The sequence below is a fragment of the Thalassolituus sp. UBA3500 genome, from assembly GCF_002377545.1.
In the GTDB taxonomy this organism is placed as follows: domain Bacteria; phylum Pseudomonadota; class Gammaproteobacteria; order Pseudomonadales; family Oceanobacteraceae; genus Thalassolituus.
The window spans coordinates 14,703-59,916 of sequence record NZ_DFQB01000033.1; the positions used below are offsets into that span (position 1 = coordinate 14,703).

The 45,214-nt window shown below is 50.9% G+C and carries 41 protein-coding genes and 1 tRNA gene; 31 read left to right on the forward strand and 11 right to left on the reverse strand.

Going from position 1 to position 45,214, the window contains the following annotated elements:
* The 5 genes from B2R29_RS08860 to B2R29_RS08880 all read left to right on the forward strand — a co-directional run bounded on the left by B2R29_RS08860 (position 1) and on the right by B2R29_RS08880 (position 3,041).
* Positions 1-69: transfer RNA gene (locus B2R29_RS08860), tRNA-Glu, on the forward strand.
* 181 nt (positions 70-250) lie between these two features.
* Entirely contained in the window at positions 251-823 is a 573-nt protein-coding gene (locus tag B2R29_RS08865) for a KdsC family phosphatase (RefSeq protein WP_301180721.1), read from the forward strand.
* 3 nt (positions 824-826) lie between these two features.
* Positions 827-1,837: an NAD-dependent epimerase gene (locus tag B2R29_RS08870; RefSeq protein ID WP_301180722.1), complete on the forward strand. Its 1,011-nt coding sequence runs from the start codon at positions 827-829 to the stop codon at positions 1,835-1,837.
* Positions 1,837-2,610, forward strand: a complete 774-nt coding sequence (gene kdsB / locus B2R29_RS08875; protein WP_301180723.1) for a 3-deoxy-manno-octulosonate cytidylyltransferase — start codon at positions 1,837-1,839, stop codon at positions 2,608-2,610. Before B2R29_RS08870 ends, kdsB begins: the two co-directional genes overlap by 1 nt.
* 14 nt (positions 2,611-2,624) lie before the next feature.
* The gene (locus B2R29_RS08880) at positions 2,625-3,041 is read left to right on the forward strand and encodes a DUF3429 domain-containing protein (RefSeq protein WP_301180724.1); all 417 of its coding nucleotides are present in this window, start codon (positions 2,625-2,627) and stop codon (positions 3,039-3,041) included.
* Between the two features lie 12 nt (positions 3,042-3,053).
* Here the strand turns inward: B2R29_RS08880 and B2R29_RS08885 are convergent, their stop codons facing one another.
* From B2R29_RS08885 to purB, 3 genes are all read right to left on the reverse strand, one after another.
* Entirely contained in the window at positions 3,054-3,965 is a 912-nt protein-coding gene (locus B2R29_RS08885) for a GNAT family N-acetyltransferase (protein ID WP_301180725.1), read from the reverse strand.
* A gap of 88 nt (positions 3,966-4,053) precedes the next feature.
* Complete coding sequence (locus B2R29_RS08890; protein ID WP_301180726.1) at positions 4,054-5,208, reverse strand: cupin domain-containing protein; 1,155 nt, start codon at positions 5,206-5,208, stop codon at positions 4,054-4,056.
* A gap of 155 nt (positions 5,209-5,363) precedes the next feature.
* Positions 5,364-6,728 carry an adenylosuccinate lyase gene (gene purB, locus B2R29_RS08895; protein WP_301180727.1) on the reverse strand — a complete coding sequence of 455 codons (1,365 nt, stop codon included), beginning with the start codon at positions 6,726-6,728 and terminating at the stop codon, positions 5,364-5,366.
* A 234-nt stretch (positions 6,729-6,962) separates the two neighbouring features.
* Between purB and B2R29_RS08900 the strand changes: the two genes are divergently transcribed.
* On the forward strand, positions 6,963-7,526 hold the full coding sequence (locus B2R29_RS08900) for a DedA family protein (RefSeq protein WP_301180728.1): 564 nt from the start codon (positions 6,963-6,965) through the stop codon (positions 7,524-7,526).
* A gap of 26 nt (positions 7,527-7,552) precedes the next feature.
* On the opposite strand, the gene B2R29_RS08905 is transcribed toward B2R29_RS08900, so the two are convergent.
* Positions 7,553-8,386: a 6-pyruvoyl trahydropterin synthase family protein gene (locus B2R29_RS08905; protein WP_301180729.1), complete on the reverse strand. Its 834-nt coding sequence runs from the start codon at positions 8,384-8,386 to the stop codon at positions 7,553-7,555.
* 176 nt (positions 8,387-8,562) lie between these two features.
* Here B2R29_RS08905 and B2R29_RS08910 point away from each other — a divergent pair, with 176 nt between their 5' ends.
* Positions 8,563-11,499, forward strand: coding sequence for a hypothetical protein (locus B2R29_RS08910; RefSeq protein ID WP_301180730.1), 2,937 nt, complete (start codon positions 8,563-8,565; stop codon positions 11,497-11,499).
* Positions 11,500-11,548: 49 nt separating this feature from the next.
* Here B2R29_RS08910 and B2R29_RS08915 read toward each other — a convergent pair whose 3' ends face one another.
* The gene (locus B2R29_RS08915) at positions 11,549-11,767 is read right to left on the reverse strand and encodes a hypothetical protein (protein WP_301180731.1); all 219 of its coding nucleotides are present in this window, start codon (positions 11,765-11,767) and stop codon (positions 11,549-11,551) included.
* Between the two features lie 309 nt (positions 11,768-12,076).
* On the opposite strand from B2R29_RS08915, the gene B2R29_RS08920 reads away from it, so the two are divergent.
* The 6 genes from B2R29_RS08920 to dinG all read left to right on the forward strand — a co-directional run bounded on the left by B2R29_RS08920 (position 12,077) and on the right by dinG (position 22,889).
* A complete protein-coding gene (locus tag B2R29_RS08920; RefSeq protein ID WP_301180732.1) occupies positions 12,077-14,251 on the forward strand; it encodes a malate synthase G in 2,175 nt (724 codons plus the stop codon).
* Positions 14,252-14,389: 138 nt separating this feature from the next.
* Positions 14,390-17,446 carry a hypothetical protein gene (locus B2R29_RS08925; protein WP_301180733.1) on the forward strand — a complete coding sequence of 1,019 codons (3,057 nt, stop codon included), beginning with the start codon at positions 14,390-14,392 and terminating at the stop codon, positions 17,444-17,446.
* A complete protein-coding gene (locus tag B2R29_RS08930) occupies positions 17,439-18,524 on the forward strand; it encodes a hypothetical protein (RefSeq protein ID WP_301180734.1) in 1,086 nt (361 codons plus the stop codon). Before B2R29_RS08925 ends, B2R29_RS08930 begins: the two co-directional genes overlap by 8 nt.
* A gap of 116 nt (positions 18,525-18,640) precedes the next feature.
* Positions 18,641-20,101 carry an ExeA family protein gene (locus tag B2R29_RS08935; RefSeq protein WP_301180735.1) on the forward strand — a complete coding sequence of 487 codons (1,461 nt, stop codon included), beginning with the start codon at positions 18,641-18,643 and terminating at the stop codon, positions 20,099-20,101.
* 2 nt (positions 20,102-20,103) lie between these two features.
* Positions 20,104-20,799 (forward strand): general secretion pathway protein GspB, encoded by a 696-nt coding sequence (locus tag B2R29_RS08940; RefSeq protein WP_301180736.1) that lies wholly within the window; start codon positions 20,104-20,106, stop codon positions 20,797-20,799.
* The gene (dinG, locus tag B2R29_RS08945) at positions 20,799-22,889 is read left to right on the forward strand and encodes an ATP-dependent DNA helicase DinG (protein ID WP_301180737.1); all 2,091 of its coding nucleotides are present in this window, start codon (positions 20,799-20,801) and stop codon (positions 22,887-22,889) included. The genes B2R29_RS08940 and dinG overlap by 1 nt, the downstream gene beginning before the upstream one ends.
* Before the next feature lie 107 nt (positions 22,890-22,996).
* Here the strand turns inward: dinG and B2R29_RS08950 are convergent, their stop codons facing one another.
* On the reverse strand, positions 22,997-24,268 hold the full coding sequence (locus B2R29_RS08950; protein WP_301180738.1) for an alpha/beta fold hydrolase: 1,272 nt from the start codon (positions 24,266-24,268) through the stop codon (positions 22,997-22,999).
* Between the two features lie 189 nt (positions 24,269-24,457).
* Positions 24,458-25,087, reverse strand: coding sequence for a hypothetical protein (locus B2R29_RS08955; RefSeq protein ID WP_301180739.1), 630 nt, complete (start codon positions 25,085-25,087; stop codon positions 24,458-24,460).
* A gap of 199 nt (positions 25,088-25,286) precedes the next feature.
* On the opposite strand from B2R29_RS08955, the gene B2R29_RS08960 reads away from it, so the two are divergent.
* Positions 25,287-26,528: a lipoprotein-releasing ABC transporter permease subunit gene (locus tag B2R29_RS08960; RefSeq protein ID WP_301180740.1), complete on the forward strand. Its 1,242-nt coding sequence runs from the start codon at positions 25,287-25,289 to the stop codon at positions 26,526-26,528.
* The gene (locus tag B2R29_RS08965) at positions 26,521-27,201 is read left to right on the forward strand and encodes an ABC transporter ATP-binding protein (protein ID WP_301180741.1); all 681 of its coding nucleotides are present in this window, start codon (positions 26,521-26,523) and stop codon (positions 27,199-27,201) included. The genes B2R29_RS08960 and B2R29_RS08965 overlap by 8 nt, the downstream gene beginning before the upstream one ends.
* Here the strand turns inward: B2R29_RS08965 and B2R29_RS08970 are convergent.
* The gene (locus B2R29_RS08970; protein ID WP_301180742.1) at positions 27,189-27,725 is read right to left on the reverse strand and encodes a DUF2062 domain-containing protein; all 537 of its coding nucleotides are present in this window, start codon (positions 27,723-27,725) and stop codon (positions 27,189-27,191) included. The two genes, B2R29_RS08965 and B2R29_RS08970, sit on opposite strands and share 13 nt — an antisense overlap.
* Before the next feature lie 114 nt (positions 27,726-27,839).
* Here B2R29_RS08970 and B2R29_RS08975 point away from each other — a divergent pair, with 114 nt between their 5' ends.
* Genes B2R29_RS08975 through murB form a run of 8 tightly spaced genes read left to right on the forward strand, consistent with a single transcriptional unit; the run spans position 27,840 to position 35,700 of the window.
* Positions 27,840-30,191: a DNA internalization-related competence protein ComEC/Rec2 gene (locus B2R29_RS08975; RefSeq protein WP_301180755.1), complete on the forward strand. Its 2,352-nt coding sequence runs from the start codon at positions 27,840-27,842 to the stop codon at positions 30,189-30,191.
* Positions 30,192-30,224: 33 nt separating this feature from the next.
* Positions 30,225-30,860 carry a MotA/TolQ/ExbB proton channel family protein gene (locus B2R29_RS08980; protein WP_301180743.1) on the forward strand — a complete coding sequence of 212 codons (636 nt, stop codon included), beginning with the start codon at positions 30,225-30,227 and terminating at the stop codon, positions 30,858-30,860.
* The gene (locus tag B2R29_RS08985) at positions 30,857-31,279 is read left to right on the forward strand and encodes an ExbD/TolR family protein (protein WP_301180744.1); all 423 of its coding nucleotides are present in this window, start codon (positions 30,857-30,859) and stop codon (positions 31,277-31,279) included. Before B2R29_RS08980 ends, B2R29_RS08985 begins: the two co-directional genes overlap by 4 nt.
* A 4-nt stretch (positions 31,280-31,283) precedes the next feature.
* Entirely contained in the window at positions 31,284-33,029 is a 1,746-nt protein-coding gene (msbA, locus tag B2R29_RS08990; RefSeq protein WP_301180745.1) for a lipid A export permease/ATP-binding protein MsbA, read from the forward strand.
* Positions 33,030-33,031: 2 nt separating this feature from the next.
* Entirely contained in the window at positions 33,032-33,991 is a 960-nt protein-coding gene (gene lpxK, locus B2R29_RS08995) for a tetraacyldisaccharide 4'-kinase (protein WP_301180746.1), read from the forward strand.
* A complete protein-coding gene (locus B2R29_RS09000; RefSeq protein ID WP_068434729.1) occupies positions 33,984-34,193 on the forward strand; it encodes a Trm112 family protein in 210 nt (69 codons plus the stop codon). Before lpxK ends, B2R29_RS09000 begins: the two co-directional genes overlap by 8 nt.
* Positions 34,190-34,675 (forward strand): low molecular weight protein-tyrosine-phosphatase, encoded by a 486-nt coding sequence (locus B2R29_RS09005; protein WP_068434726.1) that lies wholly within the window; start codon positions 34,190-34,192, stop codon positions 34,673-34,675. Before B2R29_RS09000 ends, B2R29_RS09005 begins: the two co-directional genes overlap by 4 nt.
* Positions 34,675-35,700, forward strand: a complete 1,026-nt coding sequence (gene murB, locus B2R29_RS09010) for a UDP-N-acetylmuramate dehydrogenase (protein ID WP_301180747.1) — start codon at positions 34,675-34,677, stop codon at positions 35,698-35,700. The genes B2R29_RS09005 and murB overlap by 1 nt, the downstream gene beginning before the upstream one ends.
* 118 nt (positions 35,701-35,818) lie before the next feature.
* On the opposite strand, the gene B2R29_RS09015 is transcribed toward murB, so the two are convergent.
* From B2R29_RS09015 to B2R29_RS09025, 3 genes are read right to left on the reverse strand one after another with little or no spacing between them, the layout of a single operon-like run.
* Positions 35,819-36,694, reverse strand: a complete 876-nt coding sequence (locus B2R29_RS09015; protein WP_301180748.1) for a DMT family transporter — start codon at positions 36,692-36,694, stop codon at positions 35,819-35,821.
* A gap of 11 nt (positions 36,695-36,705) precedes the next feature.
* Positions 36,706-37,431 (reverse strand): UDP-2,3-diacylglucosamine diphosphatase, encoded by a 726-nt coding sequence (locus B2R29_RS09020; protein ID WP_297532508.1) that lies wholly within the window; start codon positions 37,429-37,431, stop codon positions 36,706-36,708.
* A gap of 10 nt (positions 37,432-37,441) precedes the next feature.
* Positions 37,442-37,939: a peptidylprolyl isomerase gene (locus B2R29_RS09025; protein WP_068443159.1), complete on the reverse strand. Its 498-nt coding sequence runs from the start codon at positions 37,937-37,939 to the stop codon at positions 37,442-37,444.
* Between the two features lie 122 nt (positions 37,940-38,061).
* Here B2R29_RS09025 and B2R29_RS09030 point away from each other — a divergent pair, with 122 nt between their 5' ends.
* From B2R29_RS09030 to B2R29_RS09065, 8 genes are all read left to right on the forward strand, one after another.
* The gene (locus tag B2R29_RS09030) at positions 38,062-39,732 is read left to right on the forward strand and encodes a glutamine--tRNA ligase/YqeY domain fusion protein (RefSeq protein WP_301180749.1); all 1,671 of its coding nucleotides are present in this window, start codon (positions 38,062-38,064) and stop codon (positions 39,730-39,732) included.
* Between the two features lie 163 nt (positions 39,733-39,895).
* The gene (gene cysS / locus B2R29_RS09035) at positions 39,896-41,260 is read left to right on the forward strand and encodes a cysteine--tRNA ligase (protein WP_301180756.1); all 1,365 of its coding nucleotides are present in this window, start codon (positions 39,896-39,898) and stop codon (positions 41,258-41,260) included.
* A gap of 398 nt (positions 41,261-41,658) precedes the next feature.
* Positions 41,659-42,276 (forward strand): class I SAM-dependent methyltransferase, encoded by a 618-nt coding sequence (locus B2R29_RS09040; protein ID WP_301180750.1) that lies wholly within the window; start codon positions 41,659-41,661, stop codon positions 42,274-42,276.
* A gap of 133 nt (positions 42,277-42,409) precedes the next feature.
* Positions 42,410-42,643 carry a hypothetical protein gene (locus B2R29_RS09045; RefSeq protein ID WP_301180751.1) on the forward strand — a complete coding sequence of 78 codons (234 nt, stop codon included), beginning with the start codon at positions 42,410-42,412 and terminating at the stop codon, positions 42,641-42,643.
* 72 nt (positions 42,644-42,715) lie between these two features.
* Positions 42,716-43,063 (forward strand): hypothetical protein, encoded by a 348-nt coding sequence (locus B2R29_RS09050; protein ID WP_043959969.1) that lies wholly within the window; start codon positions 42,716-42,718, stop codon positions 43,061-43,063.
* A 96-nt stretch (positions 43,064-43,159) separates the two neighbouring features.
* The gene (locus B2R29_RS09055; protein ID WP_301180752.1) at positions 43,160-43,645 is read left to right on the forward strand and encodes a hypothetical protein; all 486 of its coding nucleotides are present in this window, start codon (positions 43,160-43,162) and stop codon (positions 43,643-43,645) included.
* A gap of 494 nt (positions 43,646-44,139) precedes the next feature.
* Positions 44,140-44,565: a hypothetical protein gene (locus B2R29_RS09060; RefSeq protein WP_301180753.1), complete on the forward strand. Its 426-nt coding sequence runs from the start codon at positions 44,140-44,142 to the stop codon at positions 44,563-44,565.
* 104 nt (positions 44,566-44,669) lie between these two features.
* Positions 44,670-45,214, forward strand: a 545-nt coding sequence (locus tag B2R29_RS09065; RefSeq protein ID WP_301180754.1) for a DUF4304 domain-containing protein, incomplete at its 3' end; no start/stop codon positions are given.

Below are 45,214 nucleotides of genomic sequence, written 5' to 3' on the forward strand. Positions count from 1 at the left end.
TCGTCTAGAGGCCTAGGACACCGCCCTTTCACGGCGGTAACAGGGGTTCGAATCCCCTTGGGGATGCCATCTTTATTTCTGAACGTTATTTCGAAGCCGTGTTGGCTTACATTCCTATTTTTGTTTCGCTTTAATATCCAGTCTCAGGTCTTATCGCAATTGTTGCATAAAACCTGATTCCGCCCGCACTAACCCTGCCAATCACTTGCCGGAGTCGGTACAATTGGTACTTTCGATCGCGGTGATTGGTATGGTTCATCTCCCCAACGCAATTAAAGAAAAAGCCCGTGCAATTCGTCTTGTCGTATTTGATGTGGACGGCGTATTGACTGATGGCACTTTGAGTTATTCCGCCTCGGGTGAAGAGGTTAAGCATTTCAACGTAAAAGACGGCGTGGGAATCAAACTGCTGAATGTCTTTGATATTGATACTGCCATTATTTCTGCGAAAGACTCGGCGCCACTGGCGAAACGGGCGGCGGATCTGGGTATCAATCGCTTCTTTCCCGGTACCAAAGATAAATGGCCGGTGTTGGCTGATTTGATGGATGAACTGATGGTTGACCCTTCAGAGGTCTGTTATGTCGGCGATGATGTGATTGATCTGAAGGTCATGACTCGCGTTGGTCTTGCAATATCTCCGGCAGACGGCTTCTGGATGGTTCGTGATCGTGCAGATCTGATCACCGAGGCTCCGGGCGGGAAGGGGGTTGCGCGTGAAGTCGCGGATATCGTTTTGGGCAGTCGTATGCCGTTAGAAGAGGCTTACATTAAGGCGATGCTGCCAGAGTTTGAAAGTCTTAATGACGCTAAGGATAAATAAAAAGTGAAGATTTTAGTCACGGGCGCCGCCGGTTTTATTGGCGCCTTTACCAGTAAAAAACTGGTTGAAATGGGTCACGAGGTTATTGGTGTCGATAACCTCAATGACTATTATGATGTTGCACTTAAGCACGGCCGCCTGGGGTGGCTGGAGCCGTTAAGTGGTTTTCAGTTTCAGCAGTTGGAGCTGGCCGATCGTGATGCGGTTGCCGCGTTATTTAATGAGCATAAGTTTGATCGTGTTATTCACCTAGCTGCTCAGGCGGGTGTACGTTATTCCATCACGAATCCTCACGCCTACGTGGACAGTAACCTGATCGGCTTCGTGAATGTGATGGAAGGCTGCCGCCACCATGAGGTGGAGCATTTTGTCTATGCCTCATCCAGTTCGGTGTATGGTCTGAACACGCACTTGCCGTACAGCACCGGTGATCGTGTGGATCATCCAGTGTCTCTTTATGCAGCAACGAAAAAGTCGAATGAGCTGATGGCTCACACGTATGCACACTTGTACCGTTTGCCGACCACCGGACTACGCTTTTTTACGGTGTATGGCCCATGGGGGCGTCCGGATATGGCGTACTTCAGTTTCACGAAAGCCATCCTTGAAGGCAAAACGATTAATGTCTTTAACCACGGCAAGATGCAGCGTGATTTTACCTACATCGACGATATTGTTGAGGGCGTTGTGCGTATTGCTATGAAAGCGCCGGAGTCGGTTGAGAACTGGACGCCAGAATCTGGTGACTGCTCACGCAGCTCAGCGCCGTATAAAATCTACAATATCGGTAATCATAACTCGGTAGAGCTGGGCACCTTTATTGAAACAATTGAAGGCGCTTTGGGTGTCGAAGCCGATAAACATTATATGGAAATGCAACCCGGCGATGTACTGGCGACGTATGCGAATGTTGATGACCTGGCTGCTGACGTCGACTTCGCACCGAACACTCCGTTGGCGGATGGCATAGGCACCTTCGTTGACTGGTACAAAGACTTCTATAAGGTCAAATGATGTCTGGATATAAAATCGTCATTCCCGCGCGTTACGCATCAAGCCGCTTGCCGGGTAAACCACTGATTGATCTGGCTGGCAAGCCAATGATTCAGCACGTGTACGAGCGTGCGCTCGAAGCGGGTGCTGAAGATGTGGTTGTCGCGACTGATGACGACAGAATTGCTGATGTTGCACGCGGCTTTGGCGCTGATGTGGTGATGACATCGCCTGATCATGAGAACGGCACCGAGCGCATTGCTGAGGTGGTTTCTTTAAAGGGTTGGCCGGCCGATACGGTCGTTGTGAATCTCCAGGGAGATGAGCCGCTGATTCCCAAATCACTGATTGAGTTAACAGCGCAGGGGCTGTTGCAAAATGCGGATGCTGGGATGAGCTCGGTGTGTACGCCGGTCACAACCGCACATGACGCGTTTGACCCGAATGTGGTGAAGGTCGTGTTGAACGAGCGACACTTTGCGATGTACTTCAGCCGTGCACCGATTCCTTGGGATCGCGATCTGTACAAAGAGAGCCAGGAGGAGGTGACCGGTAGAATGCCTGTTTACCGTCATATTGGTATGTACGGCTACCGTGTATCGTTCCTGAATGATTATCGTGAGATGGCACCTTGTCCGATCGAACTGACCGAATCACTGGAGCAGCTTAGGGCACTTTGGTATGGCGTCGGTATTCATATGTCGGTTATTGATCAGGCACCGGGTCACGGCATTGATACGCCGCATGACGTTGAGCGTGTAGCTGCTATCCTGAAGGCAGGCCATCACAAATAAATTATGGGGTTACTATGAACGGAATTAGCCAGAAGTTGGGATACGCGGGGCTGATCCCGTTCATCTTTTTCTCTTTATCTGTGCTTGCCGGGAGTGCGTGGGCGCCCGATTTCTTCACCTTGTACTCGGCGTTAATCCTGAGCTTTATGGCGGGGGCATGTTGGGGTGTAATGCAGGCGCACCGCGATCACGTTTCCGCCGCTGAGCTGGGGCTATCCATCGGTGTGTTTTTGTGGGGCTGGCTGATGTACTTCGTCCCTCATATCGTGGGCCTGCCCGGCTTATTGCTCGGGTATTGGGTGCTGGTGTGGCTTGAGCGTCAACCGGTGTTTCGCCAGAGCTATAAACGAGACTACCGCACGATGAGATGGATACTGACTCTGGTCGTCAGTGCCTGTCATGCTATCGCTTTCTGGGGCTTGCTTAGATAATTTTGCCGCAGGTTATATTGATAGCCTGCGCGCTTCTCTTGGTCGTTGGCCCGTTTCTGTGAGCGGTTTGTAGTAGGCCTCCATGCGTTTGACCCGACTGGCATCTCCCATCGTCGCAATTCCCTGAGTTTCAGTGGTGAGCTGTAACAACCCCCATGGGCCTGTAATGAGCAGGTCATCCTGCACTTCAGGAGTTACTCTCAGGCTTATCCGGCTGCTCAGACGTTGCTGAAGCCGCAATAGTGGGTGACGATTTATCCCGCCTCTTTCGGAGGGAATCAGGATTTTCACCCGGCGCCGATGTGAGTCCAGGGCAAATTCGCGGACGGCATGCAGTGCTGCCTTGTTCCACCATAGCGGGTGGGTTAAATCGGTACAGGTAATGAGCGCATTGCGTGGACGCATGGCGAGAATCATCTCTACCCACCCGACGAGAGAAATTAAATCGTTCTGCGGGTAAATGTTTTTATCGCGGCCAGGACGAAAAACATAGTTGGTTTCAGGTGCACCTGGGGCTTTGTATACGTTCAGGTGTGCGATACCTGCGTCGTCGAAAAAACCAGCTTCAATATTGAAGTCATTCTTCTGATAGAAGGGGATGGCATGTGCCTGAGCCGCACCCCGTATATCGCGTATTTTTAATTCGTTGCGAGCAAAATCTTCAATGGCATTAATCAGTCGGGAGCCCCAGTGCTGTTTCCTGAATTCTCTGAGCACTGCCATTCGTCCAAATTTACCGTTGTGCATAAGGCGGGCACAGCCGACCGGGTTTCTTCCCTCAAGAGCGAGAAAGTGAATTGCTTCGCTGTCGAATTCATCCCACTCCAGTTCGGGCGGAACATCTTGTTCTTTAATGAACACTTCTTCCCGGATTTTACGAATGATGTCGCGGGATGCCCGCCAGTCTGTGATGCGAATTTCCAAGTCGTTGCTTCCCTGTCTATCTGCAAAAATTCTGGTCTCTGATAAAAAGAATGGCTGCTTAAGTGTGAATCATCAAGCTGAGGCAGACTTAAACAGGAACAATCAGGTCACAGAACACTAAACTGGTTAATAAGGTTTTAAGGTGTGAGTCGTCAAAGGCTTCGATAAGCGATTGACTGTCGTAGCTCGCCTCGTCACATAGCACTTCAAGGGACTTGCCAGCGGAGGCTGGTAGATTGACGATTTCGCCCTGGCAGTAAAAAGCGGCGCCTGTGTCGTTGATGCTATAGGCGAAGCGCGCCTGAGGATGGCGAGTCCATTGTTCAGCTTCTTGCAGTGCTGAAACAGTTTCTGCCCAACCCTGTTCAGAGGTATCAAAGGTGGGGGCTTGCTCCTCATACTTTGCCTCGGTCATAAGCTGCCCGAGCGTTGCTTGGAGCAGGGCGGGATCACTGAGTGCGTCGACGAGGAGAGACTTAAGGCGCGCGGCAGCATCATCAGTGATCTCACCCGGCGAATGCTGAAGACTTAAGCTCGCGTCTGAGTAACGGTTATCTTCCGTTAAGGTTGGGAGCGCGGTGTCGATAGCGCGCTCGAGTAGCTCTGCCGTTGAAGGTGCCCGGAAACCAATAGAGTAGGTCATGCACTCGCCTTGAGAAATGCCCCAGTGGGAAAGACCGGGCGGCAGGTAAAGCATATCGCCCGGCTCCAGTACCCAACGTTCGTTTTCGGTAAAGTCGGCGAGAATCTTAACGCTCGGGCCTTCAAGTATGCTGCTTTTTTCTGAGCACATCTGGCCAACCCGCCATTCTCTCTGACCTTCGGCTTGCAGCAGGAATACATCGTATTGATCCCAATGTGGGCCAACGCTGCCGCCATCGGTGGCGTAGCTGATCATCAGGTCGTCGATGCGCCACGACGGAATAAAGCGAAAATGCTCCAGTAGTTCGGCAGCCTCTGGAACCCACTGATCTACCGCCTGAACTAATAAGGTCCATTTGTTCTCGGGCAGGGCGCGATAGTCTGACTCGGTGAACGGGCCTTTCTTCACTTCCCAAGCCCCTGTCTTGCCTTCTTCGATGATCAGGCGGGACTCGATATCGTCCTCGAGGCTCAGGCCTGCCAGTTCGTCGGCAGCCAGTAAAGGTTCAAATCCTGGGATCGCCTGACGGATAAGTACCGGTTTCTTTTGCCAATAGTCGCGCAGGAATTCTTCAACAGTTAGGTGACCGAGGACGTGCATAAAGGGCTCCGCATATATAAAGTCTTGGGAGTGGCTGAAGATAGAGGTGGGTGTGTGGATTCAGGCCCTGTGTGCCACGGACGGCACACGGGAGCCTCCAGGGATGGATTTACGGCGAGCCTTAATCCGCACATCCACCTCTGGCATTAAGGTATTCAGACTTTCTTCGCCTGAGCCTCTGCGTTACCCACGTACGAGGCAGGAGTCATTGCATTCAGTTCGTCTTTCGCAGACTGCGGCAGCTCAAGAGATGCGATGAATTCGCCCATTGCATCTTTGGTGATGGCCTTACCGCGGGTGAAGGCTTTCAGTTTTTCGTATGGCTGCTCGATGCCGTAGCGACGCATAACGGTCTGAACCGGCTCAGCCAGGACTTCCCAGGCGTTATTCAGGTCTTCGCCCAGACGAGCTGCATTGACTTCGAGCTTGCTGATGCCTTTCAGGGACGCCTGGTAAGCGATCATGCTGTAGCCCATGCCTACGCCCATGTTACGCAGCACGGTAGAGTCGGTAAGGTCACGCTGCCAGCGGGAAATCGGCAGTTTCTGCGCCATGTGCGCGAGCACAGCATTGGCGAGGCCGAGGTTACCTTCGGAGTTTTCGAAGTCGATTGGGTTAACCTTGTGCGGCATCGTCGATGAGCCCACTTCGCCAGCAATGGTTTTCTGCTTGAAGTAACCGTTCGAAATGTACGCCCAGATATCACGGTCGAAGTCGATCAGGATGGTGTTGAAACGCGCAAACGCATCGAACAGTTCGGCGATGTAGTCATGTGGTTCAATCTGAGTCGTGTACGGGTTAAACGTCAGGCCCAGTGAAGTCACGAATGTTTCTGCGTTGGCTTCCCAGTCAATATCAGGGTAGGCCGACAGGTGAGCATTGTAGTTACCCACCGCACCGTTGATTTTACCCAGCAGTTCGACTGCTTTGATCTGCTTGATCTGGCGCTCCAGACGAGCAACCACGTTCGCCATCTCTTTGCCCAGCGTCGAGGGTGATGCAGTCTGGCCGTGGGTACGGGACAGCATTGGCAGAGCAGCCTGCTCGTGTGCCAGCTTGCGGATTTCGTCAGCGATTTTCTGCATCATCGGCAGGATGGTGTCGCGACCTTCTTTCAGCATCAGGCCGTGAGACAGGTTGTTGATGTCTTCAGACGTACAGGCGAAGTGAACAAATTCGTTAACCGCTTTCAGTTCTTCGTTGTCTGCGAACTTTTCTTTGATGAAGTATTCAACGGCTTTTACATCGTGGTTGGTTGTTGCTTCGATGTCTTTTACGCGCTGTGCATCGGCTTCGCTGAAATTGGCCACGATGGCGTCGAGCTGAGCGTTAGTATCTGCAGAGAACGCCGGAACTTCTGTAATTGCTTCGTGCTCTGCGAGGCGCTGCAACCAGCGGATTTCAACTTCGACACGGGCACGGATAAGACCGAATTCAGAGAAAACAGCACGCAGTGAGGCAGTTTTGCTGCCGTAGCGGCCGTCCAGAGGAGAAATAGCGGTAAGTGCAGACAGTTCCATGGGGTCTCTCAATCTTTGGTAATAGGTTGGGCATTCGATGCGTTTTCTGGCGCGGGATTCTAACGGATTTTGAACGAGATCTCAGTACCTGAGGGCCAATATGGAGTGAAACTGTCGTGAAATAGTATCGTGAAATCTAATATCCGGGTATTTAGAGCCAGTTACATAGGCAATCTGGGCACTTCTGGTACAATCGCCGGTCAATTTTCACTGGTGGCTTTAGTAGGACCACGAATGCTGGACAGTTTATTTGGTTATATTGATCACCCCGCCTGGCCAATACTGGTCGTGGTTATCTCTACCTTTATGCTTGAAGATTTAGCCATAATCGGTGCTGCCTTGCTCGCGGCAAGCGAGAAAATGGCGCCCGGGGTGGCGTTTTTTGCGGTTTGCCTCGGGATGTTTATTGGCGATACCGCGTTGTATCTGCTTGGTCGGGCGGCGCTTATCTGGCCGAAGCTGAGACGCAAGATCCGCCACCCAATTATTCAGAAGCAAGTGCAGCCGTTACGGCAATCGCCGTGGAAGCAGTTAATGCTGATTCGCTGTATGCCAGGGCTTCGCACGTTTGGTTATATCGCGTGTGGGTTGGCCAGGGTGCAGGCGGCGCCGTTTTGTCTGGCGAATCTCGCGTCGATCATTGCCTGGGCGACGGCATTGTTTGCCACCACCTACCTGTTAGGGCGTCAGTTTGGTGAGCAGCTCCACGAGTGGGCCTGGTTTCTTCTGCCGTTCGCCATCATTGCCTTTATCTATACGCAACGTCGGGCTCGCCAATCCATGGAAGAGGCTGCCTGAAGGAAAAAACTGCCTGAAGAAGTAGGCTAGCGCTGTACCATCGCGCCTTTATTAACCCCTTCAAATGCTCTCACCCGGACGTTTTGTTCTGGGTGGCGAAGCTTAATTTCCTGTGCAAGGTGGTCAGCGATCAGTTCGACGGTTGAGTCTGTACTCATCATGTAGCAGTGCTCTCGGGCGAGGGTGAGGGAGAAGTCGCCCTGTTCTGCGGTGTAGGCAAATGACAGCGTGTCTGCGTTTTCCGACGACAGGTCCTCCTTGCTGCCGATATAGATATCCTGCCAGCGCTCTGCCCAATACGTCTCTTCGGTATCACTGCGTTCACCGTTCAGCCAGATCTGAATCCGGGAGCGGTGGCCATGGGCAATGCGCTGACAGTTGCCCGCATGTTTTTTCAGACCGTGCGAATAATGGTAGAAGGCACCATTAATAGTTTCAGGGGTGAAATCCAGTGTCAGCTGGTCAATAGTCTCAGGAAAGAACGCCTGCAGCTGTTGGATCGACCAGGCAGCAACGCTTTCTGCTGTTATCTCAGACGCATCAATTAACGTAACTGCTTGGGCTGGTGCACTCATCTCAACGATGCCGCGACCGGTAAGCATGGCAATTTTCACGCGATCGTTTGTTGTTTCAATCTTAAGTCCGGGTGCCTTTGTGGGTACAAGTAGCCGGTGATCCAGCTCAAGATCCAGCCATTGGCGGAGCGTTTTTTTCACAATGCCGAAATCACAGACCATGCCCTGATCGTCCAGCGCTCCCTCAAGAATGGCTGAGGCCCACCAGGTTTCTCCAACGACACCGCGTTTGGCGTCAAGGTAGCTGAAATCGACGTTGGTGAGTTGTTCGACAAATAAGTGCATAAGTACTCCAGTGCAGTTGGGCGCGATTATAGAGGAAAGATAGCGAAGACGCAGCCAGGCCCGGTGCGACTTGTTGATATGCCGGGTTTTGTCAAAACGGTGCTGTCTCAGGTGGCATCCGCACGCGTGACTGATATGATGGCCCACATCTACATCTCTTTTCATTTGAGGCTCGTGTGACCAGACCGTTTTATTCTGTCAGCCGCTTAGCTGTAATTAACACTTTATCCGTCCGTCGTTGGGCTGTTATTCCTATGATTGCTGCGCTGGCAGCCTGCAGTAACGACGATAGTGGTTCGTCGGTTACAACCATTGATCTGGATGTCCAGGTTGGTCAGGAAGACTTTAATGAGGCCATGGTCCGGCGCGTGACCGTCGATGAGACGGGTATGCCTTCTGAGGTTCAACCGGGAGTTCTCAATTTTGCCCGCTTCACCACCGATGACGAAGGGCAGGCAGTAGTCACTGCCGATGGTACGGAAATCGTCTATCTCGATGTCTACGGGCGCGAAAGCAATGACGGCACATCGACAACACGCCGCTGCCAGGTCGTCAACGGCTGTGGATCTGTTTCTTTTGGTTCTGAATACAGCATTGTCGCGGCACCGGGCTGGCGCTCTGTTGCCGCGGGAATCGAAGATGGTCAGCGCATCCGGGTTACGCCCCTGACTGACCTGGCCGCTCAACTGGCGTTTGATCGTGTTTTTAGTGAAAGCTCAGGTACCCAGCAGGATGCAGGCTGGGTAGCCACCGGCTTTTATTCGGTATATTCGACATTGCAGGCAGAGTCGCAGGTATCTCGGTTATTTGGCATCGATTCGGTACAGAGTCGTGAGCCAGCCGATTTGACGCAGATCGAAGAGTGGCGGGGCGCTAATCAGACTGAGGCACAGTACTCCATTCGCTACGGCGCGTTGTTGGCAGCCTGGCAGTCATATGAATTGTCGTATACATCAACGACGGACCTGCCGTCGTTCGCCTCTGCGGTGGCTGCAGATCTGGTTGCTAATGACGGCCAGCTGATTCAGCGCGGTGGTTCGCAGACTTTGTCCATGTACGACTTGTACGACGCTGCCGTTAATAACCTCAACGCGTTAGATGTGACTGATTCAACGGTGTCTGGCTATGTGGCCAGTGTGATTTCTCAACTTCAGTCTGAGCGGGACGCCTTTGTGGATGGTGCTCTGACGTCAATCACACCAGCGTCATTAAGTTCTTTGTTGGGTGACGAACTTGAAGATTATCAGCTTGGCATTCAGCGCACGAAAGCCTTTGTTCAGGAGCTTCGTGACTACGGTAACAGCTTCTTCGAAGAAGGTTACCGGGCTCAGCTCGATAGCTATGCGGATATCCTGCGTGGGGTTGGCGAAGACAATGCTGAGAACCTGGATGAAATTACCACAGCAGTATCGGAAATCGCAGGCTTTTATCGTGACTGTTATCTGAACAGTGGGTGTCCTTCGGTGAGCCCAGAGTGGCAGTGGTATCAGAGCCATACCTATTCGGCTCCTGTGCTCACTCTCAATGGAGGTGGGTTCGAAGTATCTCAGGCCGTTGCCGATATTAATCTGCTGGATGATAGCAATTCCCCGAGCAGCTCCCGGGCGATCGATATTCTGATGAAAGGTACGTTGGTTGCCAATGGCCTGCGGTTAGAGCTGGATCACACGTATAGCGATGATGAAATCAGCAGCCCAAGCGGTTTACGCATTTTTTATGAAGATACGGTAACCGTTTTGCAGGATGAGGTATCTGATCCTGCGCTGGCCTATCAGATACGTTGGACGGATTTCACCTTGTACGATGCTGATGACGTTGGCGCGGCCAGTGAAACCGAGCTGACGGGGGCGTTCAGTATTCTGTATCAGGGAGTGGATGATCCTGATGGTGTTTCTGAGCGTCGATTCAATATTTCAGAAGTTGTTCTTAACAGTCGTATTTCTGATGTGTATGAAGATGACAACGGAACAGACGCAAACATTACTACGGTGTTCTTGACTGCGAATGCCAATCAGGCCTCGGAGTTTTACCCTGAGTCAGAATTTGCCTCGTTCAATGCATTCTTTGAGCGAGCGCCGCTGTACCCGGAAGGCACAGTTGCCAATGGTTTGGTGCAGTACCGTACTGGAACTCAGACAGTGAATGGGCGTGAGACTCAGTATCTGGACTATTTTGTCGACGGCGGGGATGATTTCCGCTACCGCTTCTACCCAACCGTGATGCGCGAAGATGTGAGTGACGTGGATGGTGATGGCAACACCGAGGAGTTGATTGCGACACATGATTACGAGGCGTGCTTGCTGAGTGGCAGCCCTGAATCTCCGGTTATTGATCGTTGTCAGCCTAAGCAGCGCCTGAATGCCGAGCAGGACCTCCAGAATGCAGTGAATGAGTTGTGGCAGATTGGTGTTTTCTCTCGCCCGGAAGTACCGGGGCAGGGCGTGTACTTCGTCGAATTCCCTGTTGAAGCTGCCGATGATCAAGGGTGCCTGACACTTTCTCCGCTGCCGACATCTCTATCTTCATTGGACGGCACCTTGTATAGAAGTGCGCAATTGGGCTTGTCGAGTGCACGCTTTACCAGCGAAGTTGTACTTGACTACTCAACCGCGACTGAGCCGAAAACACTGGTCGATGTCCAGGTAACTGCTCCCTACAGTGAGCAGGTCGACGTGTCGCTTTCTGTGTCGCATGACTATACAAGCGTGAATACGACAGGGCTATATCAGGGCGTGGGCGCTGATCTTGATCGTCTGATTTTCGATTTCAGTACTGAGAGCGGTACGGTTGAAGCCACAAGCCTGTCTGTATTTAAAGACGGTGTTGAACTCTCTCTCGCTGATGGCTCAACCGACACGGTAGACAGCGAAATTATCCTGGGCAGCAATCTCGACCTGGTCGACAGTGCCCCGGTTTACCGCTATATCGTCGGCGATGATGGAGAATATCGTCGGTGTGTTGTTTCTAATACAGCTGAACCTTCCTTCAACCGCGATCCTCAGCAGGCGGTCTACGTGTTGAACTACCGGGACAAGGTGTACGGCAAGGTTGTTTACGAGAGTGGTGTCTGGATTATTCGCTATATCGACGGCACTTGGGAATCGCTTAACTGATGATGTGAGCACCGGCCTGGCCGGTGCTTATTGGGGTTCCCTTTGTGGATTACAGTGTTCCGAAGGAAATAGGAAGCTGTATGTTTACCCGTGTGTTCGGGTTGTACCCGTTACGCGGTCGCTTCCAGCCTGCTTCACCGCTGATACCTTCCTTTATCCTGTTAATTTTCCCGCCGCTCGAGAGGTAAGCCTGAACGTCCGCTTCCAGTTGCTGACGCAGCTCTTCGGGACTTGCCTTACGTCTTTCTGCACCTTTCTTCGAAGCCATATCGGTTCTCCTGTTTGCTACGCCAGATCTGGTTGTAAATCAGTTCTTCTGCAGCAGAGTCAATGTCAGTTACTTCGGGTGCGGCCAAGCTCCTCGTTCATTATAAACACCTTGTATATTTGTTGTATAGGTTTTGTATTGCTTTTAGATTTTTCCGGTCCGAACTCCGCGGGAGTGCTCGCTGGCGGCGGCGTGATACGTAGTCGCGATACGAAAACAGTTGCGTTATACTCCCGGCCCTGAAATTTCACCGGTCTAAGATGCAGTCGACACACAAGACTGCGTCCCCAAAAGAGTTGAGGCTAAACAATGACAGAATACGTTCAGAAGGGTGGACTCCAGATCGCCCAGGAGCTGTACGATTTCATCAATGACAAAGCAATGCCAGGTACTGGTATTGAACAGGATGCGTTCTGGGCGAGCTTTGATGCTATCGCTAATGAACTGGCTCCAAAGAACAAGGCGCTGCTGGCTAAGCGTGATGATCTGCAGGCCAAAATCGATGCTTACCACACTGAGCGTAAAGGTCAGGCTCACAATCCTGCTGAGTACAAAGCGTTCCTGCAGGAAATTGGTTACCTGCTGCCAGAAGGCGAAGACTTCGAAGCAACCACTGCCAACGTAGAGCCAGAAATCGGCCAGATGGCGGGTCCTCAGCTGGTTGTACCAGTGATGAATGCGCGTTTTGCACTGAACGCTGCCAACGCACGTTGGGGCTCACTGTACGATGCTCTGTACGGCACAAACGTTATTTCTGAAGAAGACGGCGCTGAAAAAGGCCAGGGTTACAACAAAGTACGCGGTGACAAAGTTATCGCATACGCTCGTAACTTCCTGAACGAATCTGCACCACTGGCGTCTGGCGATCACGCTGACAGCACTAAGTACGCAATCGAAGCAGGCAAGCTGGTTGTTACTCTCAAAGACGGCAGCACTACCAGTCTGAAAGACGCGTCTCAGCTGGTTGGTTTCAAAGGCGAGATGGCGGCACCAGAAGCTATCCTGCTGGTGAACAATGGTCTGCACTTTGAAATCCAGATCGATGCAACCAGCCCGGTTGGTTCGACTGACGCTGCTGGCGTAAAAGACGTTCTGATGGAAGCCGCTCTGACGACCATTATGGACTGTGAAGACTCGGTTGCTGCTGTAGATGCAGAAGACAAAGTCGTGACTTATGGTAACTGGCTGGGCCTGATGAAAGGTGATCTGGCTGAAGAAGTAACCAAAGGCGGCAAAACCTTCACTCGTACCATGAACCCAGATCGCGAGTACACTGGCCTGAACGGTGAAACCGTTAAGCTGAAAGGTCGCTCAATGCTGTTCGTTCGTAACGTTGGTCACCTGATGACTAACCCTGCGATCCTGCTGGCTGATGGCAGCGAGATTCCAGAAGGTATCATGGACGGCATGATGACTACCTTGATCGCGATGCACGATCTGAAAGGTAACTCTCCGTTCCAGAACTCGACTACCGGTTCTGTAAACATCGTTAAGCCTAAGATGCACGGCCCAGAAGAAGTGGCTTTCGCCAACGAACTGTTCGGTCGCATCGAAGACGCACTGGGTCTGCCACGCTTCACTATGAAGATGGGCATCATGGACGAAGAGCGTCGTACTACGGTTAATCTGAAAGAATGTATCCGTTCTGCGAAAGACCGTGTTGTGTTCATTAACACTGGCTTCCTGGATCGTACTGGTGACGAAATCCACACGTCTATGCTGGCAGGCCCGTTCGTACCGAAGACCGTCATGAAGCAGCAGACCTGGATCAACGCTTATGAAAACTGGAACGTAGACACAGGTCTGGAAACAGGCCTTCAGGGTCGCTCTCAGATCGGTAAGGGCATGTGGCCTATTCCTGATGAGATGGGCATGATGATGGAGCAGAAGATCGGCCATCCTAAGTCGGGTGCGAACACTGCATGGGTTCCATCTCCAACTGCCGCAGCTCTGCACGCTATGCACTACCATCAGGTAGACGTATTCGCTGTTCAGAATGAGCTGAAGAGCCGTGAACATGCTTCTGTTGATGACATCCTGAGCATTCCTCTGATGACTGCTGAAGAAGCGTCAGCGCTGACTGAAGAACAGATCCAGAAAGAAATCGACAACAACTGCCAGGGTATTCTGGGTTACGTTGTTCGCTGGGTTGATGCAGGTGTTGGTTGTTCTAAAGTGCCAGACATCAACAACGTTGGCCTGATGGAAGACCGCGCAACGCTGCGTATCTCTTCTCAGCACGTTGCTAACTGGCTGGAACACGGTATCTGTACCCGCGAACAGGTTGAAGACAGCCTGAAGCGCATGGCTGCGGTTGTTGATGGTCAGAATGCGGGTGACGCTTCTTATATCAATATGGCGCCAGGCTTCGACACTATCGCGTTTAAAGCGGCGTCTGACCTGATCTTCAAAGGTAAAGAGCAGCCAAGTGGTTATACCGAGCCGCTGCTGCACGCATACCGTCTGAAGTTCAAAGCTCAGTAAGTAGCGTCAAGCACTGTAAAAAACCCGGCAAATGCCGGGTTTTTTTGTGTAAAGGGGCAGTAAAACACCTGTCTGACAGCTATCCTGTGGTCTGCTCAAACGTAGAATGACAGTTATCAGAATAAGAGTAATAAGAAGATGGTTCATAAGCTCACCTCAGTAATCCTCATTGGTCTGCTCCTGCAAGCTTGCTCAGGAAACTCCAGTTCGACTCGAACCATTGGAGTGGAGGAGGAGAGTTTTGGCATTAGCGGGCGAGTGGGGACCGCGACCTGGGGGAGCCGCATCAGTGCCACGCCTATCAACATAGAAGGTGGCCCTTCGCTCATCGAAAATGACAGTGGCAATCTCGTTTATGATGGCGCTGCTTCACAGTCCTCTCAAACCGGTACTTACGAGCTGACGTCAGAAGCCGAAGATCTCTCAGGGACGTTCATCTTCATAGCTAATGCCGATAACGGTGATGTGTTCTATCGCTGTGAGCGAGTACAGGGGTGCGATTCTCTTGCCTACGGGAGTTACGTTCCTCTCCCTGATGATCTGGATGTCAGAGCAGGCGTTGGAGAGTTGCTTGATGGCATGACGGTGAACGTCAACTGGATTACTGACATCGCAAGTAGCATGGCCAGAACCGTTTATATAGATGCCGTTACCAACGAACTGTCGGCCGATGATCGTACTGACATAAACCAGGCGGTTTTGGATGACATCGAAACTGCAAAACCAGGCGTGTATAACCAATATACGATGGAACTGGCTAACCTACACGTCTCTGAACTTTTCGGTATTACCGATGTTATTTCTTCAGCTGTTGTTGCTCCAAGTCAGATTACTCAGATCGAGACCGTCTCAGGTGATGCCCTGGTCGAGGGTGTTTATTACGGCGCCTTAATTGCTGCATTGCCGTTCCTTGCTGAATCAGACAATACCGACTTTGTCACAAAGTTGGGTGAGATTACGGACGTCGTTATAGATCACCGTGGACAGTTGCTGGAGAAAAACGAGTCTGCAAATGTTGTAACTAAGTTCACGATTTTCTCTGCGGCCAGTACAATTCTTCGGGACAATATCAACTATTTCAATGGGATTGGGGCGAGAGTTCCTGCTGGTGCAGTGACAGCGCTTGAAAGGCTTGATGGTGTTGTGGCATCGATGCGGAATGATGTTAAAACCTCGGTAGATATTGATGTCCCTTCACGACTTGCTAGTTGGCGCACTGCAATTGAAGACAGCAAGTTTTTTATTACAGATCTGACGGCCGCGGTGAAGAATTTCTGGGGTTATGATGACAGCAAGCCTAGCTTCGTCGACCCCGTTCACGGACGTCGCGTTGACTCTTATTACCTGGCGCATGAAACAGCCTTGAACGGGGTGGCAGATCTAGCATTTGGGCCTACTGGTGCTCTGCAACAAATTCTTGAGGGGGCGGAGGCTCTCGCACGATGCGAATTCGGCAACGGTGACTGTTCCACCGAAGGCTTCCCAATTGAGACTGACAGCGACGACCCATCTGGGTTGCCCAGTGATCGCGTACTTATTGATGGGAACCTTCGCCTCGTGATGCGTCCGATTGAGACCAGTGACGCGGATGCGGGCCTGTATAATGTATTCGATTTTGAAATAGAGTCTGCCGACAATCCAGAGGATGGAGTAGAAGCCATTCCTTCTGAAATTAAAAATGCTCTGGTACTTGGCAACGGTAAGAAACTCTACTGGTATACAGAGGCGATTTCTGACGGAAGCATAACGACTCGTCCATACGTTCGGGTGTTTTATGAGGATAGCTACGCGTCGCCTCCTGCTGGATCATTTCTGGATGACTCAGATCCTTCACACGTTGCGCCAACGCAGATTGCGATTGTCTGGCCGTTGGTCAGGTTTGAAGGCAATATCGATGGCGCCCAGGCGGGCGATAATGGTGAACATGAATTCAACGCGCTCGTTGAGGCCAACCTGGTAGGGGTCAAAGACCCGCTCGATGATGCCTCACAGACGAGGTATAACCCAGTTACATTCGTCGTTCGTGCAAGATCTACTCTCGAGCCGGATGAAGAGAACAGGACTGAACTGAACGTTCAGCTCAGGACAACGAATTCTTCATCGTATTACCCAACCAGTAAATGGCCTGCGACCCATGAATTCTTCCTTGGGCGTCCAGATGCTCCGACGGAAATTACAGATCTCGTTGAAAGCCTGTATCGCGACCAGACCGTCTTATCTGATGGTCGGGTTATAGAATATTTTGATGAAGAGCTTCGTGGGAGGGACTTCATAAGTCGGATCAAGTTATACCCCTACGACTCTAGTACCAACACGACCCGTTCCGAATCCTGTAATGTATCCTGGGTGGATGTCGATATGGACGGGGATGATGAAAGAGTTGAGCAGAGTTGCGACACAGTTATTGAGCTAGCCGGAGAGGTAACTCTTGATGAGCTTCTCGAGAGAAATTTCGAAAATAATGTTTTATCCAGATACAGCGTACCTGGAAACGGGATATATGAAATCGATTTGTCTACGTCTGCAATTGTATCTGGTACTGAGTATCAGGGCCTTAGAGAAGGCGAAGAATATGGGCCGTTCAGCGGTACCTTCTATGATGATATCGAGTTAGGGATAGATCGCCTTACTGCCGTTGCAGAAAGCTACCTTAAAGATCCAGAGCAAAACGCGTTAATCCCCGTCATTTTTGAATTGGCTCTTGAGCGGCAGGTTGAAGATGAATTCGCCTTGAGCGCTTCTTATGGTTTCGGCTCTGAAGAAACGTATGAAAATATCAGCAATCAGCTAGGGGTTGTCGCTGGCGGCGATGCTCAGGGCTTTTATGTTGAATTGTCGGTTTCGGAAGAACAGATCAGTGACGGGGAAGGAGGGCTGAAGACCATTGAAGTCGAGCGTGGTTACTGGTTGATTTCCCGTTCAAACGTATCGATGGGTGGCACAGATCAGTCGGTTCTTGCTCAGATAGCTACTCGTACAGAATACACGCAAGGTAACGATGAAACGGCCTGCGGCTTCAATGATCGCGATAAGTTATCAGCAGCAGCGCCGACAGACGCAACTTCAAATGATGGCTGCGAAGCGGTCGCCTATCTGACGGTGCGTGGTGCGCTCGTCGGCACCATTCGCGAAGAGCGTGATAACGTATTCGTCGCACGCTTTATCGACGGTACCTGGATGATCATTGGTGATTAAACCGCGCGTTGTTGCCATTTTGTCCGCAGTCTTGGCCAGCACAACCAGCGCTGCGGCAGAACAGAATATCAAGCACACAGGAAATATGAGCTTTTCGCTGTCTGCAGAGGCCAGCTCAGAGCCTGTCCCGATTGATCAGATGATCGAGGGTTGGGAGCAGGATGCTGATCCGGGTGAGTACGCTTATGCAGATATGAGCCTGGTGGCCTCTGCGTCTTACCAGAACTTCACGCTAAATGCTGAGCGGCGTTGGTTTTACTCGCTTAAGTTTTCTCCTGATACAACGGCAGTGTATCTCGATGCCGAATTTGGTATTGAAACTCAGCAGGATAGAGACCTTAACCTCGTCGCCAAGGTATTTCAGGCTCGCGGAATTGGTGGTTCCTACCGGTTTGAAGGCGAAAACTGGTCGGTGTCACCGGCATTTATGGTATACAAACTGATTCACTATCAGTTTGGTTCGTTTGTAGGGCGGAGTTTTGCTGATGAAGGGTCGAACTTTTCAGCCAGCCTTTCATACTACTTCGATGAATATCGCTTCCCTTCGTTCGATACACTTCCCGAATATGAAGACCCTCAGGGCACTGCGTCCCAGGATTGGTTTGGGTACAGCGCATCGGTATCAGGTAACTGGTCACCTACCGAGGAGCTGGATCTCGCACTGCAGGTCAAAGACCTGTGGAATCTCCTTGATATGGGAAACTCTGGTCATCGTTCGATCTGCGCTGAGGTCGGTGAAGTGACAGATCCGGTTTGCTCCAGTGGCGGAGCAGCCAGCGGCGACGACAATCCAAAGGTGCTTGAAACCTCAATTAAGTCGACTGTGATTGCGAATGCCGTCTATAAGCCGCTTGATGTGTACGTGCAATATTACTGGCACGATGTGTATCGTAACTTATCGATTGAAAAGCGTTATCCGTTCGGAAATGCTCAGCTCGGCCTGGTGGGGACGTCGAAGCGTCAGCTGGGCGCTGCACTCTACTGGCAAGGGCTTTCTGCCAGCTATATCGTCGATGACCTCAATATCAAGCAAGTGCGGGATGCCCGCATAGGCCTGTCGTATCAGTATCTATGGTGAAGGGCCGCTGATGAATGGTCGCCGGTGAATTGATACTGGTTATTTCGGGTTAAGGCACCACTGCGTACAGAGCACAATTCCGGTATCATGCCGGCATCAATCAGACAGGATGCAGCATGTACCTAGAGTACTTTGGCCTAGATAAACTGCCATTTACCATCTCTCCAGATCCGGATTTTCTGTACCCCTCGCCGGGGCATCAGGAAGCGCTGGCGCATCTTAGTTATGCACTGACCGATCAGGGCGGCCTTATCTGCCTTACGGGTGAAGTAGGTACGGGTAAGACCACTTTGTGCCGTGCGCTTATGGCATCGATCCCTGAAGGAGATCATGTCGCCTATATATTTAATCCGCAACTGTCTCCGGTTGAATTGATGCAAAGCATCTGTGATGACCTGGGTATCGCCTACGAAAAAAGCGCGACACTTAAAGACGTCTATGCATCAATCAACGCAGCACTTGTCAGCTTCTACGGAAAGCACCAGCGTGTCATCTGTGTTATTGATGAAGCCCAGTCCATGCCTGTTGCCTTGCTGGAGCAGGTACGCCTGCTGACGAATCTCGAAACTGATCGTGAAAAGTTACTCACACTGGTTCTCGTTGGTCAGCCTGAGCTGCGTGACATGCTGAAGCGAAATGACCTTAGACAGCTGAATCAGCGTATTACTGCCCGTTACCACCTTGAACTGCTAAGCCTGACAGAAACCTCCGAATACGTTGAGCATCGACTGGTCTGCGCCGGCGGCGATCAGATGCTGTTTGACCCGGCCGCTATTGAGGCGATCTGGCATGCAAGTGAAGGGACGCCACGACTGATTAACAGTATTTGTGACAGGGCATTGCTGGGTGCCTATGCCACAGGCTCTCATCTGGTCAGCGCAGATATCGCCAACCAGGCGGTCGTTGAGGTTTTGGGTGCCGATTATCTGGCGCCCTCAGAGGTTGGCGGAGGCAATAGACCGACAGGCGCTAGCAATAACCGTTTTTTGAAAGGCGTACTCGCTGTTTTTCTCGCTGCCGTACTGATCGTTGCCGGAGTTTATCTATACCAGAGTCTTTCTGTATTGAAATTGGTCTCACTGGATCGAAGTAATCCCTACACAGTGCTGCAGGCTTCACTTGCGGAAGGGGCTGCGACGTGCGATTCGGCCGGTTGGCGATGCATTTCAGTTGACTGGGATATCTCAGAATTACGCCATTTGGCCGTGACTGCTGTCGTTAAGGTAGGGACTTCCAAAGACGAGTGGTACTCCCTTGAAGACTACGATCTTGAAGAACATGAGCGCGGATACGCAGGCGAAGCTGTTGTTTTGTGGCAGGCGCCAGCGGGTTATACCAATGCCGTGAAGCCAGGCGAAACTGCCCCGGTTATCCGCTGGGTAAGATCACGTCTCGGCGCTGGCTGGGATCAGGAATGGACCAGTATCGGACCTGGCGGAGTACAGGTTGAAGTGAATCAAGAGTTTTATGATCCTCTCCTTGAACGCGCAGTGGCTGAATTTCAGATTGCTGAGGGTTTGAAAGCTGATCGCATTATCGGGCCAAAAACCCTGATGTACCTGCAGGCGAGGAATTAGCATTGTCTTATATTCTCGACGCACTAAAGAAATCGGAGCAGGAGCGCGAAGAGCGTCCCGCTGCCCGGATGCCTGCTAAAAAGGGCCTGGTAACTGACACCGCCTCAGCAGACGGAGCAACAGATAAAGCGAGTCTCACTCCCCGCAAAAGACCCGTCGTAGGGGTGGTTTTCGCTGCGTTTCTCCTGTCGGTCATTGGTGGTGGAGCGCTTTACTTTGGGCTGCCTGAAAACCAAGGCGTGCCATTGAATCAAATCAATGGTTCGGTTGACGCTGGTGATACGGCCGAAATAGCACGTGCAGAGCCTATTGGTCCTGTGACGACGGTGCAGCTCACGGAAGCTCCCGTTGTTGCAGCCGAAGATATCGTTAAACAGAGCGCCAGTGCCACCATTAGTAGTAAGGAGAGTGGCGAACCGAAAGCGGAGTCGAAGGCAGCGCCTGAGGCATCGTTGAAAGATGCCCGTGCACCTTTTGAAGCGTTGGAGCGCATTCCCGACCTGGATATCACCGGCCACACATTCAGCTCCGTGCCTGCCAAAAGAACAGTGACCATGAATGGCCGTGCCTGGCAAGAGGGTGAGCAAGTGGTAGAGGGTGTATTGCTGAAAGAAATTACTCGCGACGGTATTTTGCTCGACGTTTCTGGTTGGCCTGTCGTGATTGGCCGGACACGTGGTTGGAAGGCCATCCGCTAATGCTGCAAAAAGAAACCAAAGAGCGTATCCAGTCTCTCTATCGTGAAGCGATTAAAGCTCTGGACTTGCGCCCTCGATATGGCCAGCGTGTCATGATTGCGGAAATTGCAAAAGCCCTCGGTGCCATTCACGAAGGCGAGAAAGATGAACGTGACAACGACGCCGGAATTGCCGTCGTCGAAGCGGGCACTGGTACCGGTAAAACACTGGCCTACCTTATTGCTTCACTCCCTGTGGCTATCGAGAGGGAACGTAAACTGTTGGTCTCGACAGCAACGGTTGCTCTTCAGGAGCAGATTCTTGATAAGGATTTGCCGGCATTAAAGAAACATCTTTCTTTACCTTTTAACTTTGCTCTGGCGAAAGGGCGTGGCCGGTATTTGTGTCTCGCTAAGCTTGATAAAGCCTTACAGCAACTTTCTGGCATTCTCTCGACTGTCGATCTTTTCGAGCAGACGCCCGAAGAGCAGGACCGGGAACTCTACGAGAAAATGCTGGTGAAGTATGGCAGCGGTGATTGGGATGGAGACCGTGACCGCTGGGATGATGAGATCGAGCATAAACAGTGGTCACACCTGACTGCAACGCACAGAGAATGCTCTAATCGTCGTTGCCCTCATTTTCAGAACTGCGCTTTTTATAAGGCGCGAAGTGCAATGGAAGATGCTGACGTTATTGTCGCTAATCACGATCTGGTGCTTGCTGACTTGTCTCTCGGTGGTGGTGCTATTTTACCGGCGCCGGAGAAGACCATATACGTGTTTGACGAAGGGCACCACCTGGCTGATAAAGCGCTGAATCATTTCCGTCTGGAGTTCGGTGTACGTTCAACGCGCCAGTGGCTGAAGCAACTTGAGAAAGTGATAGAGCAATTTATCGCAGATGCAGGTATGCCTGTAGGATTAATGCATTCGCTGCAGGAGATGCCCGCTAATCTTCAGGCGCTTTCTCAGAGTGCCAGCCTGGTCTGGCCTTTGGTCATGGACCTGATGCAGGACAAAGACCGACAGCGGTTCGAATTTGGTGTGCTACCTGAATCGCTTCGCGAACTTTTGCAGACAATGAAGGCGCCTTTGCAGCCGGTGGTTCATTGCCTCGACAAAATGTCGGACATGCTGCAAAAGTCTCTCGACCCGAATGAAACCGGAGATTTTCAGCGGGAAGTCGCCGAGGCTTGGCAGGCGCCGGTCGGTATCATGCTCGCGCGTGCAGAAGAGCTGTCAGAGGCCCTTTCATGGATTGCCGCAGAAGAGGCAGAAGGTGAGCTTCCTGTCGCCCGCTGGCTCAGCAAGCGTCCTTATGGAGACGACTGGGATATCTCTATTTCAGCTTCACCTATCTCGGTTGCAGCTCAATTGAGAAGGAATTTGTGGAGTCGTTGTTATGGCGCGGTCGTCACCTCGGCAACACTCACTGCACTGAACAGCTTTAATGCATTGAAGTGGGAGGCTGGTCTGCCAGATTGGGCTGTCTACGAAAGGGTAGCCAGCCCGTTTAATTATCCAGAACTCGGTCAACTTGAAGTGGTTCAGTTAGCCTCTGACCCGAAGAGTGAAGCCTTTGAAAGTGATGTTCAGGACTGGCTCAAAGAGGCAGTAAACCCTGATGAAGCAACGCTTGTGTTGTTCAGCTCCCGAGCACAGCTTGAAGCCACGAGAGACTTTTTTATTCGGGATTGGTATGAGCACCTGCTCTGTCAGGGCTACCTTCCGAAAGGTGAAATTGTACGCCGTCACAAAGAACGGATTGATGATGGAAAAGGGAATGTGATCTTCGGGCTCGCATCGTTCGCCGAGGGGATCGATTTACCGGGTGAATACGTCACCCATGTTGTCATTGTTAAAATTCCGTTTGCGGTACCCGATGATCCGATTCAGTCTGCTATATCCGAGTGGATGGAAAGTCGTGGTCGCAATCCGTTTATGGAGCTGACTTTACCGGCGGCTTCTATTCGCCTCATCCAGGCGTGCGGTCGCCTTATCCGCAAAGAGTCAGATCGCGGTAAGGTCAGTATTCTTGATAAACGATTGGTCTCGTCGCGCTACGGTCAGCTGCTACTCGATTCGCTGCCGCCTTTCCGCCGGGTATGATTCGATCTTTCCGGTCTGGCTTTCCAATATCAGAGCCAAACTTAAGGCAATAAAAAACCCGCCGAAGCGGGCTGTGTATCTGGCAGTCCTGCCGTGCACTTTTAGTCTCAGGCCAGCTGGCCTGCTACTTCCTCAACTGTGGGCTGATCTTCGCGGACCATCAGCAGGTGGTCCTGCAGATAGTTCAAAAGTGCTTCAGCACCTTTCATCTCGCGTTGCATCAGTAAACAACGTAATGATTTTTTGTCTTTGCCCAGAATACGAACATGGTAAGTGTGACCTGTTTCCGGGATCTCAAGCCATAGTTGGTCTGAAGCTTCGTTAAGCGTCATATCAACGTTGATCTGCTCGATCTCGCACCCACTGAAGTTAATGTTGCTGATGCGGACTGTGTGTTCTTTGCCTGTTGCTTTATCGTGCAGGCTGTATGGCTGTTCCATAGGGCGCAGTCGTGCTTGCAGACGCTGGTTAGCGAAGTCGTATGCTTGTGGGTCATACAGATCGACACCCTGGATGCCTTCGAGAGACTGACCACTCATAAAGCGGCATACCACTTCCATTGAGGCTGACTTCTGCTCGAATTGCGCTAGGTGATCAGCATTACGAATAACTGCAAACTTACCATTAACACACTGGCGTGCTACTGCGGCGTTCTCTTGCGGCAGAGTAAAGTTGTCGAACTCACCAGTGGCAATCAGGGTTTCGCAAGTCGGGAATGATTTAAAACCCTGGAAGCGTAGCAGGCGGCGGGTGTTCTGAGCGTAGCGCTGACGCTCGTTGTCATTCAGACGAGCAATCTGGCGGAACAGAAGACGACGGTAGGTTGCGCCAATCTGCGTATCTTCCATGCGATTGTGGTTGATCAGGTTGCAGACAGCGGTGGTCGCAAACGCGTCCATGTCGCCGCTATCGAGCAGCGTGAGAGAATCCTCAAGCAAGGTGATCAGACTTTCACGACGGAAGCATGTAATGCCGGAAATAAGAAGACGATCAATCATCTGCGGGTACGCCGATGCGAAAAGCGTCGCCATGGCTGAACCGTAGCTCACACCCATCAGCTGAACTTTACTTACGCCCTGAGAGGTCAGAAAACCTGCGATCAGGTCACCGAAGTCTTCCATATCAAGTTCGGGCGCGAGCTGGTCGTTACCACCCTGAGAAGGGAAGTCTGCAAGGATGACAGGGCAGTGCTCAAGCATCTGTTCAACTTCATTACGGAACGACGAAAAACTCTGGAAAGCACCACCAAGAAACATGACTGGCGACTTATCCATGTTGCCCTCACTTTCGTAGGCAACAAACTCAACCTTATAGTCACCAATCATCTGGATGTTCGGTGCTTGCTTTAACGCTGCTGGGGAGTAGTTGGCAAACTGCATGATGGTGTCGACTCTTTATTCTTATAGTGTGATCACTCTATCGCACTTATAGACAGAATGCCACACTTGTATGTTTTCTTTACGTAACATTGAATTCTTTCTATGTCTTTGATTTTAAAGGTAAAATTTAGCCGCGTAACGTGAGTCGATCGGGTTCATGAAAAATAATCGTTGCTCTCGTCACATTTCTTAACGTGGCGAATTAAACTGAAACCGAATCTCATCGGGCGTTACGTTGATGTCAAAATCACCGTTAGGAGTAGAGTGCGATTCTGGCGCCAGGTTCCCTGCATTCGGGATAACGATTTCGAATGAATACGGGCTGATGGCAAGCTCAGAGGGCGGGACCGCGCCGTCTGGGTAAACCGCGTTCGAAAGGCTCAGATTTTCGTAGTCGATCGGAGTTCCTTCTTCGAGCCCCAGTGCAGAGCGAAGAGCCGCCTCATTGATGAACTTGTCGTGATCATAAACGGGCGTGTCAGGGATGCTCTGAGAAATACGTGCGAACTCATATTCTGTCTGAGCTGTCATGTCGTAGGGCATCGCTTCATATTGCTCACGCATATCTATCGTCGACTGCGACGTTGACTCGCCCTCGGAGAAATCGTCTTCAAGTGGTGATACTCGAATAATACTGCGGCGCTCATTCTGCTGAGTGGGTGCCTTCTTGCGCACAATTACGGTTGTATCGCGGATGTAAGACTCCGTCATCTCTTCAGCCGGAATTTCGGTGATTTCAGCGAATGTGAGAGGAGATGCAGCGATAGAGAGGCTCAGCACGGCGCCAGCAAGGACTGAGAAATTATTGATATCTTTCATGATGAGACTCCCAATGATGTTTTACTAATCCTAGAGGAACGCCGCAGAGTTACAAGCGTACATTAGCGTCACCAGTGCCGCATTTCAGGCCTTTCAGTTAACAATTGAATCTGAACCGTAAACTCTCTGTAAGCTGGAACACGGGTACAACTTAGGGCACACTTGCGCGCACGCTTTGTTATCACTGGTTGTAGTCCTTATGAGAGCCAATATCCCCCTCTGGATTGGCCTGCGTTATCTCGCCGCGAAACGCAGAAATCACTTTATTTCTTTTATATCAATGTCATCAATGATCGGCATGACGCTCGGTGTGGCGGTTCTGATTCTGGTTCTGTCTGTCATGAATGGCTTCGACCGTGAGTTGCGTGAACGCATATTAGGGATGGTTCCTCATGCCGTATTGTACAAGTACGGAGGCATCGAGGATTGGGAAGTTCTGGCAACCCGCGTTGAGGGCCTGCCGGGCGTTGCCGCCGCGGCGCCGCTGACCAGGCTTCAGGGTATGCTGGGTTATGGTGGCCGTGTTCAGGGCGTGATGATCACGGGTATTGAACCGGGAGTAGAGGAGCGGGTTTCTATTCTTCCTCAGCATATGACAGAAGGTGAGCTGGAGTCTCTGCAGCCGGGCGAGTTCGGTGTTGTGATTGGTGAGCTTCTCGCAAGGCATCTTAAAGTAGGCATGGGCGATAAAATTACCATGATGCTTCCCGAAGCAACGCTCTCTCCGGCGGGTGTTCTGCCGCGTATCAAACGAGTCACAGTCACCGGGATATTTTCAGTAGGGGCGGAGCTGGACTCGAATCTTGCTGTTATTAATATTGATGATGCCCGCAAACTAGGGCGCATTGACGCTGAGGTGCAGTCATTGCGGATACGCTTCGATGATCTGTTTGATGCCCCCGCGGGTATCTGGGAAATCGTTGGCCAGCTTGACGGCCGATACAGTGGTACAGACTGGACCCGTACGCACGGCAACCTGTTTCAAGCGATCCGCATGGAGAAGACAATGATTGGTCTTCTGCTGCTAATGATCGTCGCCGTTGCAGCCTTCAATATCATTTCTACTTTGATCATGGTTGTCACGGATAAGCAGGCCGACATCGCTATTCTACGCACGATGGGAGCCACGCCGCGTACTATTATGGGCATATTTATGGTGCAGGGCCTGTCTATTGGGGTGGTTGGCGTTTTACTGGGTACGACACTCGGCATAATCGGTGCGTTGACCATTTCTGAATTAATTGCAGCACTGGAAAAACTGTTCAAGTTTCAGATTCTCAATGCCGACGTTTACTTTATCTCGTATTTGCCGAGCCAGCTAAAGCTATCTGATGTCCTGATTGTTGTGTCTGCATCGTTGACCATCAGCTTCCTCGCAACTTTGTATCCATCGTACCGTGCGTCGCGCGTTCAGCCAGCGGAGGCCTTGCGTTATGAGTAATCCCGTTCTTGTTGCACAGGGCCTGAAGAAAACCTACACCAGTGGTCCGCAGGCTGTCACCGTCTGGGAAGACGTCGACCTGACGATTGATGCCGGTGATTCTGTTGCTATCGTCGGGGCGTCGGGCTCTGGAAAAACATCGTTATTGAATGTGCTTGGAGGTCTTGATGATATGGACGCAGGCGATGTTCAGATTTGCGGGCGAAAGTTAAGTCAGCTTTCCGAGCAGGAAAAGACAAAGCTCCGTAATCAGGACGTTGGTTTTGTTTATCAGTTCCACCACTTGCTGCCAGAGTTCTCGGCACTTGAAAATGTGATGATGCCGCTCCTGCTGGGAGGCGTATCGCGATCTGATGCTAAGCGCAGAGCAACTGAGAGCCTTGAAAGACTGCGTCTTGGCAGTAGGGTTGTTCATAAACCCTCAGAGCTGTCTGGCGGTGAACGACAGCGTACAGCCATTGCCCGCGCACTTGTCACTCGGCCGAAGCTCGTTCTTATGGATGAGCCGACAGGAAACCTGGATCAGGGGACAGCGTCGGAAGTTGAGCAGTTAATGGCAGAGTTGCGGACTGATGCTGAGACTGCGTTTATTACCGTTACTCATGACCAGGCACTGGCCCGGCGAATGAACCGGGTGTATCACCTTATCGAAGGGCGCCTTCAGTCTGACTGAAGCGCTTTTTGTTGACGCAGACGCTTACGCTTCTCCCAGGCCTTGCTGACATGACGTCGCCACACAAGATGGATAGCAAAGTAGGCGATAACGCTAAGAAAAATGCCTGCAACCAAAGACCCGACGAAGAGAGGCGCCCAGAAGTCGGCCAGATTATTTAATACCCAGTCAATTGACAATTCGATATTGAAGTCCAGCGGGTCGGCGTTCAGAATCTGGGCTCCCAGCAAATAGGTCGCGTAAAAAATAGGCGGTATAGTTACTGGGTTGCTGATCCACACCAGACCTATTGAGATTGGCACGTTGGCGTTGATATAGAATGCCAGAAATGCTGCGATGCCCATCTGAAACGGCAGTGGCAGAAACGCAGTAAAGACGCCAATGAGGAATGCTCTGGCAACCGCCCGACGGTTTACGTGCCAGAGATTGGGCTTGCTGAACAGCGGTGACAGGAAACGCAGGGAGCGTTTTCGCTGGATCTGCTCCGGCGACGGGAAAAATCGTTTTAAAAGCTTTTTGGGCATGCTGGTCGCCGTTCATTGATCGCGGCTGAATTATGCACATTACGCCATGGAGTGGCAATGAATCTGACCCTTATGGGATGCCTTGCAGCTTTGCTTGCAGGGACACTCATACCAATGTCATGGGCGGCCTTGATCTCGGCCGTTTTTTTGAGTTGCGTTTTTGTTCTCGCTCTTGCCAACGCCCCAGACGTTGGGCACCTCAGGCATTACATAAGATTTTCACTACCGGCCGCTTCTATTGCACTGTGCTTGATGTGGAGTAGCGCATTTACGGGCGCGCAACTCGATCATCGCTTGTCTCCGCTGCTTCATGGTCAGGATGTCGCCTTGAAAGGATGTGTTGTCGGTGACGTAGACAGACAAACGTATTCATCCTTGAGATCAAGAGCCAGATTTAAGCTCGTGCTCGACCCTAATGCTCTTTCAAAAAAAGGTCTCCGCAATGTTCGTGTGAGTTGGTTTAATGCCCCTGACTGGCTTTCACCCGGTGTATGTCTCACTGGGGTTGCCAGGCTTAAACCACCACGGAGCTACGCTAACGGCCTCAGCTACGACTATGTCGCTAGTATGTTGTTTCAAAAGATAGATGCGACGGGCTACCTGACAGAAGGAGCGCAGGTAACTCCCCCTGAACATGGCTTTTTGCGCGCAGACGCTCTGGCGAATCAGGTAAAACAGGCTGCACTGACCGGCTTATCTAAAGAGGCTATTCCGTGGGTGAAAGGTTTGGTCTTTGGCGACAAAACTGCATTCGATAGTGCTCAGTGGCGGCTGGTAAGAGATACAGGGACACTTCATTTGCTGGTCGTAAGTGGCCTTCATGTCAGCATGATTGGGGCAATGGGGTTGCTGGCTGGCGCAATCGTTGCCCGGCTATTGATGCTGTTAGCGACAGCACTCCCGTGGGCGACATTCGCGGCAGGTGTTCGTGTTGTGCAGGTCCTTCCCGTCATATCGGCGCTGGCCATTACAGCTGCGTATGTGGCTCTGGCCGGTTCTGGTATCTCGCTGATACGCGCGTGGTTTATGTTTGCGGCGGCTCTGGCTATATGGAAGTTACCTAAACGCATTCGTCGCCTCCCGTTATTGCTCCTGGCCGCATTGGCGATCATGGTCATGAACCCACTGAGCTGGACGCAGGCCGGGTTCTGGTATTCATTCTGGGCTGTCGCAGCGCTGGTCTTTTTCTTCGCGGGACGGCGCACGTCCCGGGTATCTGTCTTGCTGGCTCCTCAACTCCTGATACTGTTCGCGATGTTGCCGGTCATGTTCTATTTCGGCCAGGCGGTAACACCGGTGCACCTGATCGCCAACTTTTTCGCGATACCATTGGTGACACTGGTCATTCTTCCCTTAGCGCTTCTGAGTGCAGTATCGCCATTGGAATGGGTGGACTCAGTGTTGTCGTTTTTTAATGGATTGTTCTGGAGTTTGTTGGAAGGTTTGCCTGAATTGCCAAAGGTCGATCTGTTCGACAGTTCCGCTCTGGTGCTGCTTGCAGCAAGTATTGCTGTCTGGATTTGGGCCGGGCGCTCATGGGCGCTGCCAGGCAGTTTTACCGCGATATATCTCTCTATAAGCTTTCTTCCTGGTATATCCCCAACTCAGACCCCTGGCTTGTGGGTGATTGATAGTGGTCAGGGGCAGGCGGTCTTAATCAGCGACGGAAAGGCATCGGCACTGATAGATACTGGCCCTGCGTTCTCTGACTCTTTTTCAGTGGCTAGTGCCGCTATTCTGCCTGTCATGCGCCAAAAGGGCATACACCATCTCGACCTTCTTGTTATTTCTCATTCCGATAATGATCACTCGGGCGGTACCAGCGACATTCTCAAATCTGTAACGGTTGATCGGCTGTATGTCGGGCAGCCTCTTAAACTGAACTCTCGAAAAGAGCAGCTAAGCTGTCATCCTTGGATTGGTAGCCGCCCTCAAGGTTCTAAGGCAGGTTCTAAGGCAGACAGCGGGGCAAGTGTTGTGGTTGGTTCTGACCTTGAGATCGATTTTATTCGAGTCAGTGATGACGTTATGGTCAATGACAATAACCAGAGTTGCGTTGTCCGCGTGCGCTGGGCGGGCTATAGCATCCTTATTCCGGGCGACGCTGACGCCAAAGTTGAGCGGGCGCTGATCGCCTCCGGTACTGATCAGCTGAAGTCTGACGTGCTTGTTGCGGGCCATCATGGAAGCAACAGCAGTACCAGCTCGATGTGGCTGAAAGCCGTCGCACCACAGGTTGTGGTTTTCAGTGCAGGTTATCGTAATCGCTTTAATCATCCGCATCCTGACGTCATTAACCGTGTCGAGCGAGAGGGAATTCCTTACGCTAATACCGCGACGTCCGGTTTGATCGAAATATCGCCAGATGGCGAGGTTACACTGATGCGTGCTCGATGGATGCCGCACTGGCACGCAAAGCCTGACGCTGAAAGGGATTTTTCACTTCACGGCCATGTGCTAGAGTAGCGCGCAAACAAAAACTGGCAGGAGACGCTGCACATGCTTGAGATCATCCAGAGTGGTGGTTGGATGATGGTGCCAATTATCATCGCCTCTGTATTGGCACTTGCGATTACCGTAGAACGTTTCTGGACGCTGCGTCCGGGTAAAATTGCGCCGCCAGATCTGCTGTCGCAGGTTTGGAGTTGGATGAAAAACAAACAGTTGGACTCGGCGAAAATCCGGACACTGAAAGACTCCAGCCCGCTTGGTAATGTTCTGGCCGCTGGCTTGATCAACTCTCGCCATGGTCGTCAGATTATGAAAGAGAGCATCGAAGAAGTCGCATCGCACGAAATTCACGAAATGGAGCGTTACCTTAACGCTCTCGGTACTATCGCAGCGGTTGCTCCGTTGATGGGCCTTTTGGGTACTGTCATCGGTATGATTAAAGTCTTTGCCGAGATCATGGCTCAAGGCACAGGTCAGGCTAATTTGCTGGCAGGTGGTATTTCAGAAGCCCTGATTACTACGGCAGCCGGCCTCGTTATTGCGATACCGGCGCTTATCTGTCACCGCATGCTTCAGCGACGTGTCGATGAGATTGTTGTTTACATGGAACAGGAAGCTTTGAAACTCGTTGATGTACTTCATGGCGAGCGTGAAGTGGCAGATACTCCGGAGAAAGCTGGGTGAATTTTCGTCGTCAGTCGAAAGAAGAGGTGACAGTCAATCTGACGCCTCTGATTGATATTGTATTCCTGTTGCTGATCTTCTTCATGGTGTCGACGACATTCACGAAAGAAAATCATCTGAGTATCAGTCTGCCCGAGTCCAGTTCTGAAGAAACAGGTCAGCCGCCAAAAGCGATCGAGATTCTGATTTCCGAGAGCGGAGAGTACAGCATTGATGGCCAACCTCTGGTGAATACCAAGGTAGAAACTCTTAAGCGCGCCATTGAGAAAACCTTAGACGGACGTGACATTGCTCCCGTGGTTATTTCAGCGGATGCCAGAACGTCTCATGAATCTGTTGTGCGGGCCATGGATGCGGCTGGTCAGCTGGGGTTGATTAATCTCAGCATTACGACACGCAAGTCTGCCGGTGGTGACTAAAAATATGGCTACTCAAGCAACTGCAGGCGCTATTTATAAGCGCCTGCTGACGTATCTTGGTCCGCAGAAATGGTATTTTTTGCTGAGTGTTATCGGCTTTGCCATGTTTGCGGCTTCCGCGCCGGCGCTTGCCCACCTGATGGGCGTCGTGGAAGAGACTCTGAATGAACCCACGCAGGAAAATATTTTTCTTCTGGTGTCTGCGTTATTTGCCGTTTACCTGTTTCGCGGAGTCGGTACCTTTCTTGGTAAGTATTTTACCGCGCTGGTCGGGCGTGAGATCGTTCATGCGCTGCGTACTCAACTGTTTAATCGCATGCTGCGCTTGCCTAGCCAATACTATGACAACGAATCCAGCGGGCGCGTAATCTCTCGGGTTATTTTTGATGTTGAGCAGGTCAACGGTGCCAGCACAAAAGCTCTGACAACTGTTGTTCAGGAAGGTCTTACAGTTACTCTACTGATGGGGTATCTGATCTGGTTAGATTACACCCTGACGGCGATCTTTCTTGTCGTTATTCCAGTGATTGGCGGTCTCGTCTCTTTGGCAAGTAAATTCTTCCGCCGATACAGCCGCCGTATCCAGAAATCCATGGGCCAGGTAACTCAGGTGACCAATGAATCCATCAGCGGTTACCGGGAAGTTCGCACCTATAATGCCACTTCGGTTGAAGAACAGCGCTTTCTGAAGGCAAGTAATGAAAACCGCAAGCAGGTGATGAAGTTCGCCTTAACGAATGCGATTAACGTGCCTTTATCCCAGCAGGTAATTGCTACTGGCCTTGGTGTGATGATTTATCTGATGTTCCAGCGAGTGGCCAGCGGCACAATGGATGCGGGCGAGTTTCTTCAGTTTATTACCGCTGCGTCTCTGATTGCTAAACCTCTTCGTGCGCTTACTGATGTTAACTCGGTGATTCAGAAGGGTGTGACTGCTGCTGAGTCGGTGTTCGGTGTGCTGGATACTGAGACTGAGAAGGATACCGGCACAAAAGAGTTAGGAAAAAGCACAGGTGCGGTAGAGTTTAAAGATGTCCGTTTCCGTTATGCTCAGGCCGAAACCGATGCTATTAAAGGCGTCAACTTGAATATTAAAGCTGGTACGTCGGTCGCGTTTGTCGGTCGCTCTGGCAGTGGTAAAACCACTCTGGTGAATCTACTACCGCGCTTTTACGAATTGACGTCGGGCAGCATCAGCATAGACGGCCACCCAATCAATGAGCTGACGCTTAATTCACTGAGAGAGCAGATTGCCATCGTGTCGCAAAGCGTGACCCTATTTAATTGCAGTATCCGTGAGAATATCGCATACGGCAGTCTTGCTGATGCCAGTGATGATGACGTTATTGCAGCGGCCAAAGCCGCTCATGCGCATGAGTTTATTGAGAAGCTTCCGGAAGGGTATGACACACAGGTCGGTGAAAATGGCGTCATGTTGTCAGGCGGCCAGCGTCAGCGTCTGGCGATAGCTCGTGCCATTCTTAAGAATGCGCCGATTCTTATTCTCGATGAAGCAACGTCGGCGCTGGATACCGAGTCCGAGCGACATATTCAGGCGGCGATGGAAGAGGTCATGAAAGGGCGCACAACGCTCGTCATTGCCCATCGTCTGAGCACCATTGAAAATGTCGATACCATTGTCGTTATTGATGATGGTCAGGTTGTTGAAAGTGGCCCTCATCAGGAGCTTCTGCAGCAACAGGGCGCTTACGCTCAGCTTCATCAGTTGCAGTTTGCAGAGGACGACTGATCGTGGGGTTAGCGACCCGTATTGAAAAGAACTGGTACGGCCGGGCACTGGGAAACCTTTGGTTGCTACCGCTGTGGTTTCTTTTTGTTCTGATCAGTGCGCTTCGACGAATGAAGTACCGGATATTTCCTGCGGCCCCTACAGGTACGCCCGTTCTTGTGGTTGGCAATATAGCCATCGGAGGAACTGGAAAAACGCCTTTAATTACCTTGCTCGCTGATCTCGCGGCAAAACAGGGGATACGTGTCGGTGTCGTGTCTCGCGGGTACGGCGGTCGTGCAGAGCAATACCCTCTGGTGGTTGATACAGATACACCTGTCGCGCAGTCGGGTGATGAGCCTGCTTTGCTCGCAGGGCTGGGGTTCCCGGTGGTTGTTGACCCTCAGCGAGCCCGTGCGGTAAAGGCGTTAAAAGATAAAGTAGATCTGATTCTGTCAGACGATGGCCTGCAGCATTATGCGATGGCCAGAGACGCCGAAATTGTTGTCAGTGATGCGACGCGCGGATTTGGTAATGGCTGGCAGTTGCCGGTTGGGCCTCTGCGTGAGCCCATATCCCGTATCGATACGTGTGATCTGCACCTGGTAAATGGCGTTGATTTCACGGTGCAGCCGACAGGCTATTTCGTCGATTCGGTTGAGCTATCGCCTGAGAGCCTGAAGGGCAGGCGTGTTCACGCTGTTGCTGGCATCGGAAATCCAGCACGCTTTTTTACCACGCTCCGGCAGTTAGGCGCTGATGTTGTAGAGCATGCATTTTCCGATCATCACGCGTTTGTAAAAGAAGACCTTGTGTTTAATGATGATTTACCCGTCGTCATGACAGAGAAAGACTGGGTAAAATGTCGTAGTTTTGATTTACCAAATGCAGGTTTTCTTCGGGTAAGTGCCGCTGCGACTGAAGCCGCCGAAGAAAACATTTCGCAGTTATTGAAAAGATTGGGAGCAATCCGTCATGGATAAAAAATTACTGAGCATGCTGGTATGCCCTGAGTGTAAAGGCAAATTGAAGTACGACCGTGAAGCTCAGGAGCTTCTGTGTACGTTCGATGGTTTAGCGTATCCGATTCAGGATGGCGTGCCGGTAATGCTGGAGGGCGAAGCTCGTAAGATGAGCGAAGAAGAAAAGCTAGAGAAAGCCAAAGCGGTGAAACCAGCGGAATGATCCGGGTACTGTTTGTTTGCCTCGGCAATATCTGTCGCTCTCCAACGGCGCACGGCGTCATGCTGGGGCTGCTGGAGAGTGAGGGTCTGAATGATCAGGTCTTTGTCGACTCTGCGGGAACAGCAGGGTGGCATATCGGTAAAACGCCAGACCCGCGCTCTCAGCAGGCAGCCCTCGCGCGGGGCGTTGATATTTCAGACCAGCGTGCACGCCAGGTTTCTGCAGAAGATTTTGAAACTTTCGATTATGTTCTGGCAATGGATCGATCAAACCTCGACGATCTGAAAGCGCTCTATGCCAGTAATGGAAGTCAGGGCACTGAGCCCAAACTGTTTCTGCGTGCATTTGGACGCAGCTTTGACGAACATGAAGTGCCTGATCCCTATTACGGTGGTGAGGCAGGATTTCGTCATGTTCTTGATCTGGTTGAAGACGCCTGTGACGGCTTGTTGGCCGACATCCGGCAGAAGATGGATGCCTGATGTCTCAGATGCCGGTCATTTCTGAACACTATTCACTCCACGATAAAAATACGCTCAGGCTGGCTTCGTGTGCGGAGTACTTCGCAACATTTACCTCAAGTGATGAACTTGCGGAGCTTGTTCACTGGGCAGAGCAGAAAAGCCTTGCGATCCGCGTCCTCGGCGGGGGAAGCAATGTCCTTATGCCTGAGTTTGTTCCGGGGCTCGTTATTCAGTCAAAAGATGAAACGGTATCGGTCGTTTCTGAATATGAAAACTCAGTCGTTATAGATGTGGCGGCCGGGAAGTGCTGGCACGACTGGGTGGTAGAAAGCATTCAGTATGGCCATGGCCTTGAGAATCTTGCACTGATTCCAGGTTCGGTCGGCGCCTCGCCCGTGCAGAACATCGGTGCTTATGGTGTTGAGGTGTCAGACCTTCTTGTCTCTGTGACTGGGTTCAGTATTGCAGAACAGCGCATGCTGACAATTGAAAAAGCAGATTGCGATTTTTCCTATCGGGATTCTGTTTTTAAACATCGCCTGAAAAATAATTTTGTTATTTGTAGTGTCAGGTTCCGATTGAATAAGTTCTTTTCGCCAAATCTTGAATATGCGCCGCTTAATTCACTTGAACCAAATGCCTTGTCTGCTCAGGATTTGATCGATTTTGTGGTCGGCGTCCGGTCTGCAAAACTGCCAGATCCTGGGCTGATTCCTAATGCTGGCTCCTTTTTTAAAAATCCGATTGTCAGTACTGAGACCGCCGACGACCTCAAAAACCTGCACCCAACACTGCCTGTTTATCCGGTTCATAGTGCTCCCCAGAGTGCTAAGTTGGCGGCAGGCTGGTTAATTGAGCAGTGTGGCTTTAAAGGCAAAGCGTACGGGCCCGTTGCCATGTATGAAAAACAAGCGCTCGTGCTGACCGCTCCGGGGGAGGCTGAGCTACAGGATGTCGCCCGCTTGCAAAGCCTGGTGCAGACAGAAGTCGAATCACGCTTTGGTGTTCACCTCGAACCTGAGCCGCAACTCTTTACTGACTGAGGTTTCGGCTCAGTTTATTCAGAATATCAAGGTGCGGCCCACATCGCGGACGATTTGCACTGGTCGAGGAACTACATCAAAGTCTCTGGTTACTGGAAACGGGGCATTCAAACTCAGTTTATTGGCGGATAGGCTTCTTAGTAAACGTGACGATGGTAATACCACCGAGAACCAACAGAGAGGCAATGACGAATCGACTGGTGATGGGCTCTGCCGCGAATAGCAATCCACCAACGGCGGCAATGACCGGCACTGAGAGCTGGACGACCGCCGCTTGAGATACCCGAAGGTGGCTGATGACGGCATACCAGACTGCATAGCCTGCACCGGATGCTAGTGCGCCTGATGCGATGGCGAGCAGGAGCCCTCTTTCCGTTAGGTAAACGTCGCCCAAAAAGTAAAAAAGCAGAATCAGCGCAGGTATGCAAGATCGTAAAAAGTTTCCACTGGTGTCGGCCAGAGGCGTCGCTGAGCCTCGCCCGATCAGGGTATATACGCCCCAGGCTGCCCCCGATATGGCCATAAGAACGAAGCCGGCAAGCTCAGGTGCTTCTGACCCGGGCAGCAGCATATAACTTAAGCCGCCAAAGGCCAGAAGAGTGCCGGCCCATTCTGTGAGCGCAAGCCGATGCCCACGAAAAACGCCAATCAGAATCATGGAAAGCTGAACAAAACCAAACAGAATAAGTGCGCCTGCGCCGGTATCAATGCTGATGTAACCGAATGACAGGGTCGCTGCGTAAATAAACAGAACCGTTGCGGCGGGCCAATTGCCGTAATTCAGAATCTGGTTCGGTCGACTGGGCTTCAACAGGATTAACGAGAGCAGGGCAAGGAAAACGGCGCCAGCAATAAGCCGCACCAGGGTGTATCCGGCCGGGTCGATAGTTTCGTCTTTGAGCGCCAGTCGACAGAGGACAGAATTACCGGCAAAGGCAAGCATTGCAAAGGCGGTGAGCCCTAGCGTGCGAAGCCAGTGAGGAGGTGAACTCATAAAAGTCCGGGTTAAAACCCGAACTTTTCTAAGACAGGGCTTGAGCCCTCATCCCAGCGGATAAGCCAGCCGTGATCGTCGCCCCAGTCACCGAGTACGATGCGCTGACGCTCCTGGCCGTTAAATTCCCAGTCATGAGTTGCCGGGCGGTGAGTGTGACCGTGGATCAGCAGGTTTACTTTCGCATCATCCATCACCTTGTCGACCTCTTCGGGGGTGACGTCCATGATGTCGTCCGCTTTCATCTGCTGGCCAGCTTTGCTCTCTGACCTGACCTGTTGACCAATGGCCAGTCGTTCTTCGATCGACTTGCTCAACAGATCGGCCTGCCACTCAGGGTTGCGGAACAGCTGTCGCATGTTCATGTAAGCAACGTCACGTGTACACAGGCTATCACCGTGCATCAGCAGGGCTTGTTGATCGCCAACGGTAATAACCGTACCTTCAGCGAGCATGTCCGCGCCACAGGCATTGGCAAATACATCGCCCATCAGAAAGTCGCGATTACCGTGCATAAAGAAAATTTTTACGCCTTGATCCGCGAGAGCTTTCAGTGAGGTTTGAATGCGTTCAACCAGAGCGTCGGTGTAATCGTCACCGATCCAGACTTCGAAGAAGTCGCCGAGAATATACAGTGTCTCTGCGTCTTTGAGCCGGTCCAGCAGTCCGAAGAAGCCTTCGGACATGGCTGGTCGGTTGCCCTGCAGATGCAGGTCAGAAATAAAGTAATGCGTCATAGAAACCGGATCAGTCAGCGATGACTTCAGCTTTCTCGATGATTACGTCTTCCGCAGGTACGTCCTGGTGGCCCATAGCCATCGTGGTACGCACGCCTTTGATGCGGTTTACCACATCCATGCCTTCAGTTACTTTGCCGAATACTGCGTAGCCCCAACCCTGCATGTCTTTGCTGGTGTGGTTAAGGAAGGCGTTATCAGCAACGTTGATAAAGAACTGCGCGCTGGCAGAGTGTGGGTCCATAGTGCGGGCCATCGCCAGGGTGCCAACTTCGTTCTTGAGGCCGTTGTCAGCTTCGTTTTCGATAGGCTCGCGAGTTGCCTTCTCTTTCATGCCAGGCTCCATGCCGCCGCCCTGAATCATGAAACCGTCGATGACGCGGTGGAAGATAACGCCGTCGTAGAAGCCATCTTTAACGTACTGCTCGAAGTTTGCGGCAGTTTTAGGAGCTTTTTCGTGGTTCAGTTCGACTTTGATGTCACCAAAGTTGGTTTTCAGCAGGATCATGATTTCTCTCAGCTCAAATAGTGTGTTCGGGTATCCCTTACGGGCTTTCGGCGCGTATAATACCGCCTTTTTCCACGGCCCGACATGGGGCGGCTATCGTTTCTGTACAGATACGGACCAATATGACTGATACGACATCGAACACCAGTAATAATTTCATCGCCAAAATCATTCAGGAAGACCTTGATGCCGGGCGCGTACAATCGGTGCAGACCCGATTCCCGCCAGAGCCAAATGGTTACCTCCATGTCGGCCATGCGAAATCTATCTGCCTCAACTTCGGCGTTGCCGAACAGTTTGATGGCGCATGTAACCTGCGTTTCGATGACACCAACCCAGAGAAAGAAAGCCAGGAATTCATTGATGCGATTAAAGACGACATCACCTGGCTTGGTTATCAGTGGAAGGGCGATATTCACTACGCGTCTGATTATTTTGATCAGCTGCACGACTGGGCGGTTGAACTGATCAAGGCCGACAAAGCCTATGTCTGTGACCTGAACGCCGAAGAGGCGCGCGAATATCGCGGCACCCTGACCGAGCCGGGTAAGAACAGCCCATATCGCGAACGTACTGTCGAAGAGAATCTCGACCTGTTTGCTCGTATGAAAGCGGGTGAGTTCGATACGGGTGCGAAAGTTCTGCGCGCTAAGATCGACATGGCGTCGCCGAACATGAATATGCGCGACCCGATCATCTACCGCATTCGTAAGATCACCCACCACCAGACCGGTGATAAGTGGTGCATCTACCCGACCTATGACTTCACTCATGGGCAGTCGGATGCGATTGAAGGCATCACTCACTCTGTGTGTACGCTCGAATTCGAAGATCACCGCCCATTGTACGAGTGGTTCATCGAAAACCTGCCGGTACCTGCGCAGCCTAAACAGTACGAGTTCGGCCGCCTCAACCTCGACTATACGGTAACGTCTAAGCGCAAGCTCAAGTTCCTGGTTGATGAAGGTGTGGTCGCTGGCTGGGATGATCCGCGTATGCCGACTATTTCTGGTATGCGCCGCCGTGGTTTTACCCCAAGCTCAATTCGCACCTTCTGCGACATGATTGGCGTTACCCGCAGTGATGGCATGGTTGACGTAGCCATGCTGGAGCACGCATTGCGTAGCGACCTGAACCAGAATGCACCTCGCGCCATGGCCGTACTCAAGCCATTGAAAGTGGTGATTGAAAATCTGCCTGAAGATCACAAAGAAATGCTCAAAGCGCCGTTCCACCCAGAGCTGGACCTGGGCGAGCGTGAGATGCCATTTACGCGTGAAATCTTTATTGATCAGGACGACTTCAAAGAAGAGTACAGCAAGAAGTTCAAGAAGAAGTTCTGTCCGGGCAAACGCATCCGTCTGCGTTTCTCTTATGTGATTGAAGCAACCGATTACGAGAAAGACGCCGATGGCAATGTCACGCTCGTGAAGGCGAAGCTGATTGAAAATACCCTTGGCGAAAACCCGGAAGACGGCGTAAATCCTAAGGGTGTTGTTCATTGGGTGTCGGCCACCGATCACAAAGAAGCCGAACTGCGTCTGTACGAGCGACTCTTCACCAGCGCGACGCCAGACAAAGGCGAGGGCGACTTTATGGATCACGTGAATAAAGATTCATTGAGTGTTGTTACTGCACTGATCGAGCCGGCACTGGCCGAAGCGGATGCTGAAGCAAACTTCCAGTTTGAGCGAGAAGGCTACTACGTTGCTGATCGCTTTGATCACACCGCTGAAAAACCGATTTTCAATTTAACTATCGGTCTTCGCGAAGACAAAGCCCTTTTGGGCTAACTACCTTGAAACTACAGCGTTGAAGTGCGCCTCAAAAATACTCATTTACTCTAGTAAACTCCGTTTTTTGATGCGCCCTTCGCCTTGTATTTTCGGCGTCGTAAACGCCCAAAATTAACCGGCAACTAAAGCCTCAAATTTAGCTATCGGAAAAACCATGACACTGAAGATTTTTAACACCCTGACCCGACAGAAAGAAGAATTCAAACCCCTCGTACCCGGCAAAGTCGGCATGTACGTGTGTGGCATGACGGTCTACGATTTCTGTCACCTAGGGCATGCCCGTGTCATGGTCGCGTTTGATGTTATTGCGCGTTATTTGCGCCATCGCGGTTTCGATGTGAACTACATCCGTAACATCACCGATATCGACGACAAAATCATTCAGCGTGCTAACGAAAATGGCGAAGCCTTTGATGCACTGACTGAGCGCTTTATCGCAGAAATGCACAAAGACTCAGAGTTGCTCGGTATCGAAAAGCCAGACGCAGAGCCAAAAGCCACCGCGCACATCGGTGATATCATTAAGCTGGTCGAAACCTTGATATCAAATGGCTTTGCCTACGCTGCCGATAATGGCGACGTGTATTACCGTGTACGCAAATTCGAAGGCTATGGTCAGCTCTCTGGCAAGGTGCTCGACGAACTTGAAGCCGGTGCGCGCGTAGAAGTGGGCGACGTAAAAGAAGACCCGCTCGACTTCGTACTCTGGAAGTCTGCCAAACCCGAAGAGCCACACTGGGATTCGCCGTGGGGTATTGGTCGTCCGGGCTGGCACATTGAATGTTCTGCCATGTCGACCTGCTGCTTAGGCGATACCTTTGACATTCACGGCGGTGGCCCGGACCTTAAATTTCCGCACCATGAGAATGAGATCGCCCAATCAGAAGCGGCAACTGGCAAGAAATACGTGAACACCTGGATGCACGCAGGGGCAGTACGTGTTGATGGCGAAAAGATGTCTAAGTCACTGGGCAACTTCTTCACCATTCGCGAAATTCTCGACAAATACCCAGCCGAAGTGGTGCGCTTCCTGCTGCTGTCGAGCCAGTACCGCAGCGCCATTAACTACTCAGAAGACAGCCTGAAAGAAGCCCAGACCAAACTCGAACGCTTCTACAACGCACTCCTGAACGTCAGCGTCGGTGACGTAAAAGATATCGACAACGATTACAGTGCACGCTTCCACGCCGCCATGGATGACGACTTTAATACGCCAGTGGCCATTGCCGTGCTGTTTGACCTGGTGCGCGATCTGAATAAAGCCTCTGGTGAAGAACAAGCTGCACTGGCAGGCCAGTTGCGTAACCTCGGTGGCGTGCTTGGCTGCCTGCAGTCAGACCCACAAAGCTTCCTGCAATCAGGTGCAGGCGACGAAGCAGAATGGATCGAAGAAATGATCCAGAAGCGCCTCGAAGCCAAAAAAGCCAAAGACTTCGCCACCGCCGACGCTGTTCGTGATGAGCTGGTAGCCAAAGGCATTGTGCTGAAAGACGGCCCTGAAGGGACGACTTGGTCGAAATCGTAATCTAATAAAAAAGTACTGAATTAGTAAATAAAGCGCCGGGTAATGCCCGGCGTTTTCGTATCTGGCGAATGTAAAGAAGGCCTGGTTGCCCATACAGTATATTTCGGCATTTCGCGCGAATCTGGCACGCTTTACATTCGTGCTTGCGCGTTTTGCCGGAGGGGAGTACGGTAAACATCAAACGAATCAGATACTTAGAAACTTGGTTTACAAGTTTATGTGCGCACGAATATCGAAATAACAGGCGTGCGCGTTTTTCTTGAAGGGAGGTTTGAGTTATGGAAGATTTTTCAATACAGTCAATAAGTTATCCGGGAAACCTCGAAAGAGTGTCCCAGGATAAATGCGCACGCACACTAATAAGCTGTTAGCCGAATAAATTACTCGGAGAAATCGTTATGCAATCAAAAGATCATTGGGAGAATGTTTACACCGCAAAGGCCTCTACAGAGGTTAGTTGGTTTCAAGAACACGCCGAGCTTTCAATGAAATTGATTCAAGATGTTGGCATTCCTACATCAGCTTCAATTATTGATGTGGGCGGTGGTGCTTCAACTCTCGTTGATGATCTTCTGGCACACAGTTATAAGAATATTACAGTTCTTGATCTATCCAGTGCCGCTTTATCTACAGCAAAAAGTCGACTAGGCAAAAATGCATCAAAAATAAAATGGCTTGAGGCAAATGTTTTAGAGGCGGACTTTCCAGTCCATGCTTATGATGTCTGGCATGATCGTGCAGTTTTTCACTTCCTGACCAGTGAAGAAGATCGTCACTTTTATGTTCGGCAAGTGTTAAAAGCAGTTAAACCTGGCGGGCTTGTTATTGTTGCCACCTTTGCCGAAGATGGCCCAACAAAATGCAGCGGGCTTCCGGTAATGCGATACAGCGCAGACCAGTTACATTCAGAATTTGGTGAGCCATTCCAACTTCTTGGCCATGAAAAGGAGTCACATCATACGCCGGGTGGCAATGAACAAAAATTTGTATATTGCTTTTGCAAAAAGGTGATTTAGTGCAAAAATCGGCTAACAAGTTGCTCAAGTCGGATTGTGGTAATCTGTCACCTCGCTTGCAAAAAGACGCAAGCGTGTCGCCAGTTCACCACAACCGCTTAGCAAGGCGTTATGTGTCCCTAGAGATCCTGTCATGAGTGCAAATGCCGGTGAATTATTCGAGACAATGAAGTATAGGCTTCAGATGCAAAATGAGGGAATTACGAATCCTCCTTCATCTGTAAAAGCAGCCACGGAAGTATTGGTAGAAAAATTGGCAAGTATAGATGCGACTGAAAGTATCGAAGTAAGTTTTGGAAATGGCACTAAAGTAAAATATATCCGCTCTTCTACAGGCGAGGTATTGGCGGAAATCAATGAAGGGTAAACACATAACAAGCAAAGGCAGGCTGGGACGGCTTCGCCGCCCCTGCTTTGAGCGTTATGTTTCAAAACCACTATGCAAATAGCTAATCTAATTGAGCCAGGGTTCTCCACAGCTGACGCTGAATACCCTGAAATAAAGCAAGAGGATGGAGATTTAACTCTGCGCTTTAAAGACTGGCAAGAAAAACTCGTTGAGGTTTTCTTCGGTGATGCTATTGCCTTCAAGTGGCAGATGGCCGAATCTTTTCTAGCCAATGAACGTGATGATTGTAGCTACGAAATTGAAGGCTCTGAATGGCTAGAGCTTCATCGTAAACAAGGTGAGATTGGCCCCCAAGAAGAATATAAGCATTACAAATTTAACTTTAATGCTGTTGGTCAATTTGAGGTTTTAGCTCAGTGCTATACCGTAAAAACATAACAAGGCAAGGCAAAATCGCCCTGCGGGCTGGACGCGCTAACGCGCGCCTTTGCTTGCGGCGTTAACTTTAAAATTAAAATCTTACAAGGAGAAAATATGGTAAATAAATTGGTAGTGTCGACACTGGTTGTGTCAATTCTTTTTTTGAGCGGTTGTGCTGGTTGGAATACGACATATCAACATATGGGGAAATATAAGAGTGAGTCTGAACTAAATTCAAATTCCATACCGCCAGAGCATGTTGACGTTTATGTTCAAGAGTACCCAAAAGGCTTTCATTATGACGAAGGGATAGTTTCAGTCGTAGAAGGATACGAATATGAGATACTAGGTGAAGCAAAGGTAGAATTTAAACCTGTGAATATACCAGCTTTTATGATCGCTGGACTCTTAACTTTCGGGATCGCTGCGTACCCTATGATGACACCCCCGAAGATGACAAAGGATAAAGCTGTTGATCTTCTTAGAATTAAAACGGCAGAGATGGGCGGTAATGCGATCATTGGAGTGAAATTGCCTAGTGGTTCTAATAAGCAAGAAGGAGCGTCAGGGATTGTCGTATATATTCCCGCAGAAAGTTAACAAACAGCAGCATTTGGACGCGCTAATAGCGCGCCCATGTGCTGGGCGTTATGCGTAATCTGTGATGGAATATATAGCTGTAATCGGATTCTTCGTTCTCTTTGCTTACTGGATCTATGCACATGTGGCATTTAGTAGAGCTATGAAGTCATACTCTAGAAAGGAGTTTGAGAAGCACTCAGGCCTTGATCTTCGATCCACTGAATTCGATAAGTTGAGTGATTCTCTCTATCTGAAGAAGTATAAGCTGTCGGGTGATGCTGAGCTCATTAGGGCAGGTGATAGGCTGTTGAAAGTAAAGGAGCGTTTTTACTTGATTTGGGTGGCTTGTTTCGTAGGAGGATTAGTTCTATGGGCATCGAGTTTTGTTTTCCATGCTGCAGCTGCATAACAAACCGCTGAAATTCATTACGGCCACAAAAGCGTGGCCTTCCACTAGGACTCGCTTTGCTCGCCGTCTAGTGGGGCGTTAGCAGGATTTGGTGATTACGCCTATGGAAGAGTTCCTATTGAAATTTGATAGTCCTGATGGCAGATGTTTTGTTTTAGTTGAAAACGATAGAACCTCATGTTGGGCTTACCTCATTGAGTCTGATAGTGAAAATATTCTGAAGGATGTGTTCTTATATAGCCCGATTGAGCCCCAGGAAAATTTTGATAAGGTGGCAATGGCTGAAGGTGCTACGCCAGTATTGATCACCAGGTACGCATCTGAATCTGCAGTCATTGATTCGCTTGATACATCAAGTATAAAGGTTAGGTGGTCGTCTATTTCGGGTAGCTTTTCAATTCATTATAGAGACAGTCCAATCGCTGCTATATATGCGGATCATCAGCTAGGATTTTCGAAGGCTTTAGTAGGAAGTTCCGGATTTGGAGAAGAGTGGGATGAGAATCGCTATAATCAGACCTTTCGTTGAAACTGCTAACAAACCGATGAAATTCGTTGCGGCCACAAAAAGCGTGGCCTTCACTAGGACTCGCTTCGCTCGCCGTCTAGCGGGGCGTTGGGCTCAGAGAACACATGCCACGTAATGAATTTAAATCAATTCGAGGAGTATTCTCGGATATAGTCCGCAGGAAATCTGACGCTGCTAAGGCTCGTCGCAAAGGCCGAGACAAAGCGGCTGAACCTTCTGCCGAAGTATACGCTGACTCTTGTGCAAGGATCGCTAGTGCGTTTGAAAATGACGGTTTCCGTTATGCAAAGAGCGGGCCTCACATGACAAGACGTAGAAACGGATTTGCTGAGAAGGTTGTATTTCAAACTAGTTACCATAATATTCCAGGTCAACATGTATCGCTTTCCGTAGCTGCCAACGTGGGATCTAAAAAACTCAAGGAGTGGCGGAACTCTCAGCCAGTATCTCTGCGTAAAGATGATTGGGTCGGTGGAGGGATGATTCATCTTTTAGGGACGAACCAAGTCTACCTCACATGGGAACTGGCTGACCCCGAATCCAGGGAAGATACGATTGCGGACGTTGTCGACACGATAAGGTGCTTTGCTCTTCCGTATTTTGACCATTTCCAAAACATCCCAACGGAGGGTGTTCAAAATTCTGTGTC

What these genes read in the sequence shown, in the direction of transcription:
- B2R29_RS09045 (WP_301180751.1), top strand. Translation starts at nt 42,410, where the DNA reads ATGAGTGCAAATGCCGGTGAATTATTCGAGACAATGAAGTATAGGCTT.
- B2R29_RS09030 (WP_301180749.1), top strand. Translation starts at nt 38,062, where the DNA reads ATGACTGATACGACATCGAACACCAGTAATAATTTCATCGCCAAAATC.
- kdsB (WP_301180723.1), top strand. Translation starts at nt 1,837, where the DNA reads ATGTCTGGATATAAAATCGTCATTCCCGCGCGTTACGCATCAAGCCGC.
- murB (WP_301180747.1), top strand. Translation starts at nt 34,675, where the DNA reads ATGTCTCAGATGCCGGTCATTTCTGAACACTATTCACTCCACGATAAA.
- B2R29_RS08925 (WP_301180733.1), top strand. Translation starts at nt 14,390, where the DNA reads ATGGTTCATAAGCTCACCTCAGTAATCCTCATTGGTCTGCTCCTGCAA.
- purB (WP_301180727.1), bottom strand. Translation starts at nt 6,728, where the DNA reads ATGGAACTGTCTGCACTTACCGCTATTTCTCCTCTGGACGGCCGCTAC.
- B2R29_RS08865 (WP_301180721.1), top strand. Translation starts at nt 251, where the DNA reads ATGGTTCATCTCCCCAACGCAATTAAAGAAAAAGCCCGTGCAATTCGT.
- B2R29_RS08950 (WP_301180738.1), bottom strand. Translation starts at nt 24,268, where the DNA reads ATGCAGTTTGCCAACTACTCCCCAGCAGCGTTAAAGCAAGCACCGAAC.
- B2R29_RS08970 (WP_301180742.1), bottom strand. Translation starts at nt 27,725, where the DNA reads ATGCCCAAAAAGCTTTTAAAACGATTTTTCCCGTCGCCGGAGCAGATC.
- B2R29_RS09015 (WP_301180748.1), bottom strand. Translation starts at nt 36,694, where the DNA reads ATGAGTTCACCTCCTCACTGGCTTCGCACGCTAGGGCTCACCGCCTTT.
- B2R29_RS09020 (WP_297532508.1), bottom strand. Translation starts at nt 37,431, where the DNA reads ATGACGCATTACTTTATTTCTGACCTGCATCTGCAGGGCAACCGACCA.
- B2R29_RS09025 (WP_068443159.1), bottom strand. Translation starts at nt 37,939, where the DNA reads ATGATCCTGCTGAAAACCAACTTTGGTGACATCAAAGTCGAACTGAAC.
- B2R29_RS08890 (WP_301180726.1), bottom strand. Translation starts at nt 5,208, where the DNA reads ATGCACGTCCTCGGTCACCTAACTGTTGAAGAATTCCTGCGCGACTAT.
- B2R29_RS08935 (WP_301180735.1), top strand. Translation starts at nt 18,641, where the DNA reads ATGTACCTAGAGTACTTTGGCCTAGATAAACTGCCATTTACCATCTCT.
- B2R29_RS09005 (WP_068434726.1), top strand. Translation starts at nt 34,190, where the DNA reads ATGATCCGGGTACTGTTTGTTTGCCTCGGCAATATCTGTCGCTCTCCA.
- B2R29_RS09060 (WP_301180753.1), top strand. Translation starts at nt 44,140, where the DNA reads ATGGAAGAGTTCCTATTGAAATTTGATAGTCCTGATGGCAGATGTTTT.
- B2R29_RS08960 (WP_301180740.1), top strand. Translation starts at nt 25,287, where the DNA reads ATGAGAGCCAATATCCCCCTCTGGATTGGCCTGCGTTATCTCGCCGCG.
- B2R29_RS08915 (WP_301180731.1), bottom strand. Translation starts at nt 11,767, where the DNA reads ATGGCTTCGAAGAAAGGTGCAGAAAGACGTAAGGCAAGTCCCGAAGAG.
- B2R29_RS08880 (WP_301180724.1), top strand. Translation starts at nt 2,625, where the DNA reads ATGAACGGAATTAGCCAGAAGTTGGGATACGCGGGGCTGATCCCGTTC.
- B2R29_RS09050 (WP_043959969.1), top strand. Translation starts at nt 42,716, where the DNA reads ATGCAAATAGCTAATCTAATTGAGCCAGGGTTCTCCACAGCTGACGCT.
- B2R29_RS08900 (WP_301180728.1), top strand. Translation starts at nt 6,963, where the DNA reads ATGCTGGACAGTTTATTTGGTTATATTGATCACCCCGCCTGGCCAATA.
- dinG (WP_301180737.1), top strand. Translation starts at nt 20,799, where the DNA reads ATGCTGCAAAAAGAAACCAAAGAGCGTATCCAGTCTCTCTATCGTGAA.
- B2R29_RS08955 (WP_301180739.1), bottom strand. Translation starts at nt 25,087, where the DNA reads ATGAAAGATATCAATAATTTCTCAGTCCTTGCTGGCGCCGTGCTGAGC.
- msbA (WP_301180745.1), top strand. Translation starts at nt 31,284, where the DNA reads ATGGCTACTCAAGCAACTGCAGGCGCTATTTATAAGCGCCTGCTGACG.
- B2R29_RS09000 (WP_068434729.1), top strand. Translation starts at nt 33,984, where the DNA reads ATGGATAAAAAATTACTGAGCATGCTGGTATGCCCTGAGTGTAAAGGC.
- B2R29_RS09040 (WP_301180750.1), top strand. Translation starts at nt 41,659, where the DNA reads ATGCAATCAAAAGATCATTGGGAGAATGTTTACACCGCAAAGGCCTCT.
- B2R29_RS08965 (WP_301180741.1), top strand. Translation starts at nt 26,521, where the DNA reads ATGAGTAATCCCGTTCTTGTTGCACAGGGCCTGAAGAAAACCTACACC.
- B2R29_RS08905 (WP_301180729.1), bottom strand. Translation starts at nt 8,386, where the DNA reads ATGCACTTATTTGTCGAACAACTCACCAACGTCGATTTCAGCTACCTT.
- B2R29_RS09055 (WP_301180752.1), top strand. Translation starts at nt 43,160, where the DNA reads ATGGTAAATAAATTGGTAGTGTCGACACTGGTTGTGTCAATTCTTTTT.
- B2R29_RS08975 (WP_301180755.1), top strand. Translation starts at nt 27,840, where the DNA reads ATGTCATGGGCGGCCTTGATCTCGGCCGTTTTTTTGAGTTGCGTTTTT.
- B2R29_RS08980 (WP_301180743.1), top strand. Translation starts at nt 30,225, where the DNA reads ATGCTTGAGATCATCCAGAGTGGTGGTTGGATGATGGTGCCAATTATC.
- B2R29_RS08920 (WP_301180732.1), top strand. Translation starts at nt 12,077, where the DNA reads ATGACAGAATACGTTCAGAAGGGTGGACTCCAGATCGCCCAGGAGCTG.